The 57671-nt window shown below is 70.1% G+C and carries 45 protein-coding genes and 1 pseudogene (1 of these 46 running past the window's edge); 24 read left to right on the top strand and 22 right to left on the bottom strand.

The features are described 5' to 3' along the window. Together LV75_RS25240 and LV75_RS25235 are read right to left on the bottom strand one after the other, a co-directional pair. Positions 1-189, bottom strand: the 5' portion of a protein-coding gene (locus tag LV75_RS25240; protein ID WP_253889494.1) for a TylF/MycF/NovP-related O-methyltransferase. The gene continues 591 nt to the left of window position 1, outside the view; 189 of the gene's 780 nt are visible here — the first part of the coding sequence; the start codon lies at positions 187-189; its stop codon lies beyond the left edge, outside the window. A gap of 2 nt (positions 190-191) precedes the next feature. Then, a complete protein-coding gene (locus LV75_RS25235; RefSeq protein WP_253889493.1) occupies positions 192-1289 on the bottom strand; it encodes a radical SAM protein in 1098 nt (365 codons plus the stop codon). Positions 1290-2020: 731 nt separating this feature from the next. Between LV75_RS25235 and LV75_RS25230 the strand changes: the two genes are divergently transcribed. Beyond that, on the top strand, positions 2021-3232 hold the full coding sequence (locus LV75_RS25230; protein WP_253889492.1) for a 2-deoxy-scyllo-inosose synthase: 1212 nt from the start codon (positions 2021-2023) through the stop codon (positions 3230-3232). Further along, positions 3229-4845, top strand: coding sequence for an FAD-dependent oxidoreductase (locus tag LV75_RS25225; RefSeq protein ID WP_253889491.1), 1617 nt, complete (start codon positions 3229-3231; stop codon positions 4843-4845). Before LV75_RS25230 ends, LV75_RS25225 begins: the two co-directional genes overlap by 4 nt. Here LV75_RS25225 and LV75_RS25220 read toward each other — a convergent pair. After that, complete coding sequence (locus LV75_RS25220) at positions 4832-5653, bottom strand: hypothetical protein (RefSeq protein WP_253889490.1); 822 nt, start codon at positions 5651-5653, stop codon at positions 4832-4834. The two genes, LV75_RS25225 and LV75_RS25220, sit on opposite strands and share 14 nt — an antisense overlap. Positions 5654-5974: 321 nt before the next feature. On the opposite strand from LV75_RS25220, the gene LV75_RS25215 reads away from it, so the two are divergent. The 7 genes from LV75_RS25215 (at position 5975) to LV75_RS25185 (ending at position 13581) form a co-directional block, all read left to right on the top strand. After that, positions 5975-7321, top strand: a complete 1347-nt coding sequence (locus LV75_RS25215) for an aminotransferase class III-fold pyridoxal phosphate-dependent enzyme (RefSeq protein WP_253889489.1) — start codon at positions 5975-5977, stop codon at positions 7319-7321. Further along, entirely contained in the window at positions 7318-8055 is a 738-nt protein-coding gene (locus tag LV75_RS25210; RefSeq protein WP_253889488.1) for an aminoglycoside 3'-phosphotransferase, read from the top strand. The genes LV75_RS25215 and LV75_RS25210 overlap by 4 nt, the downstream gene beginning before the upstream one ends. A 9-nt stretch (positions 8056-8064) precedes the next feature. After that, positions 8065-8739, top strand: coding sequence for a PIG-L deacetylase family protein (locus tag LV75_RS25205; RefSeq protein ID WP_253889487.1), 675 nt, complete (start codon positions 8065-8067; stop codon positions 8737-8739). A 196-nt stretch (positions 8740-8935) separates the two neighbouring features. After that, positions 8936-10168 carry a cation:proton antiporter domain-containing protein gene (locus LV75_RS25200; protein ID WP_253889486.1) on the top strand — a complete coding sequence of 411 codons (1233 nt, stop codon included), beginning with the start codon at positions 8936-8938 and terminating at the stop codon, positions 10166-10168. Between the two features lie 7 nt (positions 10169-10175). After that, positions 10176-10874, top strand: a complete 699-nt coding sequence (locus LV75_RS25195) for a class I SAM-dependent methyltransferase (protein WP_253889485.1) — start codon at positions 10176-10178, stop codon at positions 10872-10874. Positions 10875-11025: 151 nt separating this feature from the next. Further along, positions 11026-12372, top strand: a complete 1347-nt coding sequence (locus LV75_RS25190; protein ID WP_253889484.1) for an aminotransferase class III-fold pyridoxal phosphate-dependent enzyme — start codon at positions 11026-11028, stop codon at positions 12370-12372. Positions 12373-12468: 96 nt separating this feature from the next. Then, a complete protein-coding gene (locus LV75_RS25185; protein WP_253889483.1) occupies positions 12469-13581 on the top strand; it encodes an epoxide hydrolase family protein in 1113 nt (370 codons plus the stop codon). Here LV75_RS25185 and LV75_RS25180 read toward each other — a convergent pair. Together LV75_RS25180 and LV75_RS25175 are read right to left on the bottom strand one after the other, a co-directional pair. Further along, entirely contained in the window at positions 13574-16945 is a 3372-nt protein-coding gene (locus LV75_RS25180) for a TM0106 family RecB-like putative nuclease (protein ID WP_253889482.1), read from the bottom strand. The two genes, LV75_RS25185 and LV75_RS25180, sit on opposite strands and share 8 nt — an antisense overlap. A gap of 54 nt (positions 16946-16999) precedes the next feature. Then, a complete protein-coding gene (locus LV75_RS25175; protein WP_253889481.1) occupies positions 17000-18139 on the bottom strand; it encodes a Vgb family protein in 1140 nt (379 codons plus the stop codon). Between the two features lie 324 nt (positions 18140-18463). Between LV75_RS25175 and LV75_RS25170 the strand changes: the two genes are divergently transcribed. After that, positions 18464-19552 (top strand): M20 family metallopeptidase, encoded by a 1089-nt coding sequence (locus tag LV75_RS25170; protein ID WP_253889480.1) that lies wholly within the window; start codon positions 18464-18466, stop codon positions 19550-19552. Between the two features lie 44 nt (positions 19553-19596). Here LV75_RS25170 and LV75_RS25165 read toward each other — a convergent pair whose 3' ends face one another. Beyond that, entirely contained in the window at positions 19597-20529 is a 933-nt protein-coding gene (locus LV75_RS25165; RefSeq protein ID WP_253889479.1) for a helix-turn-helix domain-containing protein, read from the bottom strand. Between the two features lie 100 nt (positions 20530-20629). Between LV75_RS25165 and LV75_RS25160 the strand changes: the two are divergent. The 3 genes and pseudogenes from LV75_RS25160 to LV75_RS25150 all read left to right on the top strand — a co-directional run bounded on the left by LV75_RS25160 (position 20630) and on the right by LV75_RS25150 (position 24380). Next, positions 20630-21602: pseudogene (locus LV75_RS25160) on the top strand (saccharopine dehydrogenase NADP-binding domain-containing protein). 521 nt (positions 21603-22123) lie between these two features. Continuing rightward, entirely contained in the window at positions 22124-22861 is a 738-nt protein-coding gene (locus tag LV75_RS25155; RefSeq protein WP_308211040.1) for a pentapeptide repeat-containing protein, read from the top strand. Positions 22862-23285: 424 nt separating this feature from the next. Further along, a complete protein-coding gene (locus tag LV75_RS25150) occupies positions 23286-24380 on the top strand; it encodes a three-Cys-motif partner protein TcmP (protein ID WP_253889478.1) in 1095 nt (364 codons plus the stop codon). 3 nt (positions 24381-24383) lie between these two features. Here LV75_RS25150 and LV75_RS25145 read toward each other — a convergent pair whose 3' ends face one another. Then, complete coding sequence (locus tag LV75_RS25145) at positions 24384-25133, bottom strand: DUF5131 family protein (protein WP_253889477.1); 750 nt, start codon at positions 25131-25133, stop codon at positions 24384-24386. A gap of 558 nt (positions 25134-25691) precedes the next feature. On the opposite strand from LV75_RS25145, the gene LV75_RS25140 reads away from it, so the two are divergent. Beyond that, positions 25692-25973 carry a helix-turn-helix domain-containing protein gene (locus LV75_RS25140; protein ID WP_253889476.1) on the top strand — a complete coding sequence of 94 codons (282 nt, stop codon included), beginning with the start codon at positions 25692-25694 and terminating at the stop codon, positions 25971-25973. Between the two features lie 234 nt (positions 25974-26207). On the opposite strand, the gene LV75_RS25135 is transcribed toward LV75_RS25140, so the two are convergent. The 3 genes from LV75_RS25135 to LV75_RS25125 all read right to left on the bottom strand — a co-directional run bounded on the left by LV75_RS25135 (position 26208) and on the right by LV75_RS25125 (position 31040). After that, positions 26208-28598: an ATP-binding cassette domain-containing protein gene (locus LV75_RS25135; RefSeq protein ID WP_253889475.1), complete on the bottom strand. Its 2391-nt coding sequence runs from the start codon at positions 28596-28598 to the stop codon at positions 26208-26210. A gap of 154 nt (positions 28599-28752) precedes the next feature. Next, on the bottom strand, positions 28753-29103 hold the full coding sequence (locus LV75_RS25130; RefSeq protein ID WP_253889474.1) for a VOC family protein: 351 nt from the start codon (positions 29101-29103) through the stop codon (positions 28753-28755). 176 nt (positions 29104-29279) lie between these two features. Beyond that, positions 29280-31040, bottom strand: a complete 1761-nt coding sequence (locus LV75_RS25125) for a proprotein convertase P-domain-containing protein (protein WP_253889473.1) — start codon at positions 31038-31040, stop codon at positions 29280-29282. Between the two features lie 134 nt (positions 31041-31174). Between LV75_RS25125 and LV75_RS25120 the strand changes: the two genes are divergently transcribed. Both LV75_RS25120 and LV75_RS25115 read left to right on the top strand, forming a co-directional pair. After that, the gene (locus LV75_RS25120) at positions 31175-33706 is read left to right on the top strand and encodes a helix-turn-helix transcriptional regulator (protein ID WP_253889472.1); all 2532 of its coding nucleotides are present in this window, start codon (positions 31175-31177) and stop codon (positions 33704-33706) included. 50 nt (positions 33707-33756) lie between these two features. Further along, positions 33757-34662 (top strand): glutaminase, encoded by a 906-nt coding sequence (locus LV75_RS25115; RefSeq protein ID WP_253889471.1) that lies wholly within the window; start codon positions 33757-33759, stop codon positions 34660-34662. Here the strand turns inward: LV75_RS25115 and LV75_RS25110 are convergent. Next, the gene (locus tag LV75_RS25110) at positions 34659-35006 is read right to left on the bottom strand and encodes a VOC family protein (RefSeq protein ID WP_253889470.1); all 348 of its coding nucleotides are present in this window, start codon (positions 35004-35006) and stop codon (positions 34659-34661) included. The genes LV75_RS25115 and LV75_RS25110 overlap by 4 nt on opposite strands. 75 nt (positions 35007-35081) lie before the next feature. Next, entirely contained in the window at positions 35082-38243 is a 3162-nt protein-coding gene (locus LV75_RS25105) for a hypothetical protein (RefSeq protein ID WP_253889469.1), read from the bottom strand. A gap of 98 nt (positions 38244-38341) precedes the next feature. Here LV75_RS25105 and LV75_RS25100 point away from each other — a divergent pair, with 98 nt between their 5' ends. After that, complete coding sequence (locus LV75_RS25100) at positions 38342-39775, top strand: protein adenylyltransferase SelO (RefSeq protein ID WP_253889468.1); 1434 nt, start codon at positions 38342-38344, stop codon at positions 39773-39775. Here LV75_RS25100 and LV75_RS25095 read toward each other — a convergent pair. Then, positions 39772-40692 carry an AEC family transporter gene (locus tag LV75_RS25095; RefSeq protein ID WP_253889467.1) on the bottom strand — a complete coding sequence of 307 codons (921 nt, stop codon included), beginning with the start codon at positions 40690-40692 and terminating at the stop codon, positions 39772-39774. The genes LV75_RS25100 and LV75_RS25095 overlap by 4 nt on opposite strands. A 381-nt stretch (positions 40693-41073) precedes the next feature. Beyond that, a complete protein-coding gene (locus tag LV75_RS25090) occupies positions 41074-42126 on the bottom strand; it encodes a fatty acid desaturase family protein (RefSeq protein WP_253889466.1) in 1053 nt (350 codons plus the stop codon). A gap of 705 nt (positions 42127-42831) precedes the next feature. Here LV75_RS25090 and LV75_RS25085 point away from each other — a divergent pair. Together LV75_RS25085 and LV75_RS25080 are read left to right on the top strand one after the other, a co-directional pair. Next, a complete protein-coding gene (locus LV75_RS25085; protein ID WP_253889465.1) occupies positions 42832-43134 on the top strand; it encodes a hypothetical protein in 303 nt (100 codons plus the stop codon). Between the two features lie 5 nt (positions 43135-43139). Further along, on the top strand, positions 43140-43343 hold the full coding sequence (locus LV75_RS25080; RefSeq protein WP_253889682.1) for a cold-shock protein: 204 nt from the start codon (positions 43140-43142) through the stop codon (positions 43341-43343). 1238 nt (positions 43344-44581) lie between these two features. Here the strand turns inward: LV75_RS25080 and LV75_RS25075 are convergent. From LV75_RS25075 to LV75_RS25060, 4 genes are all read right to left on the bottom strand, one after another. Continuing rightward, the gene (locus tag LV75_RS25075; protein ID WP_253889464.1) at positions 44582-45160 is read right to left on the bottom strand and encodes a GNAT family N-acetyltransferase; all 579 of its coding nucleotides are present in this window, start codon (positions 45158-45160) and stop codon (positions 44582-44584) included. Further along, entirely contained in the window at positions 45157-45315 is a 159-nt protein-coding gene (locus LV75_RS25070) for a hypothetical protein (protein ID WP_253889463.1), read from the bottom strand. Before LV75_RS25070 ends, LV75_RS25075 begins: the two co-directional genes overlap by 4 nt. 39 nt (positions 45316-45354) lie before the next feature. Next, positions 45355-45846 (bottom strand): DUF6292 family protein, encoded by a 492-nt coding sequence (locus LV75_RS25065; protein WP_253889462.1) that lies wholly within the window; start codon positions 45844-45846, stop codon positions 45355-45357. 419 nt (positions 45847-46265) lie between these two features. After that, complete coding sequence (locus LV75_RS25060) at positions 46266-46436, bottom strand: hypothetical protein (RefSeq protein WP_253889461.1); 171 nt, start codon at positions 46434-46436, stop codon at positions 46266-46268. A gap of 262 nt (positions 46437-46698) precedes the next feature. On the opposite strand from LV75_RS25060, the gene LV75_RS25055 reads away from it, so the two are divergent. The 4 genes from LV75_RS25055 to LV75_RS25040 all read left to right on the top strand — a co-directional run bounded on the left by LV75_RS25055 (position 46699) and on the right by LV75_RS25040 (position 51156). After that, positions 46699-47472 carry a peptidase M10A gene (locus tag LV75_RS25055; protein WP_253889460.1) on the top strand — a complete coding sequence of 258 codons (774 nt, stop codon included), beginning with the start codon at positions 46699-46701 and terminating at the stop codon, positions 47470-47472. Between the two features lie 269 nt (positions 47473-47741). Next, on the top strand, positions 47742-48542 hold the full coding sequence (locus LV75_RS25050; RefSeq protein WP_253889459.1) for a S1 family peptidase: 801 nt from the start codon (positions 47742-47744) through the stop codon (positions 48540-48542). 246 nt (positions 48543-48788) lie between these two features. Beyond that, on the top strand, positions 48789-49382 hold the full coding sequence (locus tag LV75_RS25045; protein WP_253889458.1) for a CBS domain-containing protein: 594 nt from the start codon (positions 48789-48791) through the stop codon (positions 49380-49382). A gap of 94 nt (positions 49383-49476) precedes the next feature. Then, positions 49477-51156: a sensor histidine kinase gene (locus LV75_RS25040; RefSeq protein WP_253889457.1), complete on the top strand. Its 1680-nt coding sequence runs from the start codon at positions 49477-49479 to the stop codon at positions 51154-51156. A gap of 150 nt (positions 51157-51306) precedes the next feature. Here LV75_RS25040 and LV75_RS25035 read toward each other — a convergent pair whose 3' ends face one another. After that, positions 51307-51942 carry a response regulator gene (locus LV75_RS25035; protein WP_253889456.1) on the bottom strand — a complete coding sequence of 212 codons (636 nt, stop codon included), beginning with the start codon at positions 51940-51942 and terminating at the stop codon, positions 51307-51309. A gap of 298 nt (positions 51943-52240) precedes the next feature. Here LV75_RS25035 and LV75_RS25030 point away from each other — a divergent pair, with 298 nt between their 5' ends. Then, positions 52241-52984: a class I SAM-dependent methyltransferase gene (locus tag LV75_RS25030; protein ID WP_253889455.1), complete on the top strand. Its 744-nt coding sequence runs from the start codon at positions 52241-52243 to the stop codon at positions 52982-52984. Between the two features lie 21 nt (positions 52985-53005). Here the strand turns inward: LV75_RS25030 and LV75_RS25025 are convergent, their stop codons facing one another. From LV75_RS25025 to LV75_RS25015, 3 genes are all read right to left on the bottom strand, one after another. Beyond that, positions 53006-53956: a LysR family transcriptional regulator gene (locus tag LV75_RS25025; protein ID WP_253889454.1), complete on the bottom strand. Its 951-nt coding sequence runs from the start codon at positions 53954-53956 to the stop codon at positions 53006-53008. A gap of 66 nt (positions 53957-54022) precedes the next feature. Continuing rightward, the gene (locus LV75_RS25020; RefSeq protein ID WP_253889453.1) at positions 54023-56143 is read right to left on the bottom strand and encodes a S8 family serine peptidase; all 2121 of its coding nucleotides are present in this window, start codon (positions 56141-56143) and stop codon (positions 54023-54025) included. Positions 56144-56619: 476 nt separating this feature from the next. Then, on the bottom strand, positions 56620-57345 hold the full coding sequence (locus tag LV75_RS25015) for an alpha/beta fold hydrolase (RefSeq protein ID WP_253889452.1): 726 nt from the start codon (positions 57343-57345) through the stop codon (positions 56620-56622). Positions 57346-57671: the final 326 nt, after the last annotated feature.

Below are 57671 nucleotides of genomic sequence, written 5' to 3'. Positions count from 1 at the left end.
GAACCCCTCCCAGCAACCGAACTCGGCGACGTCGCCGGGGATGTGGCTGCCGTAGACGTACTCGAAGGTGGCCCGGAAGACGTCCCCGTAGACCTTGTTGGCCCGGTCGAGGTCCTGGTAGGTCGCGTTGGTGACCTGGGCCGCCGTCCGGACCTGGGGAACCGCCTGGGTGGTGGGGCTGCTGGTCATCATCACCTCTCTGCTGCCGCCGCGTAGAGCGCCGGGTCGACGTCGATGTCCATGTTCAGTTCGCAACAGCGGTGGCAGATGGGCTGCAGTCCCTCGCGGATCGTCTCGCGCATCCTGGCGTAGGTGTCGTTGTGGAACACCTCGCGCAGGCTGGACCCCTTGATGTTGCCCATGACCGTGTCGGAGAAGGTGGTGCAGCTGATCACGTCGCCGTTGGGCAGCACGGTGGTCTGCGCCCACAGCTTCATGCAGGTGTTGTCGCGCACGATGCCGCGCCAGTCCTTGGTGAAGAACCGGCTCTTGGCCTTGGCGTCGTAGCGGGTCGGGGCGATGAGCACCTCGACCGAGTCGGACATGGTCTCGGCCTCGGTGAGCAGCCGCTCGAGCTTGTCCGGGTCGATGTTGGCGTGCTGGTGCTCGTTGCAGTAGCCGGCCCAGGACAGGAACGGCCTGCCGGTGACGTCCTCGAAGGCGGCGCGGCTGGCCTTGCCCTCCTCCTTGGTGAAGTAGCTGGCGAGGCCGACGGTCAGCTCGTCGATGCCGTACTCCTCGGCCATGCGCACCATGTCCGGCAGCTGCTCGTAGTTCATGCCGGTCACCACGAAGTTCAGCGCGATCTTGGGGCCCTTGCCCGCCTTGCGGCCCGCCTCCTGCAGCGCCTGCATGCCCGCGACGGCGCGCTCGAAGGACTTGCGGCCGCGGATCGGGTTGTTCACCTCGGCGGTGGGGCCGTCGATCGAGACGTAGACGTCATCGATGCCCGCCTCGACCAGCTTGTCGGCGAAGCGCGGCAGCAGGGTGGCGTTGGTGCTCATGTCCAGGTTGCAGTTGGGCATCCGGGTCTTGGCGATGCGCACCAGCTCGACCAGGTCCGGGTGCATGAGCGGCTCGCCGCCCATGATGGTCAGGTAGGTCTTGGTGACGCCGTCCTCGGCCGCGGCGAGCTCGTCGACGATCGCGGTCCACATCTCGATGCTCACCTGGTCGCCCTTCACCTCCTCCAGCCAGGTGCTCTCGGCCGAGGAGTCGCCGTACATCCAGCACTCCCGGCAGGTCAGATTGCACGCCCAGTTCACGAAGACGGTGACGTGTCTGGGCACTACGGGAAGTAAGGGCAGATGGACCATTACATGCCTCCGAAAGATGGCAGCAGTGCTGCCCCACGACGCCAGGACGGCCGGAAGGGGATGGCTTGACAACGCGAGGTCAAGCCGCCTCTACTAGACCATGATGGCGCACACCCGGCAAGCGACTTGGCCGCTTTCGTGAAATTCAGCGGAAATGTTTTGGCAACACGCGAGTTGGTGTTGTCAAAGTTTCACAGTGGACAGTCCGGTAGTTCGTCCATTCCCCACACAGCGCGGCCGTCAGTGGCTAGAGTGGACGTCGGATCGGCGGCGACCACCACACCACCCAGGTCATGACCTGGGGAAAGTGGTCACCGGACGAGCCAGGGTGGACAGCGGGCGCCAGCCGGGGGGACGGGGGTGGACACGGCGGGGCGGGCCGCGACGGGGTCGGGCGGGGTGCCGGGACAGTCCGGTGCGGATGGTTCGGCGCGGTGCGAACGGGTGCGGGGATACCCCTATTCATCCCATGTCCGAGGGTGCTCGGCCGCCATTCTTGCGGTGATTACCGAGCGCACTCCCGCGCGCGGTACCACAAGAAGACGATCACGTCGTTATTGTGGTGCGCATTTCGATCTCGCTATGCTGCGTGCAATTGGGCCGCGGAAGTTCGACCGGCGACGAACCGTAGACCATTCGGACTCACCCCCGACCGACGACGAGACCGAATTCGCGTTGACCACTGGGCGAATGGGAGATGATAGATGGCGACTCGCGACGCCGGGGCGGTCCCCGGCGGCTGGCAGGTCCAGCGGATCAGGATCGGCGACACCGACTACCCCTACTACTACGGGATCGACTGCCTCGACCTGGTGCTGCAGGAGTTGGCCGCGCTCGACACCGACCTGTTCGTCGTGGTCACCGACGACACGGTGCTGGGCCTGCACGGCCAGGCGCTGCTGCCCGGGCTGCGCGCGCTGGCCAGGGTCGAGGTGATCAGCCACCCGCCCGGGGAGTCGATGAAGACGCTGCCGGTGCTCACCGCGGACCTGGAACGGGTGCTGGCCGCGGGCGCGACCCGGCGGTCGGTGGTGATCGGGCTCGGCGGCGGCGTCCCGGGGAACCTGGCCGGGGTGATCGCCGCGTTGCTGTTCCGCGGCGTGCGGCTGGTGCACATCCCCACCACGACCACCGCCGCGATGGACTCGGTGCTCTCGCTCAAGCAGGCCATCAACAGCACCATCGGCAAGAACCACATCGGGACCTACCTGCCGCCGTACGCGGTGTTCACCGACGTGGCGCTGCTGGCGACCCTGCCCGACCGCGAACTGCGGTCCGGGTTGTGCGAGGCGGCGAAGAACTGCCTGGCCATCCGACCGCAGACCCTCCCCCGGCTGCGCGCGGTCCTGGCCGACGGCGAGCTCTCCGCGCCGGAGGCGTTGCTGTGGCTGCTGGACGAGAGCGTGCGCGCCAAGAGCAGCGTCACCGTCAACGACGCGCGCGAGCAACGGACCGGCCTGGTGCTGGAGTACGGGCACACCGTGGGGCACGCGGTGGAACTCGCCGACCACCGCCGACGCGGCAGTGACGGGGTGAGCCACGGCGAAGCGATCGCGTTCGGCATGGTCGTCGCCGCCACGATCGCCCATCGCCGCGGTTGGCTGTCCGAGGACGTGGTCCAACTGCACGAAGAGGTCGTCGGCGCGCTGGGCGCACCGCTGCGGCTGCCCGAGGGGATCACAGTCGACACCGTCATGGACGTCGTGCGCGACGACAACAAGCGCGGCTACTTACCCCCGTGCACCGAGTCGATCGCGTTCGTCCTGCTGCGCGATCTGGGTTCGCCCGCGGGCGATCCCGAGTTGCCGCTGGTGGCGGTGCTGCTCTCGGAGATCAGAGAGGCGCTGGAGGTCGTGCAGGAACGGCAACCCGTGCTGACCGGCGCCGACGACAACGGCCGCGCGGAGCTCGGGTGATCGCGGGCTACGGCCCCGTCCCCACAGCGGACGAACTGGCCGACACCTACGACGTGTGCGTAGTCGGCAGCGGCGCCTCCGGGGCGGCGACCGCGTGGCTGCTGGCCCGGGCCGGGTTGTCGGTCGTGATCGTGGAGCAGGGCGGGCACGTCAGCGACGGGGTCACCTACGACGACCTGCTCGCCGCGGCCGAACCGGCGTGGGTGCGCCAGGAGAACGGCACCTGGGGCAAGATCGGCTACCCGTGGACCACCTGCAACGTCGGCGGCGGCACGCTGTTCTTCGGCGGGGCGTTCTTCCGCAACCGCCCGGTGGACTTCGACGCCGAGACCGCGCTGGGGCGCACCGAACTGCCGCTGCGCTGGCCCTGGGACCACACCGAGCTCGACCCGTACTACACCGCCGTCGAGCACCTGGTCGGCGTGTCCGGCCTGGCGGGCGCGGACCCGACGCTGCCGCCCGCGACCAGGCCGTACCCGATGCCGCCGGTCGCCCGCTCCGCCGAGGGCGCGCTGCTGGCCGAGGGCGCGACCGCGCTCGGGTGGACGCCGTTCCCCACTCCCCTGGCGCTCAACAGCCAACCCCACAACGGTCTCCCGGGATGTGCGGCGGACGCTCCGTGCATCTGCCGGACCTGTCCGCTGGGCGCCAAGGGTGATTCGACGCGGTTCCTCGACCCGGCACTGCGCCACGGCGCGCGGTTGTTCGCGGGCATGAAGGCTGTGCGGCTGCTGTCGGACGGGCGGCAGGCGACAGCGCTCGAGTGCGTGCGGATGGACAGCGGCGAGCGGTACCGGTTCCGCGCGTCACGGTTTGTGTTGTGCGCCAACGCGGTGCAGACGGCGGCGCTGCTGCTCCGGTCCACTGCGGACCGCTACCCGGGCGGGTTGGGCAACACCGAGGACCTCGTCGGACGCGGGTTGTGCTTCAAGTTGAGCGAGTACCTGGTCGGGTACCGGTACAACGGGGCGGGCGAGCTCCGCGGGGAAACCATGGGGCTGGGGCCGTTCTCGACGTGCGCGGTGGCCGACCTCTACCAGGATCCTGGTGCGCCGGGCGGTATCGGCGGGTTGCTGTACGAGGCCCGCCCGGAGCGCCCGTTCCAGCTGCGGTCGACCGAACAGTTGGTGCGCATCGAGGCGTTGGTGCCGGACGAACCGCAGACGACGAACCGGGTTCGGCTGGGAACGGGCACGGACGCACACGGGGTGACCGACGTGGTGATGGACTACCAAGCGCACCCGCGGGACCTGGCCCGGTTGGAGTACATGATGAACCAGGGCACCCGGATGCTGGAGGCGGCCGGGTGCGGCGTCACGGTGCGGGAAGCGTCCGGGTGGGCGTTGGGGAGCAGCCACCTGCACGGAACGTGCCGGATGGGCGAGGATCCGCGCACAAGTGTGACCACAGCGGACGGTCGACTGCACGACACGGACAACGTGTTCGTCGGCGATGGGGCCGTGTTGCCGTTCCCCGGTGGGGCCAACCCGACGCTGACGATCCAGGCTGTCGCGCTGCGGACGGCGCACCGGTTGCTGGCGACGGACTACGGCATCGATTCGGGCTTGCACAGTCCCGAGATCCAGGGGCGACTAGCTCTCAGGGTCGGGTGAACCGGGCACCCAAGTAGGACGTGACCGAGGTGATGGGGGCCACCGAGTAGACGTGGCTCTCATCGCCCACCCACACGGTCTCGTCCTGGCCGGAGATCCGATCGGGGAGCTCCGCGTAGACCCGCCGGACCACGTGCCCCTGGACGTCTTCCTCGGAACGGAAGGGAAAACGGAGGATGCCGACCCGGTCGACACCAGCCGACTCGGCCCAGGTGACCGCCGCGGACAACATGATCTGGATCCAGTAGCGCTGGAAAGTGCGGCGCAACACCGGGACGTACTCCCCGTAGGCCGCGACCATCTCCTCGGCCGAACGGACCACCACATCATCACCCACACGGACCTCGGTCCCGCCGCCGCGCCCCTGGAACAGGTAGCTGTACCGCACGCCCAGGTCGCTTTGCAGTCCTGCCAAGTAGAGCGTTCCGTCGTGGACCCCGCCGTAGAGGTAGCCGAGGAAGCCGGGCAAGCCCGCGTCCATGAAGTTCCAGTCCGCGGCCTCGACCATGTCTTGCGGTAACAGGGAAAGGTCACGCAAGTAACACCGCAGCGTCATCGGCGCGCCGAACAGCGGCCACCGCCCGTCGGCGATGTCGTCGCAGGTCCCGGCCATGGCCACGGTCGCGAAAGGAACGGCGCGGTAACCGAACGGGAGCGGATCACCCAGCGGCGCGGTGGCGTTGAACGAGCTCAGCAACACACCGAGCGGGATCCCCAGCTGCTCGGCGATGTCCTCGCGCGGCGTCGGATCGGTGAGCCAGCGCGTGAACAGGGCGCGCCGGTCCGCCAACGCCGGGTTGTCGTACACCCAGCGGTCCAGAAAGGCCTCGGGCTTGTGTGCTGGCAGGGTCAACTCGGGCGCGACCAATGGATGAGCCTTCCTCGCGGGACGGTCCCTTCTGGACCAAGCTACCCCGCTTCCCCTGGCTACCGTGGCGTTTCACCGCAACTGGAAGCGTTCGGACGCGACGGTTGGGCTGACCGGAGGCGTTGTGCGCGAAACCTGGATGCGCGCGCGCCCGCTCGGGTAGTGTCCGCGGGCACCGGGGCCGGATCTGGTCCCCGCGTTGACCGTTCCCACCTTCCCGCACCGGTTCCCGGGCGCCGGGACCGTTCGGAGAGGTTGCAGATGACCACCATCGTCACCGGGTCCAACCGGGAGACCATCGAGCGCGCGCGGCGGGTGACCGCCGCCGAGCGGTTCGACATCGGCACCCGGTTCGGTTCGGTGTTCGACAGCGCCGTCGGCTCGTGGATGCGCGACGTCGAGGGCCGCCGCGTGCTGGACGTGACCGCCGCGAGCGGCGCGCTGCTGCTGGGCAACCAGCACCCGGCCGTCGTCGACGCGGTGGTGCGGTCGGTGCGCGACCACGGCGTGGTCTACGCCAGCACCATCACCCCGCAGCGCATCGAACTGGCCGAGCGGCTGTGCGAGCGCTACCCGGCAGGCGAGAAGGCGGTGTTCTGCAAGTCCGGCTCCGAGGCGACGACCGCGGCCATCCAGATCGCCCGCGCGGCGACCGGCCGGGACCTCGTCCTCACCGCCGGGTACCACGGCTGGTTCGAGTGGCAGCGCCCGTACCGCAACATGGGGTACGACCCGCGGACCCGGGTCGCCAACTTCGGCTACAACGAGACCACGCTCAACCGCTACCTCGACGAGTTCGGCGCCGACGTGGCAGCCGTGATCATCACCCCCGAGCCAGCCTGGTTCGACGTGGCCTACCACCGGCGGCTCTCGGAACTGTGCGCGCGGCACGGGGTGCTGTTCATCATCGACGAGGTGATCACCGCGCTGCGCTGGGGCCCGCGCGGGCTCAACGGCACCGGCGGGGTGCGCGCGGACATGATCACGATGAGCAAGAGCCTGGGCAACGGGCACTCCATCGCCGCGCTGCTCGGCCGCGCGGACGTGATCGACTACTACGACGCGGCCGGGATCGCGGGCACCTACAACCGCGAGCTGACACCGATGTTCGCCGCGTTGGCTGTGCTCGACGAGATCGCCGACGGGTCGGTGCACGAGCACTGCGAGCGGATGGGCCAGGCGCTCAAGGACGGCATGCGCGAAGTGCTGCGCTCGGTCGGCATCCCCGCGCACGTGACCGGCCCGAACATGATGTTCGACGTGGTCACCCCGTCCGAGGAGCTGTCCTGGGACATCTACGCCGCCGCCTACGGGCACGGCGCGTGGTTCGAGGACAGCGGCACCCAGATGGTCACCGCCGCGTTCACCCAGGCCGAAGTGGACCACGCGCTGGAGGCGTTCGAGCAGGGCGCGCGCGAGGTCGCCGCGACCACCGACATCGAACCGGGTGAGCTGTCGGAGGAACTGCGGCTGGGCTTCGCGCTCGACGCGTTCGGCGGGTCCCTGCACGACACCCCGCCGGTGCTCGCGCGCATCGAGGAGACCGTCGAGCTCATGGCCCGCCGCGACCCGTCCCCGGGAACCTCCGCCACCAGGGTGTCCGGATGACCCCACCCCCTGCCCTCAACCTGCGGGGCACGTGGCGGACGGTCGCCACCCGCTCCTACGGCACGCGCATCTACCGCGTGGAAGGGCGGGCGACGCTCTACGTCAAGACCACTCCCCCACGGCGCTCCGACGACTTCCGGTTCAACCCGTCCGCCGAGGCGGCGCGGCTGGGGTGGTTGCGGGACAAGGGTTTCCCGGTCCCGGAGGTCATCGAGGTCGGCTCCACCGACGAGGTGTCGTGGATGGTCATGACCGCCGTGCCCGGTGTCCCGGCGAGCGAGGCACCGGACCGGGGGTTGGCTGTCGCGGCGGTCGCGGAGTTCGCGCGGTCGCTGCACTCCTCGCCGCCGTGCCCGTTCGACGGGTCGTTGGCGGTGACCGTGGACTGGGCGCGCCGGGCCGTGTCCGGCGCGCTGGTGGACCTCAACGACCTCGACCCCGAACACGAGGGCTGGACCGCCCAACAGCTGCTGGACGAGCTGGTGTCGCTGCCCGCGCCACCGGAGGACCTGGTGGTGTGCCACGGGGACCTCGGGCTCGACAACGTGCTGGTCGACCCGGGGACGCACGAGGTCACCGGCGTGATCGACGTGGGCAGGCTCGGGATGGCCGACCGGTGGCGGGACCTGGCGATCCTGCTGCGCGACGCCGGGCCCGACGTGCTGGCCGCGTACGGGGTCGAGGTGGACGAGGTCCGCGCGCACTACTACTGGCTGCTCGACGAGTTCTTTTGAGGGGGCTTCGTGACTCGGGTGCTGCTGCTGTCCCCCCACCCGGACGACCTCGCGTGGTCGCTGGGCGGGACCCTGGCCCGGCTGCGCGGTGAGCTGTCGGCGGTGACCTTCTTCGGGCGGACCCGGTACGCGCCGGGGCACCCCGCGCACGGGTCGGACACCGCCACGGCGGTCCGGGCCGTCGAGGAGGACGCCTGGGCCGCGTGGGCGGGGGTGCGGCTGCTCCGGCACGACCTGCCGGACGCGAGCCTGCGCGGGTTCACCGACGAGACCGAGATGGGCGCCGCCCCGGAACCCGAGGTGGTCACCGCGGTGTCGGAGCTGCTGTGCGCCGCGCTCGGCCAGGCGACCGACGTGGTGTTCGCGCCGCTGGCCGTCGGCGGGCACGTGGACCACGAGGCCGTCCGACTCGCTTGTTCCACTGTGGACGTGCCGGTCGTGTGGTACGAGGACCTGCCGTACGCGCTGGGGTCCGGTGGGCACGGACACCGGTCGGTCGTGGCGCCGGTGGCGTGGGACGTCAAGGAAACGGGGGTCCGGTTCTTCCCGTCGCAAGAGCCCGACGAGGTGCTGCCGGTACTGCGCGCGCACGAGCGGGCCAGCGGCGGGGAGCGGCTGTGGACCTCGGCCGGGCTCGACCTGGAGCGGTTGGTGGCCGTCGACCGGGTCCCCGTGGCGGGGTGAGCCTGGTGACAGCGCCATTCGCCGCGTTTCGCTTGTCCGGGGTGGTCACGGCCACTACCGTGGGAAGTCGCCACGAGCCGCGGGCTCGGAGCTGGATGCTCATGGAGGGGGCGGCCGGGAGGGGACCCGGTCGTGCGGCCCGCCGCGGCGGTGTGGGGCGGGGGTTCACCCGCGTGTGTCGAATGGTGTGTTCGCCATGACCAGTCATGCCACCACGTTGTTGCTCGTCCTGGCCTTGATCATCGTACTCGCCCGGGCGCTGGGGGCCGGGGCGCGGGCGCTCGGCCAGCCGCCGGTGATCGGCGAGGTGCTCGCCGGGGTGTTCGTGCTCCCGCTGCTGATCGACACCGGCCTCGCCGACGGGCTGTTCCCGACCGCGATCCGCGCCGACCTCTCCGCACTGGCCAACATCGGTGTCGCGTTGTTCATGTTCGTCGTCGGGATGGAACTCGACGGCGACCTGCTGCGCGGGAAGGGCAAGCTCGCCGCGGCCGTGTCCACCGCGTGCATCGTGCTCCCGCTGGGGCTGGGCGTGCTGCTCGCCTGGTTCCTCGCCGACGCGCACGCCCCGTCGCAGCGCACCGGGTTCTTCGTCTTCCTCGCCGTGGCGCTGTCGATCACCGCGTTCCCGGTGCTGGCGCGCATCCTCACCGACCGGGGCATGCAACGCACCCCGGTCGGGTCGCTCGCGCTGACCTGCGCGGCCATCAACGACGTGTTCGCCTGGGTGCTGCTCGCGGTGGCCGTCACGCTGACCGGGCAGGGACAGGGCAACCAGTGGCTGGTGCTGCTGGTGTTCCCCTACCTGGCCATCATGCTGTGGGTCGTCAAACCGGTGCTGCGCAGGCTGTTGGTCGACCGGGGCAAACTCACCCCCGGCGCGCTCGCGGTCGTCATCGCCGGTGTCCTGCTGTCCGCGGCCGCAACCGAGTGGATCGGACTGCACCTGATCTTCGGCGCGTTCCTGTTCGGCGTGGTGATGCCCCGCGACGGCGCCCGCGAACTGGTGCACGACAAGGTCGCCGAGCTCAACGGCGTGCTGCTGCTGCCGATCTTCTTCATCGTCGCCGGGCTCAAAGTCGACTTGTCCGCGTTCAGCACCGCCGGTTTCGGCGAGCTCGCGCTGATCCTCGCGTGCGCGATCGCGGGCAAGTTCCTCGGCGCGTTCGGCGCGGCGCGGCTGAGCGGGATGTCCACCCGGCACAGCGCGGTGCTCGGCACATTGATGAACACCAGGGGGCTCACCGAGTTGATCGTGTTGAGCATCGGCGCCGAACTCGGCCTGCTCGACGCGAAGCTGTACACGTTGATGGTCGTCATGGCGCTGGTCACCACCGCGATGGCGGGCCCCCTGCTCGCCTGGCTGTACCCGCCGAGCGCGATCACCGCCGACCTCGTCGCGCCGCGGCGCGCCAAGACCCCAGCCTAGGAACCGCATGCTCGACAGGACGGACGTCCGCATCTTCTGGCAGTCCCTGCGCGCGTGGGGGCCGCGGGAGGCGGTCATCGACTTCACCCATTACTACCGGGCCAAACGGCATGAACGCGCCGACCGGTTCGATGAGCGGTTCGGCACCGAGACCAGCCGGATGGTCGGGATCGGCAGCCTGGCCGGTCTCGGTGCCAACGGCGCGGACGCCATCCACTACTGGCCGACCCGCGAGTGCGAGTTCACCGCCACGCTGGACTCGCTCGGCGAGCTCGACCACGACTCGTTCACCTTCGTCGACCTCGGGTGCGGCAAGGGACGGGTGGTGCTGCTCGCCGCCGCGCACCCGTTCCGGCGAGTCGTCGGGGTCGACTTCTCCCCCGCGCTCGTCGAGGTCGCCCGGGAGAACGTCATCCGGTACACGGGTCCGGTCAAGGCCCCGGTGGTGCGGGTCGAGGCGTGCGACGCGGCGGAGTGGGTGGTGCCGGACGGGGATCTGGTCATCTACATGTTCAACCCGTTCGGGCCGCAGGTGATGACCCGCGTCCTGGCGAACCTCAACGACGCGGTGCGCGCGCAGCCGCGGCGGCTGTACCTGTTGTACTACAGCCCCGAGTACCCGGAACTGGTCGAGGAGGCCGGTTTCCGTTTGCTGGCTGAGGGTTCCGGGGAGAACTGGGGGTGGGCGGTGTACTCGTGCCAGTGAAACGGCCCCACCGCGGCCGCGCACCGTCTACCCTGGAGTGCGTCCGTGCGGGGGATCCCGGGCCGCCGGATCGTCGCCTACCCTGACCGAAAACCGTTGGTGTCCTTGCCTTCGGCGAGTTTCGACGTCGCAGCAGTGGAGGAATCCGTAGATGACCGACATCCTTGCCAGAGGCAACCTGGAGAGCCTGGAGCTCGCCCGCCGGGTCACCGCCGCCGAGCAGTACGACATCGGTAGCCGCTTCCCGGTCGTGATCGAGGCCGCCGAGGGCTCCTGGATGCGCGACGTGGAGGGCAACCGCATCCTCGACGTGACCGCCGCCAGCGGCGCCCTGCTGCTCGGCAACCAGCACCCGGCGGTCGTCGAGGCCGTCGTGGACGCCGTCCGCAACCACGGCGCGGTCTTCGCCACGACCCTGTCGCCGCAGCGCATCGAGCTGGCCGACCGGCTGACGCGGCGGTACCCGGCGGCGGAGAAGGCCGTGTTCTGCAAGACCGGGTCGGAGGCGACCACCACCGCGATCCGCTTGGCGCGCGCGGCCACCGACCGGGACCTGGTCCTGACCTCGGGCTACCACGGTTGGCACGACTGGCACCTGTCGTACTTGAAGATGGGCTTCGAGTCGCGCACCCGGGTGGTGAACTTCGGCTACAACGAGACGGCACTGCGCCGGTTGCTCGAGGAGTTCGCCGACGACATCGCGTGCGTGTTCGTCACACCCGAGCCCGCTTGGTTCGATGTCGAGTACTACCAGCGGCTCTCGGAGCTGTGCGCTGCGCACGGGGTGCTGTTCGCGCTGGACGAGGTGATCACCGGGCTGCGGTGGGGCGCCCGGGGCTTGAACGGCACCGGTGGGGTCCCGGCCGACATCGTGACGATCAGCAAGGGCCTGGGCAACGGTCACAGCATCGCCTCGGTGCTGGGTCGCGCGGACGTCATCAACTCCTATGACAAGGCAGGGATCTGCGGTACCTACACCCGCGAGGTTCCGCCGATGGCTGCCGCACTGGCTGTGCTGGACGTGGTGGCGGATGGTTCGGTGCACGCCCGTACCGAGCAGATCGGGGCGCAGCTTCGGGCCGGGCTGCATGATGTGCTTACGGCCGCTGGCATTCCGGCGCACGTCGCGGGGCCGCCGATGATGTTCGACGTCATCTTGGAGTCGGATGACCTGGCGCGTGACATCTTCCGGGCCGCCTTCGCCCACGGCGTGTACTTCGAGGACAGCGGGACGCAGATGATCACCGCAGCCTGGGGGGACGCCGAGGTCGACCACGCGGTGGGCGCGTTCGAGCAGGCGGTGCAGGAAGTGCTGGGCAGGACCTCGTACCGGCCGGGCGCGGTGACGAACGAGCGCAAGATCGAGTTCGCCACGGAGGCGTTCGGGGGCGAGCTGGTGGATGACGCCGCGCTGCTCGCCAAGATCGACGAGACCGTCGCCGCCATCGCGGCCCGGCCGCGCGATGACGTCGCCGAGCCGCCGGTGGCCTGCGGCTGATCCGCACCTCGACCCCACCCAGGCCGCCTGTTCACCCCCCGGAGCAGGCGGCCGCTGGTGGTGGTTTCCCTTCTACCGCACCGCTAGGTCGTCACCATGCCGCCACGCCCCTTCCAGGTCGCCCTCGCCGACTCGGAGCTGTCCGACCTCCGCACCAGACTCAGGCACACCCGGTGGCCGACCACTCCCCCTGGCGTCGGCTGGTCCCAGGGCGTGGATCCGGCTTACTTGCGTGAGATCACCACGCACTGGGCGGAGAAGTTCGATTGGCGGGGCCAGGAAGCGCACATCAACACCTACCAGCACTTCCAGGTCGCGCTGTCCACTGCGGACGTCCACTTCATACACCACAAGGCCGAACGCGACGGCGTCCCGATCATCCTGACCCACGGCTGGCCCAGCACGTTCCTCGAGTACCTGCCGGTGATCCGCCCTCTCACCGAGGCGGGCTTCGACGTGGTCGTCCCCTCGCTGCCCGGCTACGGGTTCACCACGCGGCCGGACCAGCAGCACACCCTGCGCGACACCGCCCGGCTCTGGCGGGAACTGATGCACAGCCTCGGCTACCGCAGATTCGCCGCCCACGGTGGTGACTTCGGCTCCGGTGTCACGACGTTCCTCGCGCTCGACCACCCGGACGACCTCATCGGGATCCACCTGACCAACCTCGAGCTGGACCCCTACCTCGGCCCCGGCTCGGATCCGCTCACCGAGGCGGAGCGGGCGCTCGTCGAGCACGAGGAGGAGTTCGTGGCGCGGGCCGGTGGCTACAACCTCCTGCAGTCGACGACTCCCTTGACCGCCGGGTACGGGTTGTCGGACTCGCCGGTGGGGTTGGCGGCGTGGGTGTTGGAGAAGTGGCGGGCTTGGTCGGATTGCGGCGGGGATCTGGAGCGCTTCGACCGGGATCTGCTGTTGAGCACGCTGACGCTGTTCTGGGTGACCAACACGATCACCGACTCGATGCGCGACTTCCACGACAACCGCGACCTCTACGACGCGCTGACCGCCGACGACCGGGTACGGGTGCCGACGGCGATCGGGTTGTTCGACAACGAGTTCGCCCATCACGGTCGGATGCCGAAGTCATGGGCGGAACGGCTCTACGACGTGCGGCGGTGGACGGAAATGCCTTCCGGCGGGCACTTCGCGGCCGTGGAGGAGCCGCAGGCACTGGTGGACGACCTGGTGGAGTTCTTCCTCAGCTAGACCACGGGGTGGCGTCGTCCAAGAGGCCGATCATGCCGGAGACCAGGCGCATCTGCTGCGTGGTCCGGATGTCGGCCTCGACGAGGTGCGGCGAGCAGACCAGGACGGCCAGGGTTTGGGCTCGGGAGAGCGCCACGTTGAGCCGGTTGCGCGACAGCAGGAAGTCCAGTCCGCGGGGGAGGTCGGCGGCCGAGGACGACGTCATGGTGGCGATCACGACCGGGGCTTCTTGGCCTTGGAAGCGGTCCACGGTGCCGACGCGGATGTCGGGGTGACCGATCTCGGCCAAGGCGCGGGTCACCACCCTGGCCTGGAGGTTGTACGGGGCCACCACCAGGAAGTCGTCGTCGGTCAGCGGGCGGGTGGTGTCCTGGTCGCGGAAGGGGCGGCCGTGGAGGGTGGCGATGAGGGCGACGAGGGCCTCAGCCTCCTCAGTGGACCGGGTGGTGTTTCCCTTGTGTGCAACCTCAAGGACGTGCAGGCCCGCCGTGATGCCGTCGATGGAGCGGTCGGCCGCGCTGGGGTGTGCGTGCAGGCGGCCGGCGTAGGACAGGCGGGAGACAGGGGCGCAGACGTTGGGGTGCATGCGGCGGGTTTGGTCGAGGAAGAAACCCAGGTTTGGTGGGATGATGTCGGCTTCGCCGAGGAGGTGACCAAGGGCCGACGCATCGGCGCCTGCGGGGTGGGTGCCTTGGACGACTTGGGGTAGCTGGCGCGGGTCGCCCAGGAGGACGAGGTTGCGGGCGCAAGTGGACACCGCGAGGGCGTCGGCGAGGGCGAACTGGCCTGCTTCGTCGACGATGAGGACGTCGAAGGGTTCAGCGCGCAGGGTTTTGTTGGCGAAGTTCCACGCGGTGCCGCCGACGAGGTGGCCCATGTCGTGCTCTTGGCGCCATCGGGCCAGGGCAGCGAAGTCTTTCGGCTGGTCCCACGCGGCGTCCGGCGCGGGAGCCTTGCCGCGGGGTCGTTTCGCGACGGGGAGGTCCGGCGCGGCGGACAACGCTGCACTGAGCACGTTTTCCACCGCCTTGTGGCTGGTGGAGGTCACGCCGACGGTGCGCCCGGACTTCACCAGGTGCGCGATGAGCCTGCCCGCCAAGTAGGTCTTGCCCGCGCCGGGCGGTCCTTGCACCGCGAGCGTGGACCCGTCTAGGGCGTCCACGGTCTCGATCACCGTGCGGACCAGGTCAGCACCGGGTTCGGGGAGCGTACGTCCCCCGCGCAACCGGGGGGAGGTGCGGAGCAACAAGTCGATGCCGGGGTGTGCTGGCAGCAACGGAAGGAGGTCCGCGACCGACTTGGCGAGTTCCAGGACCGCTTCGTCCTTGGGCGCGGCTCGCACCGGTTCACCGGGCAGCAGTGCCTGCGGCACACCGGAGTCGGTCTCGTCCACAGCGCGGCTTTCCAGCACCACCAGGTGGTCGCTGGACGCCTGGCTGACCACACCGTCTTCCTTCGTCCCGCCGTAGCGCAACCGCACCTGGTCGCCGACGGTGAACGGGTGCGGCCGGTCCGGGTCGCAGGTCACCTGGAGGACGCGCTTCGCCTTGCCGTTGCGGCGTTTCGGGGCCTCCCACTCCCCCGCGACGACCCGCACCGGCACCGTGCACGCCGAGTCGGCCTCCAGGTCGTGCAGCGGTGCGGCGAGCTGGCGGAAGAACTCCCACCACGCGGGATTGCTTTCCCGCCGGTAGTACCCGACGGCGGCGGCCAGCAACGCCCTCGCGCGCTCTTCGTCGTTGAACTCGGCCGGGTCATCCGGCAAGCCCGCGATGAGCGTGTCGACGAGGTCCGCCAGCTCCTTGGCCTTCTTGGCCCGCTCCTCGGCTTTGACGTCATCCAGGCCAATGTCCAGTTCGGACTTGACTTCCGGGCTCCGGGTCTCGATGCCTTCCCGGACGCGGACTTCGTGCAGGAACTCGAAGAGTCTCTGCGTGGAGACGCAGTCGTACTCGTTGTAGTCGGCGATCCCTTGCAGCACCTCGTCCGCGCGCTCGGTCTCCCCCGCGCTGGTGAGCGTCAGGTAGTCCTCGTAGGCCTCGATGCTGGACGCCGCAGTCTTGACTTCGCCTTCGCGGGCCTCGGGCATGTAGAGCGGCTCAAGCGCCTTGATCGAGTACGACCGCTGCGACACGCGCAACCCCTTGCGCACCACAGCGAAGAGGTCGACCAGCGAGTTGTTGCGCAGCAACATGTCGACGGCTTCTTCGCGGGTGCCGTGCAGCGCGGCCAACCGCTTGAGGGCCGCCGACTCGTAGGGCGCGTAGTGGTAGATGTGCGCGTCGGGGTGCTCGGTGAGCCGAGCGGTGGCGAAGTCGACGAACCGTTCGAACGCGGCCCGCTCGGCGGCCCGGGAGTGTGCCCAGAACGGCGTGAACCGGTCGTCGGCGACCGCGCCGAACAGGTACTCGAGGCCGGTGCCACCGAAGGCGTACGGGTCGCCCTCCATGTCGAAGAAGACGTCACCGGGGCTGGGCGGCGGCAACGTCGCGAGCGCGTCCGCGTCGACGAGCTCGAACGCGACCTCACCGGTGGCGTCCTGGCGGACCTGGATCGCGGCCTGCGCGCGCAGTGCCGTGTAGGACGCGACGGACAACGTTGCGGGTCGGTCGTCAGGACGTGCGACCGCGAGCGCGTCGATGGTGTCCAGGCCGCCGTCGAGCAATTTCCGGCGCTGATCCGCACGGATGCCCGCGACGAGCGCCAAGTCACGATCCGCGGCGCGCCCCGCGGCGCAGTGCTCGGCGTACGGGCAGCCGGAGCAAGCGGGCCGTTCGTCGCCCCAGAGCCGGTCGGGCAGCCGCGGCGGGCGGTCGAGGAGCCTGCCGCGCAGCCTGCGCAGCAGCGGGAGGAACTCCTCCACCCGGAACGTGGCGCGGCTGCCGTCACCGAGCAGCAGGTGCGTGTCCGGCCCGGCGGGCCACCCGGCCCTGGTCAGCGCGTCGGCGTAGGCGACCACCTGGATCACCGCGGCGGGACGCGCGTGCCGGGCCAGCTTCGTGTCGTACACCTCGTAGCGGCCGTCGGGCCCGCGCAGCAGGAAGTCGGCGCGGCCGGTCATGCCGTCGGGGCCCGCCTCGTGGAACACGGCCTGGTAGACGACCGGGGCACTGGAGCGCAGCGCCTCGGCGGTCTCCTCGGCGGCGGTGACCGGGTCGCGCGAGTCGATCTCGATGACGGCGTGCTGCTCGGCGCGCAGCCGGGTCAGCGTGGCCCGCTCGTGCTCCCGGCCGTACTTGACGGTGAGCCGGTCCGGGCCGGGACCCGGTTGCGGCGCGCCGGGCAGTCCCGCGGCGGTGGCCTGGCTCAGGACGCTGCGGTGCTCGCAGTCGAGCAGGTCGGCGAGGTCCGAGGGGGTGTACATCGCGAGCGAGTGTCCCACCGGGCGCCGCGCGCGCCCCGGACCGACACGCCGGGCTCAGAGCGCGCCGAGGTCGAGCTTGCCGATCTTGTTGCTGGTCAGCAGGCCGAACCACACGGCGCCGGGCTGGTGGACGTTGATGTCGCACGGGGAGGACGCCGACGACGGGGTGCTCCACATCCGGACCTCGCGGGTGACCGGGTCGAAGCGGGCGATCTGGTTGCCGAGGCCGATCGGCACCGGGAAGCTCACCGCGAAGTAGATGGCGCCGTCGCTGCCCTCGGCGATCGGGCCGGGCGTGGGCAGCGGGTTGCCGACGCTGCCGATGCCCAGGCCGTTGAGGATGCTGGTGAGCAGGCCGTTGACGCCGAGCAGCGGGTACTCGGTGATGTGGCCGGTGGCGGGGTTGATCCGGGCGATCTTCATGCCGAGCGCCTCGGCGACCCAGATGGTGCCGTCGGCGGCGGTGCGCACGCCGACCGGGAACGACAGCGGGGTGGGCATCGGGTACTGGGTGAACCGGTGCGTGTCGACGTCGAGGGTCGCAACTTTGTTCAGCTGCGGCAGGTCGAAGACAACGGTGCGACCGGGGCCGGGTTTGATGATGCCGAAGAGGGCGCCCAGCTGTCCGAGGACCTCCCCCGGTACCCGGAACTTGCTCCACGCGCCGGTGGCCGGGTCGTAGCGGCCGATCGAGTTGAGCCCGCCGAGGGTGAACCACAGGGCGCCGTCGGGCCCGAGCGCGATGTCGTTGGCCAGGCCGAGGCCGCTGTGCAGCGGGATGCCCAGCGGCTGGAGGGTGAACGCGCCCGCCCAGGGCAGCGGCACCTCGGTCATGGCGCCGGTGGCGGTGTCGACGCGCAGCAGGCTGTTGCCGGTGACCTGCGGCATCCACAGGTCACCAGCCAGGTCGAGGTCCATCCCGCCGGGCACCGACAGCGGCATGGGGGTGCTGAAGTTGGTGAACGCGCCGGTCGCCGGGTCGAACCGGGCGACCTGGCTGCTCAGGTACTGCTCGATCCAGAGGGCGCCGGTGTGGTCGAACTCGACCTCGCACACGCCGCCGAGCGGGATCGAGGACGGCACGGGTCCGTACTCGGTGATCGGGGACGCCGCGGACGCGGGGACCGGGGTGAGCAGCGCGGCCAAGATGAGCGCCGCGGCAACGTAGCGCTTGATGGGTCGTGTGCGGTGCAACGATGCCTCCCGTGATCGACCGTCGGGATGCTAGGCGCTGTCCGGTAGGTCTGGTGCGTGGGATCGGTGATCCGCGTGGTCGCTGGGTGCGCGGGCGGGAAGCCGCACGTACCGGGTTGTACTTGGGCTTTCCGCCCGTGCGGCCAGGGGCCGCGCGGGCGCGGATAGCGCGTGCCTGACCTGCCGGACAGAGCCTAGGGGCGGGCACCCGGCGCCGACGATCCCCCCGTCAGGTGACGGTCGTCCCCGAACGAGTCTCATCGTCCACAGTGGACATTGTGGACTTGTGACCGCGCTCGGGCGCCGACCGGGCAGGATGCGGGGATGGACATGACGGAGTTCCTGGCATTGGCGGAGGAATTGTTGGCCATCCCGTCCACGGCGGATCGGGGTGCGGAACTGGAGCGGGCACTGGAGTTCGCGCTGGGCGTGGTCGGGCCGGGGTTCACGGTGGAGCGGTTCGAGTCCAACGGGAAACCCAGTGCTCTGGTGTACCGGGGCGCGCGGCGGCCGCGGTTCCGGGTGATCCTCAACGGGCACCTCGACGTCGTGCCCGGCACCCCGGAGCAGTTCCGGCCGCGGCGCGACGGTGACCGGTTGTTCGCCCGCGGCGCGCAGGACATGAAGCTCTCGGCGCTGGTGCAGGCGATGGCGTTCCGGGACGCGCCGGTGACCGCGCCGGTCGGCCTGCAGTTGGTTACAGACGAGGAGATCGGCGGGTACGACGGCACGGCGTTCCAGCTGCGACAAGGGGTGTCGGCGGACTTCGTGGTGATCGGCGAGTACAGCGGGCTGCGGCTGGTGGTCGAGTCGAAGGGGCTGCTCACGGCCCGGCTGCGGGCGAGTGGGCGGGCCGCGCACAGCGCTTACCAGTGGTTGGGCGACAACGCGGTCCTCAAGGTGATGCGCGCGATCGACGGGGTGCTGGCGGTGTACCCGGTGGCGACTGAGGAGGTGTGGCGCACGACGGTGAACGTGGCCCGGGTCGAGACGGGCGGTACGGCGGTGAACCAGGTGCCCGCGGACGCGACGGCGTGGCTGGACATCCGCTACACGGCCGAGGACCGGGACTTCGCGGGTCGCACGGCGGATGAGGTGGCCACACACATTGCGTCGCTGTGCCCGGCCGATGTCATTGTTGAGGTCGACCGGGTCGAGCCGCCGCACCGTGCCGACGAGGACGGCCCGGACGTGGCGGCGTTGCGGCGTGCGGCGAACGCCCAGGGCTACTCCGGGGACCTGCTGCGCAAGCACGGCGCCGCCGACTCGCGCTTCTACCACCAGCACGGCATCGACGCGGTGATCTTCGGGATCGGCGGCGAGGGCCAGCACGGTCCCGACGAGTACGCCAACCTCACGACGGTCGAGCCGTACTACCGCGCGCTCGTCGAGTTCCTCACCGCTCTGCGGTAGCGGCGCTCTGCGGCAACGATGCTCTACGGGAGAGGTGCGGCGCGCTAGCCGCGGAATGTGCGCCGGTAGGTGTCCGGTGGCACACCGATGCTGCGGTGGAAGTGGCGTCGCAACGTTGTCGCGGTACCCATGCCGGTTGCTGCGGCGACTGCCTCGATGCTGTCGTCGGTGCTTTCGAGCAGTTCCTGGGCGCGTCGGATGCGCTGGGTGAGCAGCCATTGCAACGGTGTGCTGCCGATCGACACCTGGAAGTGCCTGCCGAGCGTGCGGGAGCTCATGTTGGCCTGCTTGGCGAGGTCGGCCACGGTGAGCGGCTGGTCCAGGCGTTGCGCCACCCACGGCAGGAGCGCGGTGAGCGGGGCGTCCTGGACGGGCACCGGGGTGGTGACGAACTGGGCTTGGCCGCCCGCGCGGTGCGGTGGGACGACCAGCCTGCGGGCGATCGTGTTGGCGACCGCGGCGCCGTGGTCGGTGCGGACCAGGTGCAGGCAGAGGTCCATGGCGGCGGCCTTGCCAGCGGAGGTGAGCACGCTGCCGTTGTCGACGTAGAGCACGTCGGGAGTGACCTCCACCAGCGGGAAGCGGGCGGCCAGCTCGTCGGTGTGCGCCCAGTGCGTCGTTGCGCGCCGACCGTCCAACAGGCCCGCCGCGGCCAGCACGAACGCACCGGTGCACAGCGAGGCGACCCGGGCGCCCGCCTCGTGCGCGGCGCGCACCGCGTCGACCAGGTCGGCGGGCGGGGTGACAGCCACGTCCGACCAGCCGGGAACGATCACGGTGTCGGCGTGCACGAGCTGGTCGAGGCCGTGGTCGGGGCGCAGTTCGAAGCGGCCGAGGCGGACCGGGCCAGCACCGCAGACGACGAGGTCGTACCAGTTCGCAACGGTGCTCGTCAGATCGGCGGCGAACACCTCGTGCGCCAGGGCCAGCTCGAAGTGCAGCATGCCGTCGGTGGCGGCCAGGGCGACGGTGGGCATGTCCGAAAGTGTACGCATGATGGCGTTCCGGACACTGGTGGCGGCGAGCGCTCCCCCGCACGCTGTCGGGGCAGTGGTTCCGGCGCGGGTGGGAGAGTCGATGGGTGAGCGGGTCGCGGTGTACGGCGGGTACGGGCACACGGGCCGGTTCGTGGTCGCTGAGCTGCGTGAACGCGGCTTCAAGCCGATCCCGGCCGGTCGCGACGCGGACAAGTTGGTCGCCGCGCACCCCGGGTTGGACACCCGGCAGGCCCCGGTTGACGATCCGGCGGCCCTCGACCGGGCGTTGCGCGGTGTCGCCGCCGTGATCAACTGCGCCGGGCCGTTCGCCGTGACCTCGGCGCCGGTCATCGAGGCGGCCGGGCGCGCGGGCATCCCGTACGTGGACGTGGCGGCCGAGATCGAGGCCAACGCCGACACGTTCGCGCGGTTCGCGGGCACGGATGCGGTGGTCGTGCCCGCGATGGCGTTCTTCGGCGGGCTCGGTGACCTGCTGGTCACCGCGGCGCTGGGTGACCGGACGAGCGCGGACGAGGTGCGCGTCGCGTACGGGTTGAGCAATTGGCACCCCACCGAGGGCACCGTTGCGGCCGGGGCGGTCTCCAGTGCGCGGCGGAACGGGCGGCGGGTCCGGTTTGCCAACGGCAGGCTCGAGTACCACGACGACGCCGTGTCGACACTGGATTGGCCCTTCCCGGAGCCGATGGGGACCCGGCAGGTCATCGGTGAGTTCACCATGGCCGATGTCGTCACCATCCCCAGCCACGTGGCGGTTCCCGAGGTCCGCACATACATGGCTGTCGAGGCGGCCAGGGGCCTGTCCGGCGGGGTCACCGAGCGGGACCGGTCCGACCAGACGTTCCTCGTCGACGTCCTGGTGCGCACCGGCGGCGCCTCCCGGCGCATCGTTGCGACCGGCCGGGACATCCGCGCCGCTCGCGGTGGAGGCGGTCGAGCGGATCCTGTCCGGGCGGACGAGGGCGACCGGGGTGGCCGCGCCGGGGCGGATCTTCGACGCCGCCGACTTCCTGCGCGCGTTGTCGCCGCGGCTGGCGGTGGAGTCGCTCGGGTAGCGGACCGGCGGCACCCTGGGGTGGTGACGACCCCGGAAGCGGATAGCTACACGGTCCTGTCGGTGAAGTCGATCCTGGTGTGGGCGGCGCTGATCCTCGGCGTCGGCGCCGGGGTGACGACGTGGCTGGTGCTCGGGAACGCGGGCCGCGACACCGAGGTGAACCGGATCCGGCTGGACGCCATCCGCACGGCGGGCTCGATCGTGGTCGGCACCGGGGGCGCGGCGGCGCTGCTGCTGGCCGCGCGCAGGCAGCGCAGCACCGAGATCGCGCTGCGGCAGCGCGACCGCGAGCAGGCGGCGGCCGCGCAGGCGTTCGCGCTGCAGGAGCGGGTCGCCGCGGACACCAGGGAGGACGCGGCGGCGCGGCGGATCACCGACCTGTACACCAAGGCGGTCGAACTGCTGGGCTCCGCGCAGGCCCCGGTGCGGCTCGGCGGCCTCTACGCGCTGGAGCGGTTGGCGCAGGACAACCCCGGGCAGCGGCAGACGATCATCAACGTGCTGTGCGCCTGCCTGCGGATGCCCGCCGACCTGTCCGACGAGGACGACCTGCCGGAGGGCATGACGGCGGCGACCTATAGGGAGCGACTGCAGGAACGCGAGTTCCGGCTGACCGCACAACGGCTGCTCACCGCGCACCTGTGCCCCGACACCCCCGGCTTCTGGCGCGGCATCGACCTGGACCTCACCGCCGCGACCCTCACCGGCTTCAGCCTGCACCGGTGCGCGGCCCGCTCGGTGATCTTCAAGTCCGCGACCTTCACCGGCTACGCCGACTTCTCCGCCGCAACGTTCACCGGCCCCGCCGACCTCAGCGGCACCACCTTCACCGGCGGCGTCACCTTCGGCTCAGCCACCTTCCACCGCGACGCCGACTTCGAGTGGGCCACCTTCACCGACCACGCCAACTTCGAGTCCACCACCTTCACCACCGCCGACTTCGAATGGTCCACCTTCACCGACGGCGCCAACTTCGAAGCGGCACACTTCACCGCCCCCGCCAACTTCGGCTCCACCACCTTCACCGACGGCGTCGACTTCGAACGAGCAACCTTCACCGAAGCCACCTTCGCCGCCGCAACCTTCACCGGCTACGCCGACTTCCGCTCCGCCACCTTCACCACAGCCGACTTCACCGCGACGACTTTCACCACGAACGCAGACTTCGAAGACACCACTTTCACCACCGCGGACTTCCGCAACGCCACCTTCGACCGCGGCAGACCGTCGGGTCTATCCGCTTTCTTGGACGAGTAACTTGTAGCCATCAGAAGAGGCACCTCGAGGTGACTGGCTCATCTCAACCAGTAGCACAGCCGACGCCGAACGTCCCAGTGAGAGCGTGTCAAACTATTACGTCAACTTCGCGCAAAAACCTACTCCAGTCCTGCACTGCGCTCCCCTACGCGACTGGGCCGAATACGTGCTCATCCCTTCCGGGTCAAGCGGCGGTAGCGAAGTAGTCGTTGATGGCGGCGAGTATAGATAGGTCGATTTTTAGACCTTCGAGCTAACGAACCGCTATAGCAAGACCCCCGAACTATGACCACCCGTCAGCAATATCACCCATACGGACCAGTTGTGCCCTGCCGCCCCGGACTGACCCTCACGACAGCACCACATCAGATGGCGCACACAGATATCGTGTGGTTCGACCAGTGCGGCGAAGAGAGGCGCGTCCATGCCAGTCGATGGCGAGGTTCCATGGCAGATCGCAGAGCACACTGCCGCCAAGCACGACATCTACCGGCGCTACCTGGAGCGTTGGTTCCCCATCCTGCTCGGTGGCGCCAACGCGTTCCCCTCGGCTACCTACGCTGAGGGCTTCGCCGGGCCCGGCGTGTACAAGGATGGCGAACCAGGATCTCCCGTGATCGCGATCAAGGCATTGGTCGACAAGGTGGCCAACTCAAGGCCCGTGGTGAAGTTCCTCTTCATCGACGACGACCAGCGCTGCGTCGCCATGCTCCAAGAGCAAATCTTGGGCCGGTTCCCGGAGCGCCCTCGGGCTCCTGAGAAGCTGCGTGTTCGTTACGTCAAGGGCACCTGCATAGATCAGCTCGAGGCCAACCTCGACGACCTTGAGGCTTGGGGGCAGCCGATCCTGGCAGTGCTCGACTCCTGGGGAAACGCCCCGATTGACTACAAGCTGCTACAACGCCTGGCGAGCAACGTAGCAACGGAGGTCATCGTGACGTTCGGCTCGCAGAGCTTCGTCCGTTTCGTCAGCAAGCTGGGGCCAGCCGCAGACGCCGTCTTTGGCGGCGACCAACGGTGGCGGGAAGTCGCGCACCTGGACGACGGTCCAGCAAAGCGTCAACACATGCTGAACTGCTACCGCGAGACCCTCGGGTCAGCCGGGTTCAAGCATCTGCTCGACTTCGAGCTTGTCGACCGCCGCGGCGAAGTGCTGTATCTCGTATTCGGAACCAACCACCAAAGAGGTGTCGAAAAGATGAAGGACACCCTCTGGGACGTCGACCCTGTAAAGGGGGTCGGCTTCCGAGACCCCCGCGACGAGCAGCACGAGACCCTCTTCGAAGTCGACGAGCCGCTCGTCGCTCCCCTCGGCCGCCTGCTGCTTCCCCGTATCCAAGCAGCCGGGCCCAAAGGAATCCGCGTCCACGACCTTCGAAAGTTCGCCCTCCACGAAACGGTCTTCCGCCAGCAACACGTCATCCGAGCACTGGAACCCCTGCGCGCCAGCGGAAAGATCGAGACAACCACGGACGGGCCGATCCGCATCTCCAGCTTCGTCCGCCTACGACAGGGCTGATGGTCAGGCAGGCTGCGTGACGAGAGGCATCCCCCCGTGGATGACACCATCCAGCTCGCGGCCGCGAGCCTTGGCATGCCTACCGCCCCATTGTTTATGGAAGAACGGCACGCCCGCGGAAAGGCAGGTGTCGCGGATGTCCCGTACCCAGTCGGGATCGCATGGCCGAGCACCTGGCCCTGATTCTCCGCCGGTGATCAGCCAGTGGATGCCCGTGAGGTCAAGCCTTGGCAGCGGGCCGAGCAGCGGCTCGGCCGAGATGAACCTCACTGCGGCGCCGACCGCACGCAAATCGTCGACGCGGCCAAGCTCGCGCTCGGTCTCGACGGAGACGCCCATCCACAGGTTCGGCGGCCAATCGAGGCGCTCGGCGAACCTCCGCAGACGAGTCGCCCGCTTAGTGAGCACCTGGTAAGTGTGCTGGGGTGTAGCGGCAATGACCTCGAACACCTGCCGAACGAAGCTGATCGGCACCTTCGCGTGGAACAGGTCGGACATCGAGTTCACGAACACCAGCCGCGGCCTACGCCACTGATACGGCAACTCCAGCGCCGAAGGATGAACGGCCACGCCGAAACCCGGTCCAGACGTGCGTGGGTCGCCGTCCACCTGGTATTTGGCAGCCCCCATGGCCTTGAGCCGCTTCGCCAGCACAAGGGCGTAGCAGTTGTCGCAGCCGCTGGACACCTGATCACACCCGGTGCTCGGGTTCCAGGTTGCTTCAGTCCACTCGATCGCGCTGTTGTCGGCCATGTGTCTCCAGACGTTAGAGTCACACATCGTAGCGGCGGCCTGGTGGCCCAGACCCTACCGACCTCCGGACTTCGCACAGGCCATCAAGAACAATCGGCCATAGCACGATAGTCGGCCTCCAGGTCGGGCTCATCCAGATCGAACGAAAGCCTGAGTCGGCCCACCTCCGAAGTCGCTCGCGTTGGCGTCCTGGTCAGCCGGTGCCCGAGACGCGAAGCTCACCAGAGTCAAGGGGAGCGCAGCACCTTGAAGCGCTTCGAAGGCCGAACAGCAGCCCACCTACGTGCAGCGCGAACTCTCAGGAAACCGGTCAAGCCTGGCTTGCCGCCGCCATCGTGGTCGTCCTTTCAGGACTGTTCTTGGCAGTCTTCTCGATCGCAGAAAACCCACCATGCGCGCAGGGCCCGTCGAAGTCGATCACCTGCCGGTTTGCGCATCCAACAAGCAGATCTTTCACGTACAGGCGCAGGGTCGCATGCTGCCAACACATAACCTGATCGTGTGGTCATTCAAGTCGAGCGTGCGGGTACTTGCTGGACGACCTGAGAGGAGCCCTCCATGACGCCGCCTGCCATCGGGACAAGCACGCCGACCTTCTATACCGTCCGCGAAGCCGCAGCCATCCTGCGCGTCGACCCGGCGACCCTGTACCGCGCGATCCGCGAGGACAGCTTCCCCGCGGTCAAGGTGCGTACTCGCTACGTGGTACCCAGCCGGGCGCTTGATGCCCTGATCGATCAAGCCCAGAAAACCGGAGGGCTCGTCGACCCGGGCAAGATGGCTCGCAACCGCCGAACTACTCGCGAGATCGAGCGCCTTGCGCCAGAGTGGCAACGTTGATCGATGGCCTCGCGTCGACGCTCGCCACTCAAGAGAATGCCCAGCATGTTGGCATCGCCGCGAGCTCGGCCAGCGCTCGCAGAAGTCGCTAGTGCCAACTGCACGGCCAGCACAAAGCCCGCTCAGCGCAACGGCTCCAACTACATGATCAAACCGCCATAAGCAGCACTGATTTCGGCCCACCGCGACCAACACCCCTGTGGGCAACCGAAGTCGCCCACAGGGGACTAGGCCTCAGCCCACGTAATCCGCTAGGTGCTCGCCCGTCAGAGTCGACCGTGCGGCGACTAGGTCGGCTGGGGTTCCCTCGAACACCACCTTGCCCCCGTCGTGACCCGCACCAGGCCCCAGATCGATGATCCAGTCAGCGTGCGCCATGACTGCCTGGTGGTGTTCGATCACGATCACCGACTTGCCTGCGTCCACCAGGCGGTCCAACAGTCCCAGCAGGTGGTCGACGTCGGCCAAGTGCAGGCCGGTGGTGGGTTCGTCGAGCACGTAGATCCCGCCCTTGTCCGACATGTGCGTGGCGAGCTTGAGGCGTTGGCGTTCGCCGCCGGAGAGGGTGGTTAGGGGTTGGCCGAGGCTCAGGTAGCCGAGGCCTACTTCGGAGAGGTGGGTGAGGATTTTGTGGGCGGCGGGGATGTGGGCTTCGCCGGTGCTGAAGAACTCGGTGGCTTCGGTGACGGACATGGTGAGGACTTCGCTGATGTCCTTGCCGCCGAAGGTGTAGTCGAGGACTTCGGCTTGGAAGCGCTTGCCCTCGCAGAGTTCGCAGGGGGTGGCGACGCCCGCCATCATGGCCAGGTCGGTGAAGATGACGCCCGCGCCGTTGCAGGTGGGACAGGCGCCTTCGGAGTTGGCGCTGAAGAGGGCAGGCTTGACGTTGTTGGCCTTGGCGAAGGCTTTGCGGATGGGCTCGAGCAGGCCGGTGTAGGTGGCGGGGTTGCTGCGGCGGGAGCCCTTGATCGCGGTCTGGTCCACCGAGATCACGCCGTCGCCGCCCGCGACCGAGCCGTGGATCAGTGAGCTCTTGCCCGATCCGGCGACACCGGTGACCACGACCAGCACGCCGAGCGGGATGTCGACGTTGACCTTGCGCAGGTTGTTGGCGGTGGCGCCGCGCACCTGCAGCGCGCCGGTGGGGGTGCGCACCTCGTCCTTGAGCGACGCGCGGTCGTCGAGGTGGCGGCCGGTGACGGTGTCGCTGGCGCGCAGGCCCTCGACGGTGCCCTCGAAGCAGACGGTGCCGCCCGCGGTGCCCGCGCCGGGGCCGAGGTCGACGATGTGGTCGGCGATGGCGATGGTCTCGGGCTTGTGCTCGACGACCAGGACGGTGTTGCCCTTGTCGCGCAGGCGCAGCAGCAGGTCGTTCATCCGCTGGATGTCGTGCGGGTGCAGGCCGATTGTGGGCTCGTCGAAGACGTAGGTGGTGTCGGTGAGCGAGGACCCGAGGTGGCGGATCATCTTCACCCGCTGCGCCTCACCGCCGGACAGGGTGCCCGACGGCCGGTTGAGCGAGAGGTAACCCAGGCCGATCTGCACGAACGAGTCCAGCGTGTGCCCGAGCGTGGCCAGCAGCGGCGCGACCGACGGTTCGTTGAGGCCGCGGACCCACTCGGCGAGGTCGCTGATCTGCATCGCGCAGGCGTCGGCGATGCTGATCCGCTTGATCTTCGAGGACCGGGCCGCCTCGCTGAGCCGGGTGCCCGCACACTCCGGGCAGGTGGTGAAGGTGACCGCCCGCTCGACGAAGGCACGGATGTGCGGCTGCAGCGACTCCTTGTCCTTGGACAGGAACGACTTCTGGATCTTGGGGATGAGGCCCTCGTAGGTCAGGTTGACGCCCTCGACCTTGACCTTGGTCGGCTCCCGGTAGAGGAAGTCCTGCATCTCCTTCTTGGTGAACTTGCGGATCGGCTTGTCCGGGTCCAAGAAGCCGGACTCGGCGTAGATGCGCACCGTCCACCAGCTGTCGGACTTCCAGCCGGGGATGGTGAAGGCACCCTCGGCGATCGACTTGGAGTCGTCGTAGAGCTGCGCGAGGTCGATGTCGGTGACCGAACCCCGGCCCTCGCAGCGCGGGCACATGCCACCGGTGATGGAGAAGCTGCGGCGCTCCTTCACGGTCTTGCCCGCGCGCTCGACGGTGACCGCGCCCGCCCCGCTGATCGAGGCGACGTTGAAGGAGAACGCCTGCGGCGACCCGATGTGCGGCTTGCCGAGCCTGCTGAACAGGATGCGCAGCATGGCGTTGGCGTCGGTCGCGGTGCCCACGGTCGAGCGCGGGTCGGTCCCCAGCCGCTGCTGGTCGACGATGATCGCCGTGGTCAGCCCGTCGAGCACGTCCACGTCCGGGCGCGCCAGCGTCGGCATGAACCCCTGCACGAACGCGCTGTAGGTCTCGTTGATCATCCGCTGCGACTCGGCGGCGATGGTGCTGAACACCAGCGAGCTCTTGCCCGACCCGGACACCCCGGTGAACACCGTCAACCTGCGCTTGGGCAGCTCGACGCTGACGTCCTTGAGGTTGTTCTCCCGCGCGCCGAGGACCCGGATCAGGTCGTGGCTGTCCGCGACGTGCGACCCGGTCGCCTGGGCGGCCGCCCGCTTGGGCTTGCTCATCTGCTCTCCATCGGTCGGCCCGCCCGCGGCGGTGTCGCGCTCCCCGGCCCGGCCTCGGCGGGTGCCCGCGGGCCCGGGGTGCTCGGCTGTTCGGCTCTTCGGTCCACTGTTTACCGGATGGGCACGACACGCGTCTCGCGTGCCGCGCGGGTCATCAGTCTTGGATGAGCCCGAGGACGTTGCCGTCGGGGTCGGTGACGGTGGCGACCAGGCGACCGCCGCCCACCTCACGGGGCGCCTGGGCGACGGTGGCGCCTGCCGCGGTGAGTTCGGCGATCTTGGCCTCGATGTCGGTGACGTGCCAGTGCGCGACCGGGCCGGTCATCCCCTGGGCGGCGCCCCCGGGGACCAGGCCGATGTGCTGGCCCTCGTGCTCGAAGCCGACGTAGTAGGGCGCGTCCGCCTGGGGCTCGGTGCCCAGCAGCGCGGTGTACACGGCCTTGGCGGCGGCCAGGTCGGTGACCGGGTGCAGGATGGTCTTGGCGCCGAGGTTGGTGCTGGACATGCGGTTCTCCCGGGAATCCGTGGGTGTTGGTGTGTCGCGGTTGGACACGGGAGCAACACTAGGTCGGGCCGCGGGAGGACGCTTCTCGATTCGTGACCGGTCTGGAGACGCGCGATCGGGCACCAGCCGCCCCGGGGGTCGGGTGGCGGCTGGTGCCCGGTCTCGGTGGCCCTGGGTTACAGGGTCACCGTCCACGCGTCGAGCACCCCGGTATCGCCGGGGCCGTTGTCGCCGATGCGCAGAGTCCACTTCCCGGTGGCGTTCTCGTTGACGTTGGGCACCGTGAACGTCTTCGGGTTCGGGAAGGCGGTGCACTGGTAGCCGCCATAGCGCTGCAGGGTGTACCAAGTGCCGGATGGGCCGACCAGGGTGATGTTGAGGTCCTGGAGGCAGGTGTGTGTGGCGGCCACGGTTACGGACACCGTCGTGGCGGCCTTACCGGACGCCGTTGCGGTAAGAGGGCTGACGACGGTCTGGTAGTCCCGGATCGGGAAGTCGGTGTCGCTGCGGAAGGTTCGGCTGCCTCCGGGGTTACCGGGCTTGGTCCGGGCCTGGACGGCAGCGCTAGCGGGCGACGAGTTGCCCGCAGCGTCGTTGGCCTTGATCGTGAACGTGTAGGCGGTGTCGGGCGATAGGCCCGTCACCGTTGCCGTAGTGGCCGCGACCGTTGCTGCTACCGCGGTGCCGTTGTAGACGGTATAGCCGGTGACGCCGACGTTGTCCGTGGCGGCGTCCCAGGCGAGGGTCACGCTGGTGGACGTGCTGTCGGTCGAGCGCGGGTTGGCGGGCGCGGTCGGCGCCTGCGTGTCGCCGCCGCCACCGCCGGTGACCAGGGTGAGGTTCCACTTGCGCAGTGCCTCGTTGACCGGCTGGAAGATCGACTGGTCCTTCGCGCCGCCGGGGCTGCACGAGGAGGCACCGCCGGAGTGCAGGCCGACGGCCTTGTCCCCGGCCAGCCAGGCGCCGCCGGAGTCGCCGCCCAGGGAGCACGCGGTGGTGGTGGCCAACCCCTCGACGACCACACTGCCGTAGTTGATCGACTGGTTGATCGCGGTGACCTCGCCGCACTGCCACTTCGAGGTGTTCCCCGAGTGGCACACGGCCTGGCCGACCAGCGGTTCCACCGAGCCGGTGACGGTCACCGCGCTGCCGCCCCAGGTGTTCACCGACGCCGACAGCGACCAGCCCGCCTCGGTGACGGCGACGACCCCCATGTCGCCCTCACGCGCGTTGACGGTCCGGGAGCCGCCGACGTTGGAGGTGCCGATGCGGTTCTGGCTGCCGCTCTGCCCGTAGGCGGCCTGGTTGGCGTCGTTGGTGCAGTGCCCGGCGGTGAGGAAGTGCTTGCCGCCGGAGGAGTCCGTGGCCGGGAAGCCCACGGAGCAGTTGGACTCGCTGCCCGGCCACCAGGGGTTGCCCGGCTGGACGGTGCCCGCCTGCTGGACCGGGGACGAGGTGGTCTCGACGACGCGGACGCCCTCGATCGCCGGGAACGCGCGGGACGTTCGCGTCCGGTCGATGCGGACGGCCACGTCGTTGTGCTGGGGGTCGACGCCCCAGGAGGTGACGCCGGGGAACGCGCGGTCGGCGACGGTCTTGACGAGCCGGTCGAGGGTCGCCTGGTCGCGGCTGACCTTGACCGGTTGCGCGCCGAGGTCACGCACGGCGGCCGCAGTGGCCTCGTCTGTGACGGCGACCTTCAGCCCGCCGTCAAGCCACATGCCGGCGGTACCGGCGCGCGGCAGGGCTGCCGCGACGAGTTGGGCCTGTGCTTGGTCGGCGAGCCTGTCTTGCGCTTCGGACCGGCTGATCCCGAGGTCGCGGCTGAGCGCGTCCACCACGGGGTCCTCGGGTTCCGAGCCCGCGCCGGAGGCGTACCCGGCGCTCACGGACAAGGTCAGCGCGCACGCCAACCACAGGGCAGTTCGCAATCGCATGTGTAACTCCGTCGGAGTCGGTTGCAGGGTGTCGTCGAAGCTAGGGAGGGGGCGAACCTGCCCGAAATGCGGGAAACCCCTCGTTCATCGAATTGATGCTGTTCAGGGCCGCGCCGACGTCCCAAGATGGGCCGATGCCCCTTGTCGGAGTCCGCGTGGCCGAGCACGACCGCGCCCGGGTGGTGCTCTACGGCCCGGCCGGGATCGGCAAGACCGCCCTGGCCACGGCCCTCGCCGAGCGCGCCGGGACGGCGTTGGTGCTCGCGCCGCAGCCCGCCGACGCGGACGTGCCCGGGGCCGGTCTGGCGGAGCTGCGGGCGGCGGCAGGCCTGCCGTGCTTGCCCGCCGGTGATGGGCTCAAGGGGCGGGCTCTGGCGGTGGAGACGATGCGGGCGCTGTCGGGCCTGTTGGTGGTGGACAACGCGCAGTGGCTGGACCAGGTGAGCGCCGAGTTGATCGGGTTCGCGATTCGGCACGCACCGGAGTTGCGGGTTGTGGTCGCCGAGCGCGCGAACCGGCGGCCGGTGCGCGGGGTGGCCATCTGCGGTGAGGAGGCCGTTCGCGGGCCGCTGTCGCCGTTGAGTCCGGACGATGTGGCCGAACTGCTGGCCCACAACGGTTTCCGGTACCGCTGGGCGGGGCGGGTGCACGCGCTCAGCGGCGGCAACCCGGGTCTGGCGCTGGAGTTCGGCGCGGCGCTGGCCGGGCGGGGACCGGTCGCGGCGGTTCCGCTGCCCGAGGCGGTCCGGCGGACCATCGGTGCCCGGCTGGGCGAGCTGGACGCGGCGGTGCTGCGGACGCTGCGGCTGGCGGCGCTCGCCGAGCGGCCCACGCTGGCCGTGCTGCACCGGGCGGGCGGCGTGGACCTCGCCGAGGTCGATGACCTGGTCGTGGTGGACGAGCTCGACGGCGTCTCGTTCCCGGCCGGGGCGGTGGCCGCGACCTTGACCGCCGACATCCCGTACGCGGACCGGCTCACCCTGCACCGGGACCTCGCGCACGCCGTGGACGACCCCGTGCAGCGGACCCGGCACCGGGCGTTGGCGGTCTCGGTCCCCGACCAGGAGCTCGCCGATGACCTCGAACAGGCCGCCGCTGTGGTGCGCGACCAGGGAAATCGCAGGTTGGCGGCCGAGTTGAGCCTGCTCGCGGCGCAGCGGACACCACCGGCCGATGAGGACACGCTGATGCGCCGGGCGGGCGACGCGGCGGTGGACGCGGGCCACTCCGGGCTCGCCGAGCGCGCCTGGAACGCGGCGCGGCTGGTCCTCGACCGCAGCACCGACCCGAGGCAGCGCCTGCGCGTCCGATTGGCCCTGGCGGACTCGGCAGGCCAAGCGATGACCGATGTGGACGATCAGCTCGCCGCGGCGCTGGCCGACGCCGGTGACGACCCGGACCTGATCGCGGTGGTGCGGCTGTGGGAGGCGGTGCGCGCCAACATCGCGGGTGACCCTGTCACGGCACGCGACCTAGCCCGGGAAGCGGTGGGCCTCACCGTGCACGACATGGCCGTGCGCGCGCGGGCGTTGACGGTGCAGGCGCGGATGGAACGGGTTCTTGGCCTGCCGGACTCGTCCGCGCTCGATGAGGCGCTAGCGCTGGCGGGCGCCGGGATCGACGTGCACGACACTCCGGAGTACTTGGCCGTCCGGCACGCGGTGTTCGACGACCGATTGACGGTGGCGCGCTCTCGGCTGCTGGTACTGCTACCGGCGGCGCAGCGGGCGGGTGCGGTCGATGACGTAGTGGACGTCCTGCGGTCGCTAGCTGAGGTCGACGGGCGCGCCGGGCGTTGCGGTCCCGCGCTCTCTTACGCACGGCGGGCACTGGAGCTGACCGCCTCGGCGGGCCTCTCCCCCGGGCCCGCCTGGTACACGGCCGCGGTAGCGGAAACAGCGGGCGGGACGTTCGAGCGGGCGGTGGCCTATGCCCGGCGCGGCGCGGTCGCTTCCGAGCAGGAGCAGGACCGGATCTACCTGTCGCGGTGCCTGCACGCGCTCGGCGTCGTCCGGCTGGTGACGGCCGCGTCCGACGAGGCGGTGGCCGTGCTGTCGCGGGTGCGCGAACTGGAGGACGAGCAGCGGGTGGGCGACCCGTCGATCTTGCGGTGGCACGCCGACCTGGCCGAGGCGCTGATCGCGGTGGGTGACCCGACCGCGGAGCCGCTGCTGGTGACGACCAGGGAGCGGGCGGTGGAGCTGGGTCGCGACGGCGTGGTGGCGATGCTCGACCGCTCCGCCGGGATCGCCGCGGGATCGGCGGCCCAACTGCGCTCGGTCGCGGGCCGGTTCACCGCGCTGGGGCTGCTGGTGGAGGCCGGGCGGACGCTGCTCGCGCTGGCGTCGGTGCAGCGGCGGGCGCGCAGGCGCGGGTCGGCGCGGTCGGTGCTGGTGGAGGCGGCCGAACTGTTCGACCGGCTCGACGCGCGGCCGTGGTCGGCGCTCGCGGCGCAACGGCTGCGGCACCTGGAGCCGATGGACGGCGACCTGACCCGCACCGAGGCGCGGCTGGCCGAGTTGGTGAACGCCGGGGCGACCAACCAGCAGGCGGCGTCGGCGCTGAGCGTGAGCGTGAAGACCGTGGAGGCGACGCTGACCAGGGTGTACCGGAAGCTGGGGGTGCACTCGCGGGCGCAGTTGGTCGCGCGGCTGGCGCGGCGGTAAGGGATTTCCCCTATTGGCCGGGGGCCGCCGGGTCCACCACGCTCTGCGTCGTGGAGTTGAGTGACGTGCTGGCCGAGGTGCACGAGACCGTCGGCCGGATCACGACGGGCGTGGTGACCTCGGCGATCCCGGCCCTGGCGAGGGTGGACCCGCACCGGTTCGGGCTGGCCTTCGCGGGCGTGGACGGCGAACTGGAGGGGGTCGGCGACTGGGACCAGGCTTTCTCCGTGCAGAGCGTGTCGAAGGTGTTCAGCCTCGCCCTGGTCCTCGCCCACGACGGCGAGGCGCTGTGGTCGCGCGTGCGCCGCCAGCCCTCGGTGCACCGGTTCAACTCCCTGTCCGAACTCGACGGTGACTGCGGCATCCCGCGCAACCCGTTCGTGAACGCGGGCGCGCTCGTGGTCACCGACCGGCTGCTGGGCATCACCGGCAACGCCAAAGCCGCCGTCCTCGACCTCCTGCACACCGAGTCCGGCGGTGGCCCCCACTTCGACCCCGTCGTCGCGGCCGACGAGCAGGCCCACAACCACCGCAACAGCGCGATCGCGCACCTGATCGCCGACCACGGCAACCTGCACCACCCGGTCGAGGATGTGCTTGAGCACTACACGTGGCACTGCGCGATCGCCGCCACCTGCGGCCAACTGGCCACGGCCGCGCTGTTCCTCGCCCGGGGTGGCATCCGCGCCAACGGATCCCGGCTGCTGTCGGCCGCGGACACCACTCGGCTCAACGCCACGTTGCTGACGTGCGGCACCTACGACGCTGCTGGGGACTTTGCCTACGCCGTCGGTCTTCCGGCTAAGAGCGGGATCGGGGGCGGGATCCTCGCGGTGATCCCCGGCAGAGGGGTGCTGTGCGCTTGGGGGCCGGCACTGGATTCCCACGGTAACTCTGTCGCCGGGGCGTTGGCGCTGTCGGCATTCACCAGCATCACGGGGTGGTCGATCTTCTAGTGTCCGAGGATGTTGACGACGTTGCCGTCGGGGTCTTTGACGAAGAACCGGCGGACACCCCAGGGTTCGGCGGTCAGCTCGTGGACGATCTCAGCGCCGGTCTGTAGCGCCGCCCTATAGGCAGCGTCGACGTCATCGACCTCAATGGACGCCACGGGGATCACGCCCGCAGTGGCGTCGTGGGTCATCAGGCTGAGCTGAACTTCGGGGCGACCGGGCTGCGCGAGCGTGACTATCCACCCGTGATCCATGACGACCTCCATCCCAAGGACGCCGGTGTAGAAGCGGATGGCCGCTTCCAGGGAGGTACTGGCAAGGTCCGGAACGACGCGGTGCACTGTCATCCACCTATAGTCCACGAGTTCCGCAAGGTGATCTGTCCAGGTGCCACCGTCGGACTCGGACTGGCCGACAGGGATCTAAAGGCGAGCCCGCGAGCTCTTGTCGCACACGAGCATGGCGGACTCGCGTACGTACGGGTCGGGGTGGGCCCGGTACACGGCGAGGCGGTCCGACCACTGTGGGGTCATGCCCTCGGCGCGCACGCCCAAGTCGATCATGGTGACGGCCAGGGCGGCGGCGAGGGTCTCGGGCTGGGTGGCCAGTAGTTCGAGGACCTCGCGCACCCGCTCCAACGACGGTGTTTCCGACGGGCGGAGCCCCCAGCCCCAGTACGCCGCCGGGTGGTCGACGGCGGCGAGTTCGAGCCAGACCGCAGTGCTGAGCCGCGGTTGGAACAGGGTCTCCAGGGCGAGCCTGCGCAGGAGCCTGACGGCGGCGCCGTGGAGGCCGCGGGTGCGGCAGGCCGCGGTGACCCGGCGGAGCACCTCGGTGGTCGCGGGGTCGAGCCGCGTGTTCGCGCGCAGGTCGAGGCGCCCCGCGAACGCGTTCAGCCGCTGCCAAGCCTCGGGATCGCCGCTCGTGGTCCACGAGTGCAGGACATCGTCGAGCACCGGCAGGGCGTGTCCGGCCACCGCGGCCTCGACGAACAGGTCGGCCGCCCAGCCGAACACCTCGATCGAGGGCGCCAAGGCGAGCTCCCCGATCCGCGCCAGCCCGGACCGGTCGTCGCGCCACCACCGCCGGTAGGCCTCGATGAGCTGCTCCAGGCGCCGCTCCTCGGTCGTGGCCAGCCCGGCGGCGATGATCCCGGCCAGTACCGGCCGGTGGCGCTCGGCGACCTGCTCGCGGCGGGTGATCAGCACCGGCGTGCGGACCTCCATCGGTCCGTGGACCGCCTCGGTGAGCAGCGGCGGGATCCTCGGGTCGGCCAGGAACGGCAGCGCGGCCCGCACGAGGAGCACCCGGACGTCGCGGTGGGTCGCCGGATCGGCCCAGGCCTGCACGAGGAGGTCGACCACGGGCGCCCCGCGTAGATCGGCCAGGAAGCGCACGGCCTCCTTAGCCGCGCCGACCGAGCCGCCGCGGTCGAGCACGACAGGTCGCAGCAGGGCCAGGACATCTGTGTCGGGCAGGGTCGCCGCGGCGACGCGCACCGCCTGGACCGCGGCACGGGCAACGACGCTGTCGGACCGCCCCGCGTGCTGGACCAGCAGCGGAACCGCCACCCGGGGGTCGCCACGCGCACCAAGGCGGCGGACGGCCGCCGCGGCCAGGGTGGGCAGCGGGGACTCGACCAGCAGGAGCACCGTGTCGAGGTCGGTGATCGAGCGCACCGCGGCAACCCGGTCCCCCAGATCGATGTCCTGGTCGAGCGCCACTCGCCCAGCAGCGGCACTCACCGCGCCACGTTGCGCGGCGGTCCACCGGAACGCGGTGCTCGGCGCGTAGTGCGGCAACGGTGCGTCCAGCAAGCGGTCGACCAGGTCGGTGCGCCGCCGGGACACCACGGACCACAGTTCGGGGACCCTCCCCAACTTCGGGTCGTGCGCCACCAGCTCGCCGACCCGGGTTTCGCGTGGCGCGGTGGAACGGGTCCAGAGCACCGCCGCCCGTTCGGCGTCCTCACCTCGTGAGAACGCGATCTCCCGCACCCGGTCGTCCAGCTCGGGCACGGTGGCGAGGTCCGGACCGAGCAGCTCTGCCAGCCGCAGGACCGTTTCCTGGTCCGCGGCGCGCAGCTCGTCCCACAGGCTCTGCCCCATTCCGACGGGCAGCCGAAGTGCCCAGCCCGCGGTGCGTCGGTCGCGCGTCAGTTGGACCACCAGAGGCAGCAGCGCACGCCTGCCGTCGGCGTCGGCGTGTTCGACCAGCCTGCCCACCCAGTCGAGCAGCGGCGCGAGGTGCCCGGGGTCGACGAGCTTCGCGTTAGTCATGGCCGCGCGCGGGACCTCGGTAGGCAGGGGCGCGAGCAGCCGGACCGGCACCCGCGCGATCGCCCCGAGCGCGGCGTGGACGACCGCGGGCGCGTCACGCCACGCCCGGTCGCTGTGGGTCATGAGATCGGCCAGCGCACCCGGGTCGGGGTCGTTCGCGGCGCACTCGATCGCGGCCCGCCAGCCCGCGGCGCGTTCCTCGGCGGAGTGCGCCCCGGTGCCCGCCAGCAGCGTGGCCTTCGCGCGCGCATAGGGAAGGACGGCGGTCACCTCACGCCGCCGTGCCACCCGCAGCGAGTCGGGTCGCTCCAGGATCGCCGCGCACAGCTCAAGCCGGTCGGCGTCGGGCAGCAGGCGGAGTTCAGCCGGACCGACGTTGTCGAGCAGGCTGTCGTAGCCGAGTTCGAGGATCTCCCGACGGCGGGCGATGGGCGCGGTGGCCAGGAGGCGAGCCCGGTCCCGGCCCACGAACCAGGGCAGCAGCGACGCCAACTCCTCGGCCGTCCGCGTGGACAGCGACCGCCGCGCCTGTCGGGTGAGCTCGCGGTCGGGCAGCGACAGCGAGCCCGGGCTGATGTCCGCCGGGTCGAGCAGGAGCTCGGAGCGGGTCAGGACCGCCGCCAGCACCTCGGGCAGGTACTTGTACCTGCGCCACAGCGTGTCCTCGCTGATCAGCGACTCGGGTTCACGCGCAGCGACGATCGAGAGGAGCTCTTCGAGGTCCGCTTGCCGCCAGCGCGAGAACACCTTGGCTCCCTCGGCCAGGGCGGCGACCACAGCGTGCGGGGCGATGGGGATCAGCGCGCGCAGCAGAGCGGGCGTCGTACCGATCGTTGGCAGTACCCGGCTGACGGCTTCCGCCGAGCAGGCGGGGAGCAACCGCGCGACGTCGTCGTCGCCGAAACGGCTGGCCACCTCGGGCAGCAGGGCGTCCGCGAGGTCCCGGCGGCGGGATCGGCGCAGGACCCCGTACAGCGCGATCCGGTCGGCTCGTGGCACGGAGTCGCGCACGAGGGCAGCCAGGGCGCTGTCCGGGACGGGGAGCCGGATCGCCGCGGCGAGGGCACGGCGGCGCACCACGGGGTCGGCCAGCGCGTCGGCGACCGCGGCGAGGTCGTGGCGCGCGACTGCGAAGTGGAGCGCCAGGTGGCGTTCCTCGGCGTTGCCTGCCACCAGTTCGGCGCGGACGGCGGCGTAGCGTCCAGCAGATAGTGACCGCGCGTGATCGGCCAGGGCGCGGGCGCGATCCGGGTACGGCAGTGCGGAGAGCGGGCCGAGGTCGACGCTCGGCGCGGACGGGCTCACCAGGTGGGGGCCGTCGCGGCCCTTCCGGAGGTCATGGCGGGAGTATCACCGGACCTGGCGCGTACTGGCAACCGGAGATGGCACGTACCGTTGGTGGGGTGAGCAGGCCTTCGCTGAGTGACCACTTCGCCCGTGCGCTGCCCGAGATGGCGCTTCCCTGGCAGGCCGAGCCCGTGGCCGAGCCCCAGTTGCTGGTGTTGAACGAGCCGGTAGCCGAGGAGTTGGGGCTGGACGCGGGGTGGCTGCGCGGGCCGGAAGGGGTGCGGCTGCTCGTTGGGGATCTCAGTGGGGCTCTCGATGGGGTGAACACGGTGGCGCAGGCCTATGCCGGTCACCAGTTCGGGCACTACTCCCCCCGTTTGGGCGATGGGCGCGCGTTGTTGCTCGGGGAGCTCGTCCACGCGGATGGGACGCTGCGTGACCTGCACCTCAAGGGCTCGGGGCGCACCAGGTTCTCGCGGGGTGGGGACGGGTTCGCGGCGGTGGGGCCGATGCTGCGGGAGTACCTGATCAGCGAGGCGATGCACGCGCTCGGGATCCCCACGACCCGGTCGCTGGCCGTGGTGGGGACGGGGCGGGCGGTGGCGCGGGAGTCGGTGTTGCCGGGGGCGGTGTTGGCGCGGGTGGCGAGCAGTCACCTGCGGGTCGGGAGCTTCCAGTACGCGCGGGCGACCGACGACGTGGAGCTGTTGCGGCGGTTGGCTGATCACGCGATCGAGCGGCACTACCCGGGTGCGGAGGGGTATCTGGGGTTGCTCGAGTCGGTGGTCGCGGCGCAGGCGTCGTTGGTGGCGCGGTGGATGTTGGTGGGGTTCGTGCACGGGGTGATGAACACCGACAACATGACGATCTCCGGGGAGACCATCGACTACGGGCCTTGCGCGTTCATGGAGTCGTTCGACCCCGGCACTGTCTATAGCTCGATCGACCACGGTGGCCGCTACGCGTTCGGCAACCAGCCCCCCATCGCCGAGTGGAACCTCGCGCGTCTGGCGGAGGCCATGCTGCCCTTGTTCGACTCTGACCAGGACAAGGCGATAGAGCTCGCGCTGGAGTCGCTAGGCAGGTTCCGCGCCACTTACAACAGCCACTGGCTGGCTGGCATGCGCGCCAAGCTGGGCATCCCGGACGTCCCTGACGCACCCGCGCTGATCGACGATCTCCTGGCTCTTCTCCACAAGAACCACGTCGACTACACGTCGTTCTTCCGCAACCTGTCCGCCGCCGCCCGCGGTAATCCCGAACCTGCGCGCGAAGTCTTCCTGGACTTGGCCGCCATCGACGCCTGGCTGGCCCGCTGGCGTCCGCTCACCCCGGACGCGGATGCCATGGACCGCGTCAACCCCCTCTATATCCCCCGCAACCACCTCGTCGAGGAAGCCCTCACCTCCGCGACCGCGGGCGACATGGACCCGTTCCACAGCCTGCTAAGCGTCATCACCCGTCCCTACACCGAGGACGCCGCTCTTACCCGCTACGCCACTCCCGCCCCTCAAGACTTCGGCGACTACCAGACCTTCTGCGGGACCTAAGAAGCCCACTGAACCCAGACGGGTAGCAGAAGAAGGGCCAGCAGGGAGCTCTTGACCACGATCGACGCCGCGAGCTCGACGTCGGTGTTGTAGCGCTGGGCGAACACGAAGAGGTTCTGCGGGGACGGCATGGCGGCGATGAGGACCAGGTACTTGAGCCAGTCGCCGGTCACGTGGAAGACGTAGCGGCTGATGAAGAGGGTGATGAGGGGGAAGGCGATGCACTTGAAGGTGATGAGGGCGAATTCGGTGCGGGTGGTGCCGCGCAGCGATAGGCCTGTGCTGCCGAGGTAGAGGCCCAGTGCAAAGAGGGCTATGGGGGCCGCCGCGTCGCCTACGAAGGACAGGGCGGACAAGAGGGTGGCGGGGATCGGAGCGGAGAGCAGGTTCAGCAGGATCGCCAGGTTGCAGGCTAGGACGACTGGGGTGTTGAGGGACGCCCAGATCGCGCGGGCGAGTTTGCGCGGGGTGCTGCCGGGGCCGCCGAACTCCAGGGTGGTGAGGATGACCGTGGACAGCAGGCAGACCTGCAGCAGCAGGATCGGGAAGATCGGCGCGGCGTCGCCGAACAGCATGACGAAGACGGGGACCGCGAAGTAGGCGGTGTTGACCTGGACCGCCGCCATCACGCGCAGGGCCCGGACCTTGGCGCTGCCCCTGGCGAGCAGTCCGATGAGGACGACGCAGAGCGCTGCGCTGGCCGCGTAGGCGGAGATCGCCCGGACGTCGAACAGGTGGCCCAGGTCGCTGAGGAAGATCTTGCCGAAGAGGTAGCACGGGATGGCGAACAGGAAGGCGAAGTCGGTGAAGTAGCCCGCGGCCTCGGCGGGGAGCAGTTTGCGGCGGGCGAACAACGCGCCTGCCCCGAAGGCGAGGACCACCGGAACCAGCTTGCCGAGGGCCGTGAGGACGTCCATCAGCGCTGTCGGACGTGCGCGAGCATGGCGGCCCCCAAGCCTCGGTCGGTGCAAGCACCGTACCGAGCGTCAGGCGCGGCGCCGCCAGTAGCCGCAGAACATCAGATCCCGCGTGGGCGGTTCCGCCTCGACCCACTGCTCGCGGAGGGCTGCTGGTCGCGGCGTCCGCCGAGTCCGTCGTTCGTCCCCATGCCGCTCCCGGCCCCGCGCGCGGTACCACGCGCCGTGGCGGTGTCCGTCCACACGGCACCGCGGGGCGCGGGGTGGACGATCCGCGCTTTCGCCATGGAACCCGTTGGTACTCGCGTCGCTGGGCAGACCACACGCACAACCCGCCCGGGAGGGGAAACCCCTGCGCCGGGCGGGCCGTGTGCGGTGGTGCTAGCTGGTGACCAACTCGCGGGGCGCGCGCAGCGGGGCGCCGACCGAGTGGAGGTGGCGCAGGACCTGCTTGTAGGAGGCGAGGATCCCGCAGTGGGTGTAGGTGATGCCGCGGCGGGCGCAGAACTCCTCGACGAGGGGCTGGGCGCGGCGCAGGTTGGAGCGCGGCATGTTCGGGAACAGGTGGTGCTCGACCTGGTAGTTCAACCCGCCGAACAGGTAGTCGATCCAGCGGCCGCCGAGGATGTTGCGGGAGGTGAGGACCTGCTTGCGCAGGAAGTCCACCGAGTCCTCGTTGGTCAGCATCGGCATGCCCTTGTGGTTGGGCGCGAAGGAACAACCGAGGTAGACGCCCATCAGGCCCTGGTGCACCAGGATGAACACGACGGCCTTGAGCGGGGACAGCACCAGGAACACCGCGCTGAGGTAGACCACGATGTGCGCGGCGATCAGCACGCCCTCGAGCCGGAACGGCTTGATCTCGCGGCGCAGCACCGCCTGCACGCTGGCGATGCGCAGCATGATCGCCTCGGCCAGCAGCAGCGGGAAGAACAGGAACGCCTGGTACTTGGTGATGAACAGGGCCACGCCGTTCTTGGTCAGCGCCTGCTGGTCGCTGAAGGCGAGCACCATGATGTCGACATCGGGGTCCTCGTCCTCGTGGTTGGGGTTGGCGTGGTGGCGGTTGTGCTTGCCGACCCACCACTGGAAGCTGATCCCGGTGACCGCGCCGTGGGTGTAGCCGATGACGTCGTTGCCGCGGCGGGTGCCGAAGATCTGGCGGTGCCCGGCGTCGTGGCCGATGAAGGCGAACTGGGTGAACACCCCGGCCAGCAGCACCGCGGTGAGCAGCTGCCACCAGGAGTCCCCCACCAGCACGAACGCGGCGATCCCCGCGCCGAGCAGGGCGACGTTGGTCGCGATCCGAACCGCGTAGTAGCCGTGCCGCCGGTTCAGCAGCCCCTCGCTCTTGATCCGGCGCGACAGCTCGGCGAAGTCACTGCCGCGCTGCGGTGGCGCGGCGTGTGCGTCGGACACGGGGGAAGCACTCATGGTGAGGTGACTTTCTCTGGACAGGCGCAGCACGCCGCGGACCTGGACTGCTGGATCTGGGGTGTGGTGGGGCACGCACGCGGCGGCAGGCCACCGCGGGGCACGGCGCCGGACGCACACCGAACCCACCGGGAGACGGGTGCGGCGCGACGGAGCGGGTCGGGGGGTGGGCGGACCGGCGACACCGGCCCGGTGGCCGCCACGTCGATCCTGATACCCCCCTGTCTGCGGTGGGGCTCCCTGCGAGGCTATACCACCCGGTGCGGCCACGACCATGCCGGCACGGCCGAATAGACCCACCTGAGGTGGTCGGCGTGCGGCCCGCTCGATCGGCGCGGACTTCCTTTGCGCGCAGGAGCAACAGCCGTGGCCCCGGTCGGCGGCCGAGCGGGCCGTCCTCCCAGCCCCGGCCCCCGGTCCGGTCACCGGTGTCGCGCGCGCCCCGCCACCGGGAAGTTCGCCCCATCGGGCAACGCGCATTCTGGATCAGGTCCATTGTGGTCGGGGACCCGGGGCCGGGAACGCGATCCGGGTCCGTTCGGCCGTCCGGGTGCGGCCCTGGTCGGGCCGGGTCGACGGTGTCCCGGCCGGGACCGGTGCGGTACTGTCGGGGCGGTCGGGGTGCCAGGTGTTGGCATCCAGCCGACTCGGGCCCCGACTGAGACCGGTCGCCGTGTCACCGCGGCCGGGGACGGGAGCACCGGCTTGCCGCCGGACTACCAGCTCGCCACGTCACACCCACCACTGACCTCCCCCGCCGCCACCCGGGCCAACCGGGGTCCGCGCGGCGCGGCCGGGTTCGCCGACGGCCGGGCGGCCGCGGAGAAGGCCGAGGCGGTGCAACGCGTTCGCGCGGCCCGCACGGTCGCCGAGCACTCGCTCAACGCCGAGGACCGCGGTGTGCTGCTGTCCATGTTGGGCATCGCCGGGCCCGAGCCCGTCGCGCAGGTCGAAAGTCCCCTCCCTGGCGTCGACTCGCCGTGGTCGAGCCAAGGAGCACACCGATGAGCACGATGACCCCCGGCACGATCAAGTGGTTCAACGGGACCAAGGGTTTCGGTTTCATCACCCCGAGCGGCGGTGGCGCGGACCTGTTCGTGCACCGTTCGGCGATCGAGGGGTACGACAACACGGGCTTGGCCAACGATCAGCGGGTTGAGTTCGAGGTGGGCGAGGGCCGGAAGGGTCCGGAGGCTGTGTCTGTGCGGGTGCTCTGACGCTGTTGAGGTGACGCGGGGCCGGGTCCGGGTGAGCCTGCGGGTGGCGCTCGGGGTCGGCTCGCCTACGACTTCGCGGTGTGCGGGTCGGCCTCGTCGCCTGGCGGCGAGCTCGGCGACCCGGGATCGGACGGCCTCGTCGCCTAGCGGCGACCTCGGCGCCCGATCCGCGACAATGCGACGAGCTCGATGCGGTGGACCTGTTTTGCGCGGGGCCCCTACGACACCCGTGGCAGAACCGCAAAGCAGGGGCCCAAAAGCAGGCCCTGCCGCGCGGAAACGCTACGGGTGCCGCTCCCCCACACAAAACAGGTCCACCCCATCGAGCACCTGGCACCAGCGACTCCGACTGTCCAGGCGCTGAGAAAGTGGGCTGGGGCGGACCTGACGGGAGGGCCGGGCTGGCACCGCCGGGTCCGACTGTCCAGGCGCTGAGTTGGCAGGGCCGACGAGAACGGGCCGGGATGGCACCGGATCTCCGAGTGCCCACGGCTGATCAGGTGGGTTTAGGGCGGACCTGACGGCAGTTGGGATGGCATCGCTGGGTCCGAGTGTCCGGTAGTCGGCCACGTGGGTTGGGGCAGACCTGACGGAAGCCGAGTTGGCACCGGCTGCTCCGAGTGTCCAGGGGCTGGGCTTGCGGGCGGTTGTCCACAACGTGTTCTGGTGTCCACAGGCCATAATCGCTGCCCCGGGTTCTGTCGGGCTTCCTCGATAGGCTGTATATCGGGGGCTCTTGCGGCAGATGATCTTGCGGGGCGAGCAGGACCCAGCGGCTGCCGGGTGTCCAGGGGTCGGCTAGGTGGACTGGGGCGGACCTGACGGGAGGGCCGGGCTGGCACCGCTGGGTCCGAGTGTCCAGGCGCTGGGTTGGCAGGGCCGACTCGGTGGGCTGAGATGGCGCCGCTGGTCCGAGTGTCCCGGGCTGGGCTGGCAGGGCCGACTCGGGCGGGCTGGGCGGGACCTGGCCGAAGTGGGATGGCACCCTGGCTTCTGAGGCGTCCAGTGGCGGGGTTCCTGGGTCAGGGCCAGTCCTGACAGGGGCTGGCCTGGACCTTCGTACTGTCCATGGCTGCCCAGGTGGGCCTGGGCCGGGCTTGGCGGGGGTTGACGTGGCGTCCCGGGCTTTGAGCGCCCAATGGCCAAGGAGTGGCCAGTTGATCTGAGGCGCGGACCGGTCGTCGTTAGCGCGGGGTCCCCGGCATAGGTGCGGGTCCGGCGGGCGTAGGGCGGGCGACCTAGGGGTCCAGGTGGTGGCCCTCGGCGGCCATGCGGTCCAGGTCGGGTGCGCGTAGTCGGTAGACCTGCAGGTCGAGGCCGAAGTACTTGCCCGTTTCGCCGACCCAGTACATGCCGTTGCGGCGGATGGCGGTGGTGTCGGCGCCCGCTCGGACGAGGGCGAACACCTCGTCCAGGCCGTGGTCGAAGGCCAGCGACGCCAGGGCGAACGCGCACTCGCCAGCGACGTCCGCGCTGGCGGTGCCCGGGTGCAGTTGCCAGGCCATGCCGGTGTCCTCGTCGCCGGGTGGGAGGCGCAGCAGGGACGCGCCGCCGATCAGGCGGTCGTCGTCGAGCCGCCGCACGGCCCACCGGCCGTGCGGGGCGCACAGTGCGGCGTCCTCGTCGATCCAGCGCGCGAGCAGTTCTCGCATGGTGGCCAGGTCGGGTACCCGGTCGAGCTGGGGACCTGGCCACCGGGTGTCCCCCGCGTCCCCGAAGACGGCCAGCGCGTCGGCCGTGTCGTCGAGCCGCCACGGGTGCAGCGCGATCGAGCCGGACCGGACTGGTCCACTTCGGACATCGGGGGCGGCGGTCACGGGTTGGACCAGTCCGGGACGCGCGGGGAGTCCGATGAGGACTCGAAGCGCGGCATCGGCGCGCTGCCGGGGTTCTTGGTGACGCCCCGGTCCTCGGTGGTGGGGTGGCTGAACACGACAGGTGCCGTCTTGCCCTTGGGCGGTGCAGGAGTCATTCGGTGCCTCTTAGCTGTTGTTCGTGATGGGTTGGTGGGTCAGCCGTGGCGGCGCATGCGGTCGACGACATCGGACCAGTCGACCGGGTGCGGCGTGGGGCTGACGGTGGTGCGGGGAGCGCGCCTGGCCACGGCGACCGTGACGAGGCGGGCCACCTCGGCCGGGTCGGGGACCAGGTCCCCGTCCGGCGGTGACAGCACGATCGGCGGCTCCGTCGGGTCGGTCTCGACCAGCACGGACCAGCCGCGCGCGTCCCAGACCAGCATGACGTCGCGGTCCGGGTGCGCCTCGGCGCGGCAGCCCAGCGCCAGGTAGGCGGTGACCGTGTCGGTGACCTCGCAGGTGACGCCGTCCTCGGGGACACCGAGCAGCTCGGCGACCGCGCTGACGTACCCGACGAGGGCACTGCCGAGCGGGTGCGCGACCTCGGTCGGCGGGGCGGGGGCGCTGCCCTTGCCCCGCTGGGTCGGCGCGCCCGCCCTGGTGGCGGTGGTTGTCCTGGGGTGACGGTGTGCGTCGGTGCGTGTCATGCGCTGCGGCGGGCCTCCTGGCTGGGGGGGTGAACAACGGGGCGCGGGCTGCCGCGGCCGTGGTTGTTCAGGACCAGGGCTGGGGGTCCGGCGGAGCGCCGGTGCCCCGTTCCGACCGCAGGATGTCCAGCCGCGCTGGATGTCTGACCGCTGAGTTCCGACCTCTGGTTGGGCCGGACAAGCCGGGTATCGCGTCCGCGAAACCGCGGGCGATCGGCGAGCCCTTGACGTCAGCGTACCCCACCAGCGGCGTTGGTGGGGTACGCGATAAGCGGCGTGTCGCGGTGGGATCGCCGTGCGGCAGTGGAATCCGACGTGGTGGCGGACGTGCTCCAGCGCCGGAACACAGTGCCGCGGGGGAACCGGCCCAGCTGTGGCTCCCTCGCGATGGGCAGTACTGACAGTGGGCCGGGGCTGTACTACCGCGCCAGCGTGGCCACGGCGGCCGGACGGGGCTGGGCGCGCATGCCGTCGTCGTCATCGTCGTCATCGTCGTCGTCACCGCAGGCGGCCAGCAGCGGGAGCATGGCGAGCGCGCCCGCCACGACCATCAGGCGCAGCGGACGGCGGGCGGTCGGGTCGAGGGCCATGATCATCCATTCCGATTAGCAGACATTTCGGTCATTTCTTACAGTACCCAGTCGCCGTGTGGGTGAATCCGGCCGAACTCGTCGCCCGCTGTCGATTTCCGGCCCCGTGTGGGGGTCGCCGGGTCCGCTGAACCTCGTAGTTTCGGCGGCTTGACGTAGCGGCTGAGCCGTGCACCCGAGTCGCACCCGTCGCGGTAACCGACCCGCTCCCCCGGGGCTCGAATCTTGTGTCAACCAGCCAGAACAGACCAGGGAGCCTCGGATGCGCCGCTCGATCACCACCCTCGCCGCCACCGCACTGGCCGCCGCCTCGGTGATCCTCGCCGGTCAGCCGGTCACCTCGCTGGCCACCGCTGACGACCAGGTGTTCCTGGTCGCCGAGGCGTTCACTTACGACGAGGGTGACGCCGTCACCGCCGCTGTCACCGCCGCCTCCGCCGCCTCGGCGTGTGAGGACACCACCTACGCGCTGAAGACCTGGAAGGTCGGCACGCTGAACTGGCTGTACAACGGTGCCGGCGTCCCGGCCAACATCGCCTCCACCGCGCTGGACGCGATCACCGCCTCCACCAACACCGTCGCCAAGGGCACCAACCGCTGTGGGCTGGCGAACCTGACCACCTCGACCTACACCTACGGCGGCACCACGACCCTCAAGCCGCAGGTCTCGGCCACCGCGACGTGCACCGGTAACGACAACAAGTCGGTGACCGGCTGGGGCACCCTGCCGTCGAAGGTTCTCGCCTACACCTGCACCTACTACAACGCCAAGGGTGTTGTCATCGCCTCCGACACGCTGATCGACAACGTGGCCTACACCTGGTTCACCTCGAAGCCCGCGAACTGCACCGGCCAGCAGTACGACCTCGAGACCACCCTGACCCACGAGCGCCTGCACACCGCCGGCCTGGGCCACGTCGACCAGACCAACAACGCCACCCAGACCATGACCCCGGCCAGCTCCCCCTGCGACACCTCCCGCCGCCTGCTGGGCGCCGGTGACTACGCGGGCCTCAAGGCCCTCGCCACCAAGTAAGGCCACCACGTAAAGACAGCGCCGCGGCGGCCCCTCCCACACCGGGAGGGGCCGCGGCTGTTTCCGGGGTTCGCCGTTGCCACTAAACCGATCCCGGGCTCGCCAACTGTGAACGCGTTGAGGGTGAAGGGTTCACGCGCCGGATTCATCCTCTTCAGACTGCGTGACCAGGATTGTCCGGCCTCGTTGCCACCCGAACGGAGGTGGTGAGTGAATGCCCGGGCGTCAACCCTCTCTGGTGGTAACCCTGCTACCGGAAGGACATCTCCATGATCAAGCGAGTGGTTGGCGTACTCGCCACCGCTTTGGCCGCGGCGGCTGTGGTCGTCTCCCCGGCCAGTGCGGCGGCTTACGCCGACTTCACCGGCATCGTGGCACTGGACAACTGTTCCGGCTCCGTGGTGCGCCCGCCCGCGGCGGTCGACAGCGACCCGGCCCTCGTGCTGACCAACGGGCACTGCGTGAAACTGATGGGCGCCAACGAGGTCATCGTCAACCAGGCGTCGAGCCGCACGTTCACCCTGCTCGGCGGGTCCGGCCAGTCGCTGGGCACGTTGCGGGCCACCAAGCTCGCCTACGCCACGATGAAGAACACCGACGCGGCGTTCTACCAGCTCAGCTCGACCTACGCGCAGATCCAGCAGCAGTACCGCTCCCGCGCGCTCGACCTGTCGGCCAGCAAGCCCGCGCAGGGCACCGGGATCCAGGTGGTGTCCGGGTACTGGAAGCGGATCTACACCTGCGCGGTGGACGGATTCGCCTACCAGCTCAAGGAAGGCAGCTGGACCTGGAAGGACTCGATCCGCTACACCCGCCCCTGCAACGTCATCGGCGGCACCTCGGGCTCACCGATCATCGACACCGCCGGGAAGGTCGTGGGCGTCAACAACACGATCAACGAAAGCGGCGGCCGGTGCACGATGAACAACCCGTGTGAGGTGTCGCAAACCGGGCAGATCACGGTCCGCTCGGGGATCGGCTACGCCCAAGAGACCTACGACATCGTGGCCTGCATCGGCGCGGGCAACCAGTTCGTCCTAACGCGACCGGGCTGCACACTCCCCCGCTAGTCGTTTCGCCTCGGCGGCGTGGTCTCCCACTTTTGCGACCACGCCGCCGAGGGACGGCGCGACAGAACCCGCATCCAGAGCACTCCACGCGGTCGATCCAGCGGTTCGTCCGCGAGAGGCGGCGGGCGTGGCCTGAGTTCCGGGTTGGTGGTCCGAAGGTCCCGGTCAGATGAGGACCGGCGACCGCGGTACCCGCACCCCTCGTGGACCTAGCGTGGAGGCGCAGGCAGAGGAAGGGACACCACGATGCGCGCTCGCCAGATCATGTCCACACCGGTCATCGCCGTCAGCCCCGAGGACACCGTCAAGCACGCCGCAACGCTGTTGGCACGGCACGGTTTCACGGCGTTGCCCGTGGTCGACGACGACCGGCTGGTCGGGATGGTCACCGAGGCCGACGTGGTGCGCGACCGGATCCCGGCCGACGCCAGGACCCGGGGGCTCGACGGCGCGCCGACGCCCCCGCCGCGCACGGTCGGCGCGGTGATGACCACTCCCGCGGTCGGCATCGGGGCGGGGACCGACGTCGCCGTGGTCGCCCGGACGATGCTCGAGGACCGCAGCCGCTGCCTGCCCGTCGTCGACGGCGGGCAGGTCGTCGGCGTCATCACCCGCGCCGACCTGGTCCGCGTCCTGGCCCGCGCCGACGACCGCATCGCCGCCGACGTCCGCAGGCACCTGGGCACCTACGGGGGTCCGGACCGCTACACCGTCGCCGTCCGCGACGGCGAGGCGACCATCACCGACACCTTCGACGACGCCACCGAGCACCACGTCGCCCGAGTGCTCGCCGAGGCCGTCCCCGGTGTCGTGCGGGCCCAGGTCCGCGCCGCGACCTAAGTGGGCTTGTGCCCAAGGGGCTGATTGCCGCTCCACCCCGCCCGTGGGAGCCTCTCTACGCACACCGGCCGGGGACGAGCGAGGAGTGGATGCTGTGGAGGGTGACGGGGCCATCACCCGGGGCCTGCTCTCCGGCTTGCGGCTCGACGAGCTGCTGGGGGAGCTGCACGAACGCCTCGGCGCGGTGATGAGCACCCGCGACAGCCTCCAGGGCCTGCTCGACGCCGTGATGGCCGTCGGTGCCGGGCTGGAGCTCGACTCGACCCTGCAGCGGATTGTTCAAGCGGCGGTCAACCTCGTCGACGCCCGCTACGGCGCGCTGGGCGTGCTCAGCGAGGCAGGCGGCCTCGCCCGCTTCGTCAACGTCGGGATCAACCCGGCGCAGCGGGCCCTGATGGGGCACCTGCCGGAGGGGCGTGGACTGCTCGGCCTGCTCATCGAGCACCCCGAACCGATCCGGCTCTCCGACCTGACCAAGCACCCCGCCTCCGTCGGCTTCCCGCCCAACCACCCCGCCATGGGCAGTTTCCTGGGCGTCCCCGTCCGGATCCGCGGCGAGGTCTACGGCAACCTCTACCTCACCGAGAAGCGCGGCGACGCCGAGTTCACCGCCGACGACGAGGCCGTGGTCAGCGCCCTCGCCTCGGCCGCGAGCGTCGCGGTGGAGAACGCCCGGCTGTTCGAGCGCTCCCGCGAACGCGAGCGCTGGCTCGCCGCGTCCGCCGAGGTCAACGAGGGACTGCTGCGCGGAGCGTCGCAACGCGAGTCCCTCGACCTGATCGCCCGGCGCGTCGCCGAGCTCACCAACGCGGATTGTGTGCTGATCCTCTTGGAGGCCGACGAGCTCCTGCGCGTCGGCGCCGCCACCGGTCGGCTCGGCGAGCAGCTCACCGACCTCGAGGTGTCCGCCCTCGGGCCGCTCATCGAGGAGACGACCGCCGCCAAGGCGCCCCGCGTGGTCACCGACCTGGGGGTCGAGACGGCGGGCGGGCGCGTCGCCGACCTGCTCGGCCCCTGCGTCCTGGTCCCGCTCAGCGGTACCGGCGGCGTCCTGGTGACCGCCCGGCAGAAGGGCGCGGCGCCGTTCCCGGCCGACCGGGTGCCCCTGCTCGGTTCGTTCGCGGGCCAGGCGGCGGTGGCCCTGGAGTTGGCGGAGAAGCAGCGCTCCCAGCGCCTGCTCGACGTGCTCGCCGACCGCGACCGCATCGCCCAGGACCTGCACGACCACGTGATCCAGCGCCTCTACGCGACCGGCATGAGCCTGCAGGGCACGCTCCGCCGGATCGAGGACCCCGAGGTCCGGGCCCGCGTCCACCGGTCGGTCGAACAGCTCGACCAGACCGTCCGCGAGATCCGCACCTCCATCTTCGACCTGCAATCGGTCGACGACCCCACCTCGCTGCGCCGCCGCATGCTCGACGCCGTCGCCGAGATCGCCGCCGACCACCCCATCACCCCCTCGGTCAGCATGTCCGGGGCGATCGACACCCTCGTCCCACCCGAGGTCGGCGACCACGCCCTCGCCGCGCTCCGGGAAGCGGTGAGCAACGCCGTGCGGCACAGCCAAGCCCGCACCATCACCGTCATCGTCTCCGCCGCCGACGACCTGCTGGTGGCGGTGACCGACGACGGCAAGGGCATCGGCCACCCCACCCGCCGCAGCGGCCTCGAGAACCTCACCCGCCGAGCCCGCCAATGCCAAGGCACCAGCGAGATCACCCCGGGCCCCAACGGCACCGGCACCCAGATCCACTGGCGCGTCCCCCTCGGCTGACGCACATCCGGACCGCTGGCAAGATCAACTAAACCAAGCACCCTCGATATGGAGTCGGCCAGCGGGGCCCGACAAACCGGCATTGGCAACCGAAGCCCGTGGACAGTCCAAGGCATTGTGGACAACCACGCCGCTTCGGTAAGCGGCCCACTACCGTCCTCGTCGCAACTCCGCCGCGAGCACAGCGGCCTGGGTGCGCCGCTGCATGTTCAACTTCGCCAACAGGTGCGACACGTAGTTCTTCACCGTCTTCTCCGCCAGGAACATCCGCTCCCCGATCTGGCGGTTGGTCAACCCCTCACCGATCAGCTCGAACACCGTCCGCTCCTGATCGGTCAGTGTCGCCAGCGGATCGTCTTCGGTCCGCTCCCGGCGGATCCGGTCCAGCAGCGCCGCGGTTGTCCGGGGATCCAGCAACGACCCGCCCGCACCCACCGTCCGGACCGCCGCGACCAGGTCCGTCCCCAGCACCTGCTTCAACACGAACCCCGACGCCCCCGCCAGGATCGCGTCGAACAGGGCCTCGTCGTCGGCGTAGGAGGTGAGCATGAGACAGCGCAGATCGGGCATCACCGAGCGCAATTCACGGCACAGCTCGACCCCGGTGCCATCGGGGAGCCGCACGTCGAGAACAGCCACGTCCGGCTTGGCCCCGGGGACCAACACCAACGCCTCACTGACCGACGCCGCCTCACCCACGATCTCGATGTCCGGGTAGTCGAGCAACTCAGCCACCCCACGCCGCACGATCTCGTGGTCGTCGACCAGGAACACCCGGATCCCCATCACATCTCCCGCTCAGGTCGGACCGCTGCACCACTCACTCTAGGTCCGCACCGGACCTCCGGCCCGCGACCAGTGACATGCCCGGTGAGGACTTAAGTCCCGACCGATTCGACGCCGCGGCAAACCAGATCACCGAACCAACCATGACAGGGCGGGCGGCCCCAGCAGTGACCGGCTCAGCCAGTACCGCGACGGCTACAGCCGGGTGCCTGCCAGGCGGGTCGGGCCGGGTCCCGGGGTCGGGTCGCCTATCCGGTCCGGGGCGGGCTCGTGGCATCCCGGATGATCATTCGGCAGGATGGGAACCGTGCTTGCTGATCCTGGGAGGTCTGCCGACGTGGCTGTGGAGAACGACTACGACAGGTTTGCTGAGGCGTACACGGTCGAGAATGAGACGAGTCTCATCAATGCCTACTACGCCCGGCCTGCGATTGTGAACCTGGTCGGGGACGTGGGTGGGCTGCGGGTTCTTGACGCTGGGTGTGGGGCTGGGGCGGTGGCTGAGGCGCTGCGTGACAAGGGCGCCGTCGTGGCTGGGTTCGATCGCAGCGCGAAGATGGTGGAGTTGGCCGGGAAGCGGCTCGGTGACGACGTGGATCTGCGGGTGGCTGATATTGGTCAGCCGCTGCCGTACCCGGGTAGGGCGTTCGACGTTGTCGTTGCGGCTTTGGTGCTGCACTACCTGGAGGACTGGACCGCACCGCTGGCCGAGTTGCGGCGAGTGCTCAAGCCCGGCGGCAGGCTGGTCGTGGTCGTCAACCACCCCATCATGTTCAAGATCCTGCATCCCCAAGCGGACTACTTCGCGACCAGCAAGTGGTCTGACGAGTACACCTTCGACGGTCAGGAGGCCGTGCTCACCTACTGGCACCGACCGCTGCACGCGATGACCGACGCCTTCACCGCGGCCGGGTTCCGCACGACTGTCATCAGTGAGCCGCCCGCGGTGCCGGAAGCACGTGAACTCTTCCCCGAAGAGATGTCGCCGTTCCCCTCCGGGGCCTTCCTGAGCTTCCTGTTCTTCGCGCTCGAAGCCGTCTGACCTGGTTGGCGGCCCCGGGGGTCACACCAGGATCTGCCCGTGTTCGGCCCACCACCGGCGGTATCCGGCGTTGCGCTCGACCAGTGCCCGGTACTCCTCGGCCACCACCCGGCGCAGGAGGTCGGCGGGGACCGGGCACTGGTCGACCCAGGCCAGGTCGATGCGGCCGCGGATCGGGTCGCCGATGAGGGGGCGGAAGACGACGCCGGGGTCTTCGGTGGAGAGGGGGTCGGCGATGGCCACGCAGGTGCCGGTGGCGACGAAAGCGCGGGCGCCCGCCATGTGGCTGCTCTCGTAGGCGATGCGGGGTTGGTAGCCGCGGTGGGCGCAGGCGGCGCGGACGGACGCCATCCAGCCGGGGTTGTCGTGGGGGTTGATGATCCAGGCCTCGTCGGCGAGGTCGGCGAGGTCGACCGCGGGGCGGGCGGCGAGGCGGTGGTGGGCGGCCAGGGCGATGAACACGGGCTCGACCGGGACGACGGTCACCCGGTGGACGGCGGCGGTCTTGGGCAGTTCGAAACCGATGACGTCGCTGATGATCGCGGTGTCGAGCCTGCCGGAGCGCAGCATCGCGACCAGGGCGGCGGCCGCGGGGTCGAGGTGGACGCGGATGCTCATCGCGGTGCCTGCGGCGGCCAGGTCGCGCTCCAGCCGGGGCACGACCGCGGCCAGCAGCAGCCCGGCGTCGCCGATGGCGAGTTCGCGGCGGTCGGCGGGCAGGGAGGTGACCAGCAGGTGGTCCATCTCGCGCAGCACGGCGCGGGCCCGGCTGAGCAGGCCGCGGCCGAACTGGGTGATCCGCACGCCGGTGCGGCCGCGCACGAAGACCGGTTCGCCGACGGTGCGCTCGATCCGCTGGAGTTGGGCGGTCAGCGAGGGCTGGGACAGGCCGAGGACGGCGGCGGCGCGGGTGATGCTGCCCTCGTCGGCCACGGCGAGGAGAACACGCAGGTGTCGGACCTCAAGATCCACCCGGGTCATGGTACGCGGCAGGGGCCGTGGCCGACCGGAATCGCCCACGGCCCCGCCCCGGGACAGTCAGCCCGCGGTGACAACGACATCGTCGAGGACGAACGACGTCCGCAGGTAACTGTCCTCGAGCCCGGTGAAGGTGACCGGCACCGACCGGCCCGCGAACGCGGACAGGTCGTAGGTGAACTGCCGGTACCCGGTGGCCGCGTTGAGGTTGGAGAAGGTGGCGAGGGTCTTGTCCCCCACCGCCACCGCGAAGCGGTCCCAGATCCGGGCGTCGCGTTCGGCGGTGTCGATGTGCAGCCAGAAGGACAGTTGGTGGCTGGCACATCCGCTGGGCAGGGTGACGGTCTGGCTGACGGTGGTGGTGTTGGCCCTGCCCTTGCCGCCGAGCCACGCGCTCCACATGCCGCTGTGGGCGGGTTGGCCCGTGGCCGCGTGCTGGCCGATGACCGCTGTGGTGCCGGTCCAGCCGGTGGTGCCGGACTCAAAGCCGGGGTTGGTCAGCTTCTGGCCGCCTGGGCAGCCGCCGGTGATGGTCCAAGTGAAGGTGGTGGACGCGGTGGCGCCTGCGTTGTCGCGCACGGTGGCCACAACTGTCGTCGTCCCGGCGGTGGTGGGGATGCCGGACAGGGTGACGACGTTGCCGCCGGTGGTAGCGCTAACTCCGGCAGGTAGCCCTGTTGTGGTCCAGGTGTAGGGCTCTGTGCCGCCGCTCGCGGAGATCTTGATGCCGGTCTCTTCGCCTACCTTGCCGGTCTGGTCACCGGGATCGAGCACGCTTAGGTCGCTCGCAGCGGTGATGGTCCACGTGAAGGTTGTGGACGCAGTGGCGCCTGCGGCATCCGTGACGGTTACCGCGACTGTGTTGGTGCCTTCTGCGGTGGGAGTACCGGTGAGGCTTGCGGCGTTCAGTTCGATCCCGGCAGGTAGACCGGATGCGGTCCAGGTGTACGGGGTGGTCCCGCCGGTTGCCCTTAGGCCGACGGTGGCTGGGCGGTCTATAGGGCTGGTTTGGTTGCCGGGGTTCGGTAGCGCCAACGGTTGTGGGGTGGGCGCGGCGTGCAATAGGCGGTTGGGGGATCCGGCGCCGGGGTTGGTCACCTTGTCTGGGGTGGCTGCGGCAACGATGCCTGCGTGGACCTGGGCTGGGGTGTCTGCGGGGCGGGCACCAAGCCAGATGGCAGCGACGCCTGCGGTGTGGGGTGCGGCCATAGAGGTGCCGCTGGCGGTGTAGGTGGCGTTGTCGTTGTCTTTCCAGGCCGAGAGGATGCCCACCCCGGGGGCGAACAGGTCTGTGCACGGGCCGAAGTTGGAGAAGGTCGGCTTAGCGTCGTTCTTGTCGACGGCGTTGGCGGTGATGGCCTCGGTGACCCGCGCGGGCGAGGAGTTGCAAGCGTCCTTACCGTCGTTGGCGGAGGCGACTGCGTAGGTGACGCCGGACGCGATGGATTTGCGCACGGCGGCGTCCATGGCCGGGTCGGCGGAGCTCGTAAGGCTCATGTTCGCCACGGCGGGTTTGACGGCGTTCTTGGTGACCCACTCGATGCCGCTGATGACGGCGCTGTTGGAGCCGGATCCCGCGCAGTTCAACGCCTTCACAGCGACGATCTTGGCCGCTTTAGCGACGCCGTACTCGCGGCCGCCGATGATGCCGCCGACGTGGGTGCCGTGGCCGTGGCAGTCGGTGTTGTTGGTGTCGATGGTGTTGGTGCCCCAGCTGGCCCGGCCCTCGAAGGTGCTATGGCTGGTGCGCACCCCGGTGTCGATCACGTAGACCGTCACCCCCGCGCCGGTACCGCTGTAGCGGTAGGTGCCGTCCAGCGGCAAGTCCCGCTGATCGATCCGGTCGAGTCCCCAGTTCGGCGGATTCGGCTGTTCCCCGGCAACCGTGGCCACGGAGTCTTGCACGACCATCTCCACCGCCGGATCCGCAGCAAGCTTGCGCGCGTCTGCGGCATCCATGCGCGCGGCGAACCCGCTTAACGCACGCTCCCAGGTCGCAGTGACGACGGCGCCGTACTTAGCACCCACCGCGCGATCCTTTGTCACCACGATGTAACTGCCCTCAATGGCCCCCGGCCGATCTGCCCCGAACACCACCCCTTCCGCGGCAGTGGCCGGAACCGCACCACCCACCACCAACCCCACGGCGAGCACGACGTGCCACACCCGATCTCGTCTCACTGGTCACTCCTTCACGCAGGGACCCCGCCCGGGGGCGGGTGCAGGAAGGGCGACAGTGCCGCGAAATCCACGTCGGCGATATGGGTGACGAAGGAGGAACAGCCTTTCAGCACAACGAACTCGGCTGGGAGGTCCACGAGAAACGGCGTGGCTCCGTGGCGCGCGGTCCATACCGAAGCGCGATCATCGCATCTTACTATGGCCGAATTCCCGGCCGTGGGCAACGGTTTTCGCTCCGCTCGCGGCGGTGGCCGCGCATCAGTGGATCGACGGCGCAGTCCTGGTCGAGGCCAGGACTGCGAGCCACTGGCGGACGTCAACGCGCGCGCCGCCTCGGCATCCTCCGGCCATTGACGAGCCGTTCGACGTCGACGGCGCGGGATCGGCGTGGGCGCCCGAGGGACCAGCGGGCGGACGGTGCTCGGTCAGGTCATCGCGGGTTGGTGGGCGGCGGCACGCCCACCAACCCGCGATGGTCAGACCCCCAGGAAGGTGAAGACTGCGGCGCGGAGGTCGTCGCCTGCGAGGGCGGAGATGTGGTCGCCGGGGACGCGCTGGAGGGTGGCGTTGGGGACGAGGGAGACCAGGTGGTCGACGCCCTGGGACATGGGGTCGGTGTCGCCCGCTACGAAGAGAGTGGGGACCTGGGGGGTAGCCGCGGCGGGGTTGAAGGGTTCGCGGGCGAGGCCTTCGATGAGGTTGAGCAGCGACTCGGTGTCCTGGCCGGGGGCGGTGACCATGCTGGTGATCATGCCGGTCAGCATGTCGGTGGGCTGGGGACCGCCCTGGGCCGCGGCGCGGGCGGCGGCGAGGTCTACGGCGGCGAAGGGTTCCATCGGGCTGAGGCCGCCGAGGGCCAGGCGGCGGACCGGGAGGAGGGCGGCGAGGTCCCAGGCGATGCGGGCGCCGAGGGAGTAGCCGACGAGGTCGACCTCGGGGGCGGTGATGGCCTCGGCGATGCGCTGGAGCACCTGGCCGGTGGTGACCTCGTCCGCCGAGGCGACCGCGGGGCCGCCGACGTGGGCGGGCAGGTGCACGACGACCGTCTCGCGGCCCGCGGCGGCCAGTGGGGCGGCCCAGCGCTCGGCGGGGAAGTCGACCGCACCGGAGGAGGTGAAGCCGTGGATGAGCACGACGGGCGGGCCGGTCACCTCGGCGGTGGGCGGGGTGACGGTGGTCGGCAGCGCGGAAACCCTGGTCATTCTACGAGCGTAGACAATAAGTGGGTTGTGGTCCAGGGTTGGCTACGGGAAAGGCTCGTCTGCGGCCGCGACGGGGTGGACGCCTTGTTGACTGGCGGGCGACCTCGGCGACCGGACTACCCGCCTCGTCGCCTGGCGGCGACCTCGGCGACCGGGATCGGACGCCTCGTCGCCTAGCGGCGACATCGGGCCCGATCCGCGGCAATGCGACGAGCTCGATGGGGCGAACTTGTTTTGCGCGGGGCCTTGGTCTCCAGTGGTGAGTGCGCCGGGTGTGGGATGATCTTCGTGTCGGAGTGATCGGAGATTGTGTCTGTGCGTGGTGT

Origin of the sequence: Actinokineospora diospyrosa, assembly GCF_024171925.1 — a bacterium.
Taxonomy (GTDB): Bacteria; Actinomycetota; Actinomycetes; order Mycobacteriales; family Pseudonocardiaceae; genus Actinokineospora; species Actinokineospora diospyrosa.
The sequence above is the reverse complement of the archived record's forward strand: the minus strand, read 5'-3'. Positions and strand labels throughout refer to the sequence as shown.

What these genes read in the sequence shown, in the direction of transcription:
- LV75_RS25230 (WP_253889492.1), top strand. Translation starts at nt 2,021, where the DNA reads ATGGCGACTCGCGACGCCGGGGCGGTCCCCGGCGGCTGGCAGGTCCAG.
- LV75_RS25215 (WP_253889489.1), top strand. Translation starts at nt 5,975, where the DNA reads ATGACCACCATCGTCACCGGGTCCAACCGGGAGACCATCGAGCGCGCG.
- LV75_RS25210 (WP_253889488.1), top strand. Translation starts at nt 7,318, where the DNA reads ATGACCCCACCCCCTGCCCTCAACCTGCGGGGCACGTGGCGGACGGTC.
- LV75_RS25200 (WP_253889486.1), top strand. Translation starts at nt 8,936, where the DNA reads ATGACCAGTCATGCCACCACGTTGTTGCTCGTCCTGGCCTTGATCATC.
- LV75_RS25195 (WP_253889485.1), top strand. Translation starts at nt 10,176, where the DNA reads ATGCTCGACAGGACGGACGTCCGCATCTTCTGGCAGTCCCTGCGCGCG.
- LV75_RS25190 (WP_253889484.1), top strand. Translation starts at nt 11,026, where the DNA reads ATGACCGACATCCTTGCCAGAGGCAACCTGGAGAGCCTGGAGCTCGCC.
- LV75_RS25185 (WP_253889483.1), top strand. Translation starts at nt 12,469, where the DNA reads ATGCCGCCACGCCCCTTCCAGGTCGCCCTCGCCGACTCGGAGCTGTCC.
- LV75_RS25180 (WP_253889482.1), bottom strand. Translation starts at nt 16,945, where the DNA reads ATGTACACCCCCTCGGACCTCGCCGACCTGCTCGACTGCGAGCACCGC.
- LV75_RS25170 (WP_253889480.1), top strand. Translation starts at nt 18,464, where the DNA reads ATGGACATGACGGAGTTCCTGGCATTGGCGGAGGAATTGTTGGCCATC.
- LV75_RS25165 (WP_253889479.1), bottom strand. Translation starts at nt 20,529, where the DNA reads ATGCCCACCGTCGCCCTGGCCGCCACCGACGGCATGCTGCACTTCGAG.
- LV75_RS25155 (WP_308211040.1), top strand. Translation starts at nt 22,124, where the DNA reads ATGCCCGCCGACCTGTCCGACGAGGACGACCTGCCGGAGGGCATGACG.
- LV75_RS25150 (WP_253889478.1), top strand. Translation starts at nt 23,286, where the DNA reads ATGCCAGTCGATGGCGAGGTTCCATGGCAGATCGCAGAGCACACTGCC.
- LV75_RS25145 (WP_253889477.1), bottom strand. Translation starts at nt 25,133, where the DNA reads ATGGCCGACAACAGCGCGATCGAGTGGACTGAAGCAACCTGGAACCCG.
- LV75_RS25140 (WP_253889476.1), top strand. Translation starts at nt 25,692, where the DNA reads ATGACGCCGCCTGCCATCGGGACAAGCACGCCGACCTTCTATACCGTC.
- LV75_RS25135 (WP_253889475.1), bottom strand. Translation starts at nt 28,598, where the DNA reads ATGAGCAAGCCCAAGCGGGCGGCCGCCCAGGCGACCGGGTCGCACGTC.
- LV75_RS25130 (WP_253889474.1), bottom strand. Translation starts at nt 29,103, where the DNA reads ATGTCCAGCACCAACCTCGGCGCCAAGACCATCCTGCACCCGGTCACC.
- LV75_RS25125 (WP_253889473.1), bottom strand. Translation starts at nt 31,040, where the DNA reads ATGCGATTGCGAACTGCCCTGTGGTTGGCGTGCGCGCTGACCTTGTCC.
- LV75_RS25120 (WP_253889472.1), top strand. Translation starts at nt 31,175, where the DNA reads ATGCCCCTTGTCGGAGTCCGCGTGGCCGAGCACGACCGCGCCCGGGTG.
- LV75_RS25110 (WP_253889470.1), bottom strand. Translation starts at nt 35,006, where the DNA reads ATGACAGTGCACCGCGTCGTTCCGGACCTTGCCAGTACCTCCCTGGAA.
- LV75_RS25095 (WP_253889467.1), bottom strand. Translation starts at nt 40,692, where the DNA reads ATGGACGTCCTCACGGCCCTCGGCAAGCTGGTTCCGGTGGTCCTCGCC.
- LV75_RS25090 (WP_253889466.1), bottom strand. Translation starts at nt 42,126, where the DNA reads ATGAGTGCTTCCCCCGTGTCCGACGCACACGCCGCGCCACCGCAGCGC.
- LV75_RS25080 (WP_253889682.1), top strand. Translation starts at nt 43,140, where the DNA reads ATGACCCCCGGCACGATCAAGTGGTTCAACGGGACCAAGGGTTTCGGT.
- LV75_RS25070 (WP_253889463.1), bottom strand. Translation starts at nt 45,315, where the DNA reads ATGACTCCTGCACCGCCCAAGGGCAAGACGGCACCTGTCGTGTTCAGC.
- LV75_RS25065 (WP_253889462.1), bottom strand. Translation starts at nt 45,846, where the DNA reads ATGACACGCACCGACGCACACCGTCACCCCAGGACAACCACCGCCACC.
- LV75_RS25060 (WP_253889461.1), bottom strand. Translation starts at nt 46,436, where the DNA reads ATGGCCCTCGACCCGACCGCCCGCCGTCCGCTGCGCCTGATGGTCGTG.
- LV75_RS25055 (WP_253889460.1), top strand. Translation starts at nt 46,699, where the DNA reads ATGCGCCGCTCGATCACCACCCTCGCCGCCACCGCACTGGCCGCCGCC.
- LV75_RS25050 (WP_253889459.1), top strand. Translation starts at nt 47,742, where the DNA reads ATGATCAAGCGAGTGGTTGGCGTACTCGCCACCGCTTTGGCCGCGGCG.
- LV75_RS25045 (WP_253889458.1), top strand. Translation starts at nt 48,789, where the DNA reads ATGCGCGCTCGCCAGATCATGTCCACACCGGTCATCGCCGTCAGCCCC.
- LV75_RS25035 (WP_253889456.1), bottom strand. Translation starts at nt 51,942, where the DNA reads ATGGGGATCCGGGTGTTCCTGGTCGACGACCACGAGATCGTGCGGCGT.
- LV75_RS25030 (WP_253889455.1), top strand. Translation starts at nt 52,241, where the DNA reads ATGGGAACCGTGCTTGCTGATCCTGGGAGGTCTGCCGACGTGGCTGTG.
- LV75_RS25015 (WP_253889452.1), bottom strand. Translation starts at nt 57,345, where the DNA reads ATGACCAGGGTTTCCGCGCTGCCGACCACCGTCACCCCGCCCACCGCC.